This is a genomic window from Arenimonas fontis (genome assembly GCF_008386465.1).
Lineage (GTDB): Bacteria > Pseudomonadota > Gammaproteobacteria > Xanthomonadales > Xanthomonadaceae > Arenimonas > Arenimonas fontis.
Genome location: NZ_VUOD01000005.1, coordinates 1 through 55,298 on the forward strand (window position 1 = coordinate 1; position 55,298 = coordinate 55,298).

Genomic DNA, 55,298 nt, shown 5'->3' on the forward strand with positions numbered 1-55,298 from the left:
ATCTGACCCTTTGATCTGACCCTTTGATCTGACCCTTTGATCTGACCCTTTGATCTGACCCTTTGATCTGACCCTTTGATCTGACCCTTTGATCTGACCCTTTGATCTGACCCTTTGATCTGACCCTAGGGTCAGATCAAAGGGTCAGAACAGGGTTGGGGTTGGCGCCGGACGCGGGCCCCGGGTGTGTGGCAGGCTTGTGGCTCCCATCCGGCCTGCCGATCGCATGTATCTCGAGCATTACGGCCTGCGTGAGCCGCCTTTTTCGATCACCCCGGATCCGCGCTTCGTCTTCCTGAGCGAACGCCACCGGGACGCACTCGCGCACCTGCTGTTCGGCATCGGCCAGGGTGGTGGCGGTGGTTTCGTGCAGTTGACCGGCGAGGTCGGTACCGGCAAGACCACGCTTTGCCGCCTGCTGCTGGAACGGCTGCCCGAAAAGACCCGGATCGCCCTGGTGCTGAACCCGCGCCAGAACCCGGTGGAGCTGCTGGAAACCATCTGCGAGGAGCTGCGCATAGATGTCGCCGGCGGCCGCGGCAGCCTCAAGGCCCTGGTGGACGCGCTCAACCGTTTTCTGCTGGACGCCTATGCCGAAGGCCTGCGGGTGGTGCTGGTGATCGACGAGGCCCAGGACCTCAGCGTCGAGGCGCTCGAGCAGGTTCGCCTGCTGACCAACCTGGAAACCCCGACCCAGAAGCTGCTGCAGGTGCTGCTGCTGGGCCAGCCGGAACTGCGCGACCTGCTGGCCCGCGACGATCTGCGCCAGCTCGCCCAGCGCATCACCGCCCGTTACCACCTGACCCCCCTGGACGCCGAGGAGACCGAGGCCTACCTGCGCCATCGCTGGGCCGTCGCCGGGGGCAAGCGTTTCCCCTTCACGAAACTGGCGGTCAAGCGTATCCACCAACACTCCGGCGGTGTGCCGCGGCTGATCAACATCGTCGCCGAACGGGCCCTGCTGGCCGGCTATGTGCACGAGCAGGTGCAGGTCGGCGAACGCTGGGTGGAGCAGGCGGCGCGCGAGGCCCTGGCGCCGCGGCTGTCGAGACTGCCCAGGCCGCGCCTGGGCGTGCTGGTGGCGATCGCGCTGGCGGCGCTGCTGGCCTTGCTGTGGCAACTGCCCCGGCGTGACGTCGCGGAACCTGCGCCCGCCGCCGCCCCGCAAGACCACAACGGAGTGCCGCCGCGCATCGCAGCCGATCCCGTGCCCTACCTTCCCGGTGCCGACCTGCCGGCGCGGATTCTGGCGGCAGGCCCGACGCCCCGTCCGGCCTGGGCTCAGCTGCTGGGGCTGTGGGCCGTGCGTGCCGGCGAAGCAACCGCAGCCGAGGCGGAGGCGTGTCCGCCGATTCTCTCGCCCGGCCTGTTCTGCCTGCGTGGCCGGGCCAGCCTGGACAAGCTGGTGGCGCTTGGCCGCCCCGCCCTGCTCCGCCTGGAAGCCCCGGGAGGCGAGGCCTGGGCCGTCCTGCTTGGCGCCGACGCCTTGCGGGTGCGCCTGTGGCTGGGCGGGGGCCGCTTCGATACCGACCGTGTGGCCATGGACGGCTACTGGCGCGGCGACTATGCCGCGATCTGGCGGGGCCCTGCCTTTCTCGGTGCCGCGGTGCCGGCCGGCAGCAGCGGACCGGCCGTGGACTGGGTGCTCGATCGCCTGCGCGACCGTGTCGGCATGGCCGGTCCGGAGGCCGGGCCGGCCGTGCTCGATGCCAGCGCCACTGTCGCGGTCCGTCGCCTGCAGGCCATGCACGGCCTGGCTGCCGACGGGGTGATCGGCCCGGAAACCCTGTTGGCCCTGTCCTCCACCGACGGCGAAGGGCCGACGTTGCGCCGGAGTCTGGACTGATGTCGCTGATCCTCGATGCCCTGCGCAAATCCGAAACCGAACGCCGGCGCGGCCAAGCGCCGGACCTGTTCGCCGACCCGGTGGCCCCCGGCCCCCGCCGGTGGCGTTCCTGGCTGCCGTGGACCGGCTATGCCCTGGCCGGGCTGTTGGCGCTGGCCCTGGTTTTCCTGACCTGGCGCCCGTCCGGCAGCCGCGAAACCACCGAAGCGCCGGTCGCCGCCGTCGTCGGCGCAGCGCCTGCGGGCGCGGTGCCGGCACCGACCAGCCCGCCGCCGACCAACCCGCCGGCAAGCCCCCCGCCCGCCCCCTCCGCAGCCGCTTCCGGCCAGGCCGCGGCCGCCGCTTCCGCGTCTCCGGCGGCGGCTTCCGGCACCGCCCCATTGCCGGTGTCGGCGCCGATCGTCGGCGCCGCGAGTTCGGCGACCGGCCCTGGGCGCGTCCCTTCGCCGAGACCGCTGTCGAAAGCCCCGCTGCCGCCAACGACCGGACCGGCCGGGCAGGACGCCGTCCCGCACGCGCCGGAACCGGACACCACGGCCGGTGTCCGGCCCGCGGATACCGATACCCAGGCAGGCGCCGGCGCGGCCGCCGATCATGCTGCCGCGCCCCCGCCTCGCCTGACCGAACTGCGGGCGGACCGGCGCGCCGGCCTGCCGCCGCTCAAGCTGAGCATGCACGTCTATGCCGAAGATCCGGCCCGCCGCTTCGTCATCCTCGACGGCCGCCGGCTGACCGAGGGCGGCGCCGTCGCCGACGGTGTCCATCTGCGCGAAATCCGCCGCGACGGCATCGTGTTGTCGGTGGACGGCGACGACTACTGGCTGGAGCGCTGATCCGGTGTTCGTCGCCCTGCCCGGCCGTCAACGCCGCCGCCTGCGCTGGGCCACGCCGCTGCTGGTGGCGCTGATGTGCGCCGCCTACCTGTGGATCGCCCTGCTGCCGGACGATGCCGCCTGGCGCGGCGCCCTGCTGCGTTGGGGCACGCTGTCGGGCAGCGTCACCGAGTGGCGGGCGGCATTGCGCGACGAACGCCTGCTGACCCTGCTCAGCGCCCTGTTCATGCATGCCGGTCCCCTGCACTTGCTGGGCAACGTGCTGTTCCTGCTGATCTTCGGCCTGCCCAGCGAACGCGCCATCGGCCCCTGGCGGCAACTGCTGCTGTTCCTGGGCGGCGGCGCCCTGGCCAACCTGGCGGCGGCACTGCTGATGGGCAGTCCGGCCCGCGCCATCATTGGCGCCAGCGGCGGCGTGTCCGCCCTGATCGGCGCCTACCTGGCGCTGTACCCGGGTGCCCGCCTGGGCATCGTGTTGCCGCTGGGCCTGTGGCTGGAATTCATCAAGGCGCCGGCGGCCCTGCTGATCGGCCTGTGGGCGCTGCTGCAGCTGGTGTTCACGTTCGTAGGCCCCAGTTTCGGCGCCGTGGCCTGGTGGGCCCATCTGGCCGGTTTTTCGGTGGGCCTGGCCTACGCGCTGGCGGTCAGGCCCGGCCTGGCCCGGCGCGCGCGCGGCCTGTGAACGCGGCCGTATAATCGCCGGCATGAACGGCCGCGTGCTCTACAAGGTGACCTTTCTCAACGCCGGCAAGGTGTACGAGCTGTATGCCCGCCGGGTGTCGGCCAGCAGCCTCTGGGGTTTCACCGAGGTGGCCGACCTGGTGTTCGACGTCAACGAGGGCGTGGTGGTGGATCCGACCGAGGAGCGCCTGCGCGACGAGTTCGCCCACACCCGCGTGCTGCATCTGCCGATGCAGAGCGTGGTGCGGGTGGAGGAAGTGGACCGCAAGGGCCAGCTCAGCATCCGCGACGCCGGCACCGGCGAGAAGGTGGTCACGCCCTTTCCCCTGCCGGGCAAGCCCCGCTGAGATCCGCCGCCGTGACGCCGGCGCAGGTACTCGAATTCTGGTTCGTCCAGACCCGCCCGGAGCAATGGTGGGCGGCGGACCCGGGCTTCGACGAGCGGGTGCGCGCCGGTTTCGGCGAATGCCTGCTGCAGGCCGCCCGCGGCGAACTCTGGCATTGGCGCGCCGACGCGGAAGGACGCCTGGCCGAGATCATCGTGCTCGACCAGTTCCCGCGAAACATCCATCGCGGCAGCCCGCAGGCCTTCGCCCATGACGGCATGGCCCTGGTGCTGGCGCAGGAAGCCGTCGCCGCCGGCGCGGCGGGCGCGCTCGAGCCGGTAAGGGCCGGCTTCCTGCTGATGCCGTTCATGCACAGCGAATCGCCGGCGGTGCACGTCGAGGCCGAACGCTTGTTCGCCCGCTTCGGCAGCGCCGAAAACCTGGAGTTCGAGCGCCGGCACAAGGCCATCATCAACCGCTTCGGTCGCTACCCTCACCGCAACGCCATTCTCGGCCGCGAATCCACGCCCGAGGAACGGGAGTTCCTGCGCCAGCCCGGTTCCAGTTTCTGAGCGGCGCGCTCAGCGCAGGAAGTGCTGGCCGGCGCCGTCGGGACACAGCAGCTCGAGGGCTCGTATCTTGCCTTTGCCCTCGCGGCTGAACCGTACCCGTCTGGTCGGCTCGTCCGGTACGGTGAACAGGTCCGCGCCCAGGGGAAGCAGTTGCCAGGGCGGCCGTCGCTCGTACCGCAGCCACAGCCCGCCGCCCTGCGCGGTCCCCCGCACCGGCCCGTAGTCCCCGGCATGGTCGTCGGCCGGAAACTCCGGCGGCGCGGAAGGGTCGCAATCCGCTCAGCCGGCCGGTACGGGTAGCTGGAACTTGCGCCGGTACTGGCCCGGCGTGATGCCGGTGACGCGGCGGAACAGCCGGCGGAAGAAGGCCGGATCCTCGTAGCCGACCCGCCAGCCCACCTCGTCCACCGGCTCGGCCGTGCGCTCGAGCCGGCGCTTGGCCTCCTCCACCCGCAGCCGCTGCACGTAGGCCAGCGGCGCCAGGCCGGTCGCGGCCTGGAAGCGGCGTTTGAAGGTGCGTTCGGCCAGACCGGTGCGCTGGGCCATCTTCTCGACCGGGGAAGGCACCGGATAGTTGCGTTCCAGCCAGCGCTGCGCCTCGAGAATGACCGCGTCGCCGTGATCGCGCCGACCTTCGAACACGATGTACGGCCCAAGCCCGTCGCGATGCCATTGCAGGGCGAAGAACCTTGCCGCCGACTGCGCCACCGCCGGGCCCGCCTCGCGGGCGATCAGGTACAGCACCAGATCGTGCCAGGACATCGAGGCACCCGACGACACCAGTTCGGCGCGTTCGCCGGAAACCACCAGCGGCTGCTCCGGCCGCAACAGCACCCTCGGGTAGAGGTCGGCGAAATGCCCGGCGTAAGTCCAGTGGATGGTGACGGTGCGTCCGTCCAGCAGCCCGGCTTCGGCGATCAGGAACACGCCCGAGCAGGCCGAACACAGCATCGCGCCACGGGCGTGCATGCGTCCGAGCCACGCCACCAGCGCGGGATACCTACCCTTCTTCCAACCCTCCGCCGACAACAGTACCGAAGGCACGATGACGATGCCGGTGCGGTCCAGCTCGTCTATTCCGCGTTGGGCCACCGCCTGCAACCCGCCTGCCAGGACCATCGGCCCTGGCCGCTCGGCGACGATTTCCACCCGGAACGGAGGATCGGCCGGAATGGCGTCGTCCAGGCCGCGCAGGAGAGGGAAAGCGCCGAGCACGTCGTACAGGCCGTGCAAGGTGGAGATCGAGGCTTCCGGGATCGCCAGCAGGCTGACGTGGATCGGCTGCGTCATGACGGCTCCTGGCAGAAATGGCTCCGTCCCGGCCCAGTTTCGCTCTCCCGGACGGCGGCGGCAACGATCAGCTTTTCCAGTCCAGGCCCCCCGGCCCGCAACGAAAGCGAAGAGGAGACGAGCGGAAAATGGAAATGCGACAAGCCCGACTGGACGCGGTGCTCGACCGCGCCCTCACCGACCTGTCCGGCAGCTACGGCGGATTCATGATCCACCTCGGCAACCGCCTGGGCCTGTACCGGGCCATGGCCGGCGCCGGCCCCTTGAGCGCCGAGGAAGTGGCGCATCGCGCCGGCTGTGCCGAACGCTACGTGCAGGAGTGGCTGAACTCGCAGGTGGCCGGCGGTTACGTCGCCTATCACCCGGCCAGCCGCACCTACGAGCTGGGCACGGAGGAAGCCGCCGTGCTGGCCGACGAGGACAGCGCCCTGTTCTTCCCCAACGCCTGGCAGGTGGTGGCCTCGATGTGGGCCGACGAGGAACGTTCGGTCGAGGCCTTCCGCACCGGCCGGGGCGTAGCCTGGGGCGAGCACGACGGCCGGCTGTTCTGCGGCGTGGCGGCCTTCTACCGCAACGGCTACAGGACCCACCTGGTCCGGGACTGGCTACCGGCCCTGGACGGGATGGTGGCCAGGCTGGAAGCCGGCGCGCGCGTCGCCGATGTCGGCTGCGGCCACGGCCACTCCACCCTGCTGATGGCCCAGGCCTTTCCGCAGTCGCGTTTCTGGGGCTTCGACCCGCACGCCGCTTCCATCGAGGAGGCACGACGCAATGCCGAGGCCGCCGGCCTGGGCGACCGGGTGGTGTTCGAGGTGCGCGATGCCGCCGGCTACCCGGCGCTGGAGTACGACCTGATCTGCTTCTTCGACTGCCTGCACGACCTGGGCGCGCCCGACCTGGCGCTGCGCCACGCCGCGGAAAGCCTGGCCCCGGACGGCAGCGTCATGATGGTGGAGCCGTTCGCGCACGACCGGGTCGAGGACAACGTCGGCCCGGTCGGGCGGCTGTACTACTCCGCTTCGTCGGTGCTGTGTTGCGCCCACGCCATTTCCGAAGGCGGTCGGCATGTGCTCGGCGCCCAGGCCGGCGAAGCCCGGCTGGCGCAACTTGCCCGCGCCAACGGCCTGAGCCGGTTCCGGCGCGCCGCCGAAACGTCCTTCAACCTGGTGCTGGAAGCGCGGCCCTGAAACCGGGCTGGCGGGCCCGGACGGCCCGCTGGTAGTCTGCGCCGGCGGCCGCGGGGGCGCGGCCGCATCGGCCCGCGAGCCAACATCCGGGGGAAGCCATGGAGTCGAAACATTCGGGGCTGGGCATCGCCGCGTTCGTCATCAGCCTGGTCGCCGGCATCGCCATCTTCGCCGCCATCGTCGTCGCCGGCGTGATGGAGGCCTCCCGTCCGGGCGGGCTGGACGAGAACTCACCCGAAGCCGTCCTGCTCGGCCTGGTGCTGATCGCCCTGCTGTTCATGGACGTCGTCGCCCTGGGACTTGGCATCGCCGGCCTGTTCCAGCGGGAGCGACGGAAAATCTTCGCGATCCTCGGTACCGTGTTCTCCGGGCTGACGATCCTGGGCACGGTCTTCCTGATCGTACTGGGCAACATGATGGCCTGAGCGGCCGTCAGTCCTCCTCCACCAGCCCGCGCAGGCGCGCCAGCGCCTGATCCCATTGCGCGGCGATCGCATCCAGGTGCCGGCGCACCTCGTCCAGGCGTTCAGGACGCAGCCTCCAGATCCGCTCGCGACCGCGGCGTTCGCCCACCACCAGGCCGGCCTCGGCCAGCGCATCCAGGTGCTTGCTGACCGCCTGCCGGCTGATCGGCAGGTCCTCGGCCAGACGCAGCACCGGCAACGGCCCCTCCCGGCACAGGCGTCCGACCAGGTGCAGCCGTACCGGCTCGCCCAGCGCGGCGAACGCCGGCGCCGCGGCCAGCAAGGTTCCGCCGGCGCGACGCCGGCGCGGACGCGCCCGGCCCATCAATCGCGCTCCGCGGCCAGGTACCTGGCCACCAGATCCATCTGCACCGTCCAGCCCTCGGCGTTGTCGGCGAAGGCCCTGGCCCGGCGGGCCGGCGGTACCCGGTCGAAACCGGACTCCTCCACCGTCAGCAGCACGCCTTCGGCGGTTTGCTCCAGGGTGAACTCCACCAGGGTCATCTGCTCGTCCGGCGGCGCGGACTCGGGCGTTTCCACCGGATCGCCGCCCGGGTGCCAGCGGAAGGAGAACAGGCGCATCGGTTCCATCCGCTCGACCACGATGTCGAATTCCATGCCTTCGAACGCTTCCTGGGCGCGGGCGATCTCCGCATCCATGCGGGTAGGCACCAGGCGGGCGCGCAGGCGCTTGCCGGGCTGGAAGGGCCCGGCGAACCGGGCGCCGAACCAGATGCCGAAGCGCTCGGAATCGGTGAGCGCGCGCCATACCCGCGGCAAAGGCGCGTTCAGGGTAATCCTGCGGACGATGCGGTCAGTGTCGTTCATTGGCAACCTCCTGGTTGCATGACAGCCTAGCGCCGGTCTCGGCAATACGCAACCTATTGGTTGCGCTTTACGGACTGGTGCCGCCACGGGCCCGGCCGCCGGCGCGCCGGGCCGTCGTCGGGCAAGGCCGCCATGTAAGATGGGGCGCGCGTGCGGCCGCCTGGCGGCGGCGCGCCCACTGGGAGGACGCGGCATGACCCGGGGCTCCGACACCGGCCGCCTGGCGCGGCGGGAACTGCTGGCCATGCCGGACTACCTGGCACACGAGCGCAGCCAGGCCCGGCGGCTGGCGATCGGGGCCGCCTGGCTGGTGCTGCTGGCCTTGTCGCTGCTGCAGCTACTCGAGTACCTGCTGGGCCATGACGGCGACCGGGTCGGTCCCTGGCTGCTGCACGCCGTCTGGCGCCTGCCGGCCCTGCTGACGGCCGTGTGGGTGCTGGTGCTGGCGGCGAAACGGCCGGAAGGCGACTGGCCCAGGCCACTGTCGCTGTTGCTGGGGTTCTGGGTGATGATCGCGGCCTGGGGGCTCACCGCCCTGCACCTGGGCGGCCACGAGGTGCAGATGCATGAAGCCCTGCAGCGGCTGGTGATCACCACGGTGGCGGTGTCGGTGCTGGCCGTGCGCGGCGCCCGCGACCTGCTGCCGATCTGCCTGCCCGGCATCGTCCTGGGCGGCGTGCTGCTGTGGTCGCTCGATCCCGGCCCGGCCCGGGCCCTCGCCTGGGCGACGCATCCGCTGCTGGCCACCGTCGTCGCCGCCGTCATCGCCGAGTTGCTGTTCCGCGGCAACGCCCAGGCCTTCCTGGCCAATCGGCAGATCCGCGAAAGCGCCCTGACCGACTCCCTGACCGGCTTGCCCAACCGGCGCGCCGTGGACGATGCCCTGCGCGCCGCCCACGCCAGGGTGGACCGCCACGGTGGCCACTACGCGGTGGTGATGGCCGACCTGGACCACTTCAAGCGGGTCAACGACACCTGGGGCCATGCGGTCGGTGACGAAGTGCTGTGCGAGCTGGGTCGGCGCCTGCGCGCGGAACTGCGCGCCAACGACCTGGCCGGGCGCTGGGGCGGCGAGGAATTCCTGATCCTGCTGCAGGACGTGGATGCCGACGCCGCCTGGCGCGCGGCCGAGAAACTGCGGGTGCGCATCGGCGGCGAGCTCTTCGTCACCTCGGCCGGCGAACTGCCGGTGACGGTCAGCCTGGGCGTCGCCCTGAGCCGCGGGGCTCCCCGGCCAGAGGATGTGGTGAACCGTGCCGACGAGGCCCTGTACGAGGCCAAGCGCGGCGGCCGCAACCGGACTGCGGTGCGCTAGCCGCCCGCTTTTCCGCCGCCGGCTAGGCCTGCTCGCGCCGCGGCCAGGCCGAGGCATCCACGACCTCGCGATAGGCGTGCCAGGCGGCGTAGGCCAGCCAGGGCATCACCACCGCCAGGCCGAGGAAGGCCGTGGCGAAGCCGAGCGCCGTCAGCACCACGATCAGCGCCGCCCACAGCAAGGTCACGCCCTTGTTGCGCAACACGGCGTTCACGCTGCTGAGACCGGCGGTGATCATGTCCACCTCGCGATCGGCGACCATCGGCAGGGAAAACGCCGCGACGGCGAAAGTGAAGGCGGCGAACACCGACCCGGCCAGCGACCCGAACAACAGGAACTCGAGCAGGGCCCGGGTATCGCCCTCGTGCACCGGCACGAAGGCGCTGACCATCATGCCCGCACGCGACCACAGCAGCAGGATCACCAGTTGCACCAAGGCGAACACCGCCGCTTCGCCGACCACGCGCCGGGCCAGCCGCAGTGATGCGCGCAGCCCCGGCCGGCGCCCCTCGGCGAGGTCGCGGCTGACCCCGTACAAGGCCGTCGCCAACAGCGGCGCGATGAACACGAAGCCCGACAGCAGGGCCGCCAGCAGGGCGAACCGGCCCAGGCGCCAGGCCAGTGCCGACACGCCCAGGCTGACCAGCAGCACCACTGCGCCCAGGACCAGGCTGGGGCCGGGCGCGCGACGCAGATCGGCCCAACCCAGCCGCAGCCATCGCCAGGGCGCGTCGTAGCCGGGTTCGCGGCAAGGCGCCACGAAGGGCCGTTCCGGTCCGGGCGGGCGGCCGGACTGAGACTCACCCGACATCGCTCAGTCGCCGCGACGGGCCACGGCCTGTTCGTCCTTCAGTCTGGCCAGGGCCAGACCGATCGCTTCCTCGCCCTCGATCACTTCGCCGCGGGCGTAACCGTCGGTGCGCTCGCCGTCCCCGCGCAGATGCCTGGGCAGGTCCTGCTCGCGCAGGCCGTTGCCGGGGGTGCCACGCAACAGGACGTCCGGGCTCAGGCCACTGGCCTGGATGGAATCGCCGCGTGGCGAGTAGTAGCGGGCGGTGGTGAGCTTGACCGAATCACCGTTCTCCAGCGGCACGACCGTCTGCACCGAGCCCTTGCCAAAGGTACGGCTGCCCATCAGCAGGGCGCGCCGGTGATCGCGCAGGGCGGCCGCCATCACTTCGGCGGCGCTGGCGGTACCGGCGTCCACCAGCAGCACGATCGGCGCCCCCGCCAGCAGGTCACCGGCCTTGGCGTGGTAGTTGGCGTTGGCATAGGACAGCCGGCCGCGGGTGCTGACGATCAGGCCGTCCTCGAGGAAGGTATCGGCCGCCTCGACCGCGGCATTGAGCAAACCGCCGGGATTGGAGCGCAGGTCCAGCACCAGGCCGGCCAGCGGACCGCCGGATTCCCGCCGCAACCGGGCCAGCTGCCGGTGCAGCTGTGGCGCGGTGTCTTCCTGGAAGGCGCTGATGCGCAGGTAGCCGAAGCCCGGTTCCAGCAGGCGACCGGACACGGAGGTGATCTCGATGCGCTCGCGGACGATGGTGAACTCGCGCGGCACCGGCTCGCCTGGGCGACTGACCGTCAGGGTCACGGCGCTGCCAGGCTCCCCGCGCAGGCGCAGGCTGGTCTGGTCGGCGCCGCCGTCCAGCGCCTGGCCGTCGATGGCGACGATGACGTCACCGGCGCGCAGGCCGGCGCGCTGGGCCGGCGTGCCGTCTATCGGCGCCACCACCAGGATGCTGCGGTCGGGCCGCTGTTCGATCTCGACGCCGATGCCGCTGTAGGCGCCCTCGGTCTCTTCGCGCAGGGCTTCGGCCTCGTCGGCTTCCAGATAGGCGCTGTGCGGATCGAGGTCGGACAGCAGGCCGCGCAGGGCCGCCTTCATCAGCTGTTCGTCATCCAGCGGTTCGACGTAGGCGTCCCGGATGGCGCGATAGACCGAGACGTAGCGCTGTATCTCGGCCAGGGGAACCTGCGCCGGCCCGGCATCCGCCGCCCGCTCGGCCTGTTCCTGCGCAGCATGGACGGGCGCCGGCGCCATTGGCGGCGACAGGAGGAACAGCAGCAGGACCAGGCGAATGCGCATGCGCCGATTATGCCCCGGCCCGCCGCCGACGAGGGCGACCGCCGGATGCGGCAACCGCCGGCACCGCGGGCTCGTCCCGGCCCCTGATCCGGGACGGCGGCCGCCCGGCACGCCCGCTGCCGGCAATCGCGCCAGGGTGGTATCAGGGACGCAACCAGGGCCTGGGATCCTGCGGCCGGCCGTCGCGGCGCAGTTCGAAGTACAGCGCCGGCCGGCCCTGGCCGCCGGAACTGCCGACCGTGGCCACCGGCTCGCCGGCACGCACCCAGTCGCCGACGTCCTTGAGCAAGGCGTCGTTGAAGGCGTACAGGCTCATCCAGCCATCACCGTGGTCGATGATGGTCAGCAGCCCGTAGCCCTTGAGCCAGTCGGAAAAGGCCACCCGCCCGGGCGCCACCGCCCGCACTTCGGCCCCGGCCGTGCCGCCGACCAACCAGCCCTCGCTGGGTCGCCCATCCGGCAAGCGGCCGCCGAAGGCGGCCAGCACACGTCCGTCCAGGGGCTTGGGCAGCTGGCCGCGGCGGCTGGCGAAAGGGCGGGTGTCGTCCACCTGGCGCGGGATGTCGGCGACCGCATCGCGCAGGCGTTCCAGCAGGCCCAGCACCGCCTTCTCGTCCCGCCCCAGGGCCGCCAGGCGGGCGGCCCGGTCCTTGAAGCCGGTCTGCAGTTCCGCCAGGACGGCGGCGCGTTCGCCGCGCTCGGCTTCCAGCCGGGCCAGCTCCTCCTGTTGCTGCCGGCGGGCGCTTTCCAGTTGCTGGCGCTGTTCCTGGATGCGCCGGGCCACTTCGGCCAGGTCACGCAACTCGGCGACCAGTCCGGCGATACGCTGCTGGCGGTCGGCCTGGAAATAGCGGTGGTAGGCAAGCACCCTGGCCAGGTCGGCCATGCGGTCCTGGGCCAGCAGCAGCTTCAGCTGTTCGTGCCGGCCCAGCGCGTAGGCGGAACGGACCAGGGCGGCCAGCACCTCGCGCTGCTCGGACAGCCCGGCCTCGAGCAGGGTCCGCTCCTGCTCGAGGGCGGCCAGCTCCTGCTCACGGGTGGCGATGCCGGCCTCGGTGCGGCGCAGCGCCCGCACCGCTTCGGCGACCCGGGCGTCGGCCTCGCGCAGGGCCCGGGTCGCCTGGCCGCGTTCGCCCTCGGCGGCACGCTGCTCGGCGGTGATCGTCCTGATCTGGCCGCGCAGGGTCTCCAGGCGCTGCTGCGCCCGGCTTTCCTCGCTGGCCTGGTCGTTCCGGGCCGACGCCGCCGGCGCGGCCAGCAGCAGTGCCAGCGCCAGGATGCGGATCAAGCCGGCTCCAGCAGCGAACGACCGCTCATCTCGGCCGGCCTGGGCAGGTCCAGCAAGTCCAGCAGGGTCGGAGCGATGTCGCGCAGGGCCCCGCCTTCACGCAGGCGGACCCGGCGGCGGCCGACGTAAACCAGGGGTACCGGCCCGACCGTATGCGAGGTGTGCGGCTGGCCGGTGTCCGGGTCGCGCATCATTTCCAGGTTGCCGTGGTCGGCGGTGACGATCATCTCGCCGCCCACGGCCTCCAGCGCGGTGCGGATGGCGCCCAGGGCATCGTCCACGGCCTCGGCGGCCTTCACCGCCGCCGCCATCACGCCGGTGTGGCCGACCATGTCGGGGTTGGCGATGTTGCAGACGATCACGTCGTGCCGGCGTGCGCGGATGTCCTCGGTCAGCCTGGCGGTCAGTTGCGGCAGGCTCATCTCCGGCTGCAGGTCGTAGGTGGCGACCGGCGGCGAGGGCACCAGCACCCGCTCCTCGCCCGGCAACACGGTTTCCTTGCCCCCGCTCAGGAAAAAGGTGACATGGGCGTACTTCTCGGTTTCGGCGATGCGCAGCTGGCTCAGGCCGTGGGCGCTGAGCACCTCGCCCAGGGTGTTGCGCAGGTCCTCGGGGCCGAAGGCCACCGGTGCCGGCAGTTTCGCGTCGTACTCGGTCAGGCAGACGAAGCGCGACAGGGCAGGCCGGCGGGCGGCGAAGCCATCGAAGCCCGGAGCCACGAAGGCGGCGGTCAGCTGGCGGGCGCGATCGGCACGGAAGTTCATGAACACCACCGCATCGCCGTCGGCCATCGGCCGGTGACCGCTGATGACCGTCGGCTGGACGAACTCGTCGTTCTCCTCGCGGCCGTAGGCGGCCTCGAGCGCGGTGATGGCATCGGAGGCGGTGTCGTCGGCTTCGGCCTCGACGATGGCCTTCCAGGCCCGCTCGACCCGGTCCCAGCGGCGATCGCGGTCCATCGCCCAGTAGCGGCCGATCACCGTGGCCACGCGCACGTCGCCCTCGGCGCACAGGGCCTGCAGCCGGGCCAGGCTGGGCCCGGCCGACCGCGGCGGCGTGTCACGGCCGTCCAGGAAGGCGTGCACGGCGATGTCGGCCACGCCCCGGCGACGGGCCAGCTCGATCATGGCGAACAGGTGTTCCTCGTGGCTGTGCACGCCGCCCGGGGACAGCAGGCCCATGAGGTGCAGGGTGCCGCCGGCGGCCTTCGCGCCCTCGCAGGCGGCCACCAGCTCGGGGTTGGCGAAGAAGCTGCCGTCCTCGATGGCGGCGTCTATGCGGCTCAGGTCCTGATAGACGATGCGGCCGGCGCCGATGTTCATGTGGCCGACCTCGGAATTGCCCATCTGGCCGTCCGGCAGGCCCACGTGCCGGCCCTCGGTGTGCACCAGGGTATGCGGGCACTCGGCCAGCAGCCGTCGCCAGTTCGGCAGCCGGGCCTGGGCCAGGGCGTTGTCGGTCGGATCCTCGCGGTGGCCCCAGCCGTCCAGGATCAGCAGCAACAGGGGCTTGGGGCGGGCGGTGGCGGTCGGCAAGGCGGTCTCCGGTACGTCTGGCACGGGCGAATTGTAGCCGGCGGGGGGAGGCTGGGCCCGTGCATACTTCAGCGGCCCGTAAAGGCAACACTGAACAAGTCCATCCTGGACGTGTTCAGTGGTCGCAAGTCCGGCACATGTCCGGACTTGCGCCCGCGGATCAAGCACTTGCGTGCCTGGTCCGCGGGCGCGCCATCCATGGCGCGCGGGCAACGCTGACCTAATCAGCGTTGCCTTAAACCCCGGCCGGCCCGCGGGCATCGGACCGGGTACGTCCACAGGAGTCACCTGCCATGCGCGTACGCACCCTCGTCCCCCTCGTTGCCCTGTCCCTGGCCCTGTCGGCCGGCCCGGCCCCGGCCAAGGAAAGCATCAGCAAGGTCTTCGGCGGCATCACCGCCGAGGAAGGCCGCGAGTACGGCTCGCTGGATTCGGTAAATGGCGGCATCACCATCCGCGAGAACGCGGTGGTGCGCGAAGCCGAGACGGTCAACGGCGGCATCAGTGTCGGCGAACGTGCACGGGTAGGCAGCGCCAGCACGGTCAACGGTGGCATCAGCCTGGATCGCGAAGCCCAGGCCGGCAACCTGAGCACCGTCAACGGCGCCATCCGGCTGGCGGACGGCGTCCAGGTCGAGGACGAGGTCGAAACGGTCAACGGCGGCGTCAAACTGATGCCCGGCGCCCGTATCGGCGGCGAGCTGAGCACCGTCAACGGCGCGATCTCGCTCAGGCGTGCGGTGGTCGGCGGCGGCATCCACAGCGTCAACGGCGATCTCACCCTGGAAGACGGTTCGGTGGTGCGTGGCGGCATCCGCTACGAGAAGCCCAAGGGCTGGAACTGGAGCGGCTCGCGCGACCCGCGCGTGGTGATCGGCCGCGACTCCGAGGTGGTGGGCGAGATGGTGTTCGAGCGCGAGGTCGAGCTGTTCGTGCACGAGACCGCCAGGATCGGCAAGGTCACCGGCGCCACCGCCCAGCGCTATTCCGGCGACCAGCCCCCGCGCTGAGCCCGGCGTCCGGGCCTGCAGTGCGAAGCGCGGGTTGCGGCTAGAATCGGGCCTCCCCGTTTACGGAGAAGCCCATGAAGCACACCCTGCTCTTCGCCGCCGCCGCCCTGGCGCTGGCGGCCTGCAGCCAGGCGCCGGCGCCGGCCGATGGGCCGCAGGCAGCTTCGGCGCCTGCGGCCGGCCACGGTTTCGGCCCGGAGATCTCGGCCGAGGATTTTGCCGCCCACGTGAAGGTGCTGGCATCCGACGAGTTCGGCGGCCGCGCCCCCGGCACCGACGGTGAACAGAAAACCGCCGACTACCTGGTCGCCCAGTTCCAGCGCCTGGGCCTGAAGCCCGGCAACGGCGACAGCTGGTTCCAGGACGTGCCGATGGTGGCGACCACCGCCGACGAGTCCAGCAGCTGGGCCAGGTTCACGATCGGCGGCGAGGATCGCCCGCTGGCCTGGGGCACGGACATGGCCCTGGGCACCCGCACCGCCCAGCCCCGGGTCGCGGTCGAGAACAGCGAGCTGGTCTTCGTCGGCTATGGCGTGAACGCGCCCGAGGCCGGCTGGAACGACTACGCCGGCCTGGACGTCAAGGGCAAGACCGTGGTCATCCTGGTCAACGATCCCGGCTTCCACGCCGGCGACGACAGCCTGTTCGCCGGCAAGAAGATGACCTACTACGGCCGCTGGACCTACAAGTACGAAGAGGCCGCCCGCCAGGGTGCCGCCGCCGCGCTGATCGTCCACGACGACGCCGGCGCCGGCTACGGCTGGGACGTGGTCAGGAACAGCTGGTCGGGCGAGCAGTACGACCTGCCGGTCAGCGCCGACCCCGAACCGCGCCTGCCGATGCAGGGCTGGATCACCGGCGAGGTGGCCACGGAGCTGTTCGCCCGGGCCGGCCTGGACTTCCAGCAGCTGCGCGCCGCCGCCAACAAGCCCGGCTTCACCGCCGTGGACCTGGGCGACGCCAGCTTCAGCGCGGAACTGAACTCCAGCATCGAGGAGTCCAGCTCGCGCAACATCCTGGCCGTGCTGCCCGGCAGCCAACGCCCGGAAGAGGCCATCGTCTACACCGCGCACTGGGACCACCTGGGCGACCACGGCGCCAGCCACGGCGGCGGCGAGTCAGCCGCCGGCCAGGGCGAGGACCACATCTACAACGGCGCCATCGACAACGCCACCGGCGTGGCCGGGGTGCTGGAGATCGCCGAGGCCTTCACCGTGCAGGATCCGGCGCCGGAGCGCAGCGTGGTCTTCCTGCTGGTGACGCTCGAGGAATCCGGCCTGCTGGGTTCGAAGTACTACGCCGCCAACCCGGTCATCCCGCTCAAGGACACCGTGGCGGTGGTGAACCTGGACGCCATGCCGGTGGTCGGGCCGACCCGGGACTTCGTGGTGATCGGCCTGGGCAACAGCGAGCTGGACGAGGTGCTGCGGCCGATCGCCGAGGCCCAGGGCCGGGTGCTGGTCGAGGAGGACGGCGTGGAGAAGGGCTTCTTCTTCCGCTCCGACCACTTCAGCTTCGCGAAGCACGGCGTGCCGGCCCTGTACGCCAAGGGCGGCATCGACCACGTGGAGAAGGGCGTGGACTACGGCCGCGAGGTGCAGGCGCGGTACATCGCCGAGGCCTACCACAAGCCGGCTGACGAGTTCGACCCGGCCTGGGATCTGCGTGGCGTGGTGCAGGACCTGCAGGCCTTGTACGGTGTCGGCCGCGAACTGGCCGGCAACGAGGCCTGGCCGAACTACGTCGAGGGCAATGCCTTCCGGGCGGCGCGCGACGCGGCACGGGCGGAGGCGACGGCGCCCTGAGGCCGGCATCCCGCCGCGACGGGAAGGGCCGCCCCAGGGCGGCCCTTCGCTTTGCCCGGCCGGCGGCGGCGCTTGCCCGGGTCCTCAGGGTGGCGACGCGACGAATCCGACGATCGCCTCCGCCACCTGAGGCGGCCGTTCCATCAGCGGCATGTGGCCGCAGCCGGGCAGGACGAGGGTCCGCGCCTCGGGCAGGCCCGCGGCGAAGACCGCCGCGGCGCTGGCGTCTATCACCCGGTCGCGGTCGCACCACAGCAACAGCACCGGCACCCGGATACGCGGCAGCAGGGACTGCAGCAACAGGGCCTCCGGACCGCGACCGATGCCGTCCAGCACCTGCTGCTCGAAGTCGCCGTTGGCCCGACGCCGGCGCACCAGGGCCTCGTCCAGCGGCCAGGGCACGAAGGGCGGGTCGGCGAAGGTCAGGGCCAGGAAACGACGCAGGCCGGCCCGGTCGGTCACGGCGAAGGGGTTGTCGCCGGCCAGCACGGCCGTGGCGAAGGCGTTTTCTTCGAAGGCGACGCCCGCCGAGGACATCAGCACCAGTCGCGGCACCAGCTCGGGATGGCGGGCCGCCAGCAGGCCGCCGAGCTGGCCGCCCATGGAGTGCCCCACCACCAGGTCCGGTGGCCGCGGCAGGCGGCGGATGAAAGCGGCCAGGCGCTCTGCCTGCGCCACCGGGCCGTAGTCGGCGCCGGCCAGGCGCTGGCTTTCGTTCCAGCCGGGCAGATCGGGCGCCAACACATGCCAGTGCTCGGGCAGGGCCCGGATCAGCGGCAGCCAGTTTTCCTTGCTGCCGACGAAACCATGTATCAGCAGCACGGTCGGCCCCGCCCCGCCCTGGCCGGCCTCCAGCACGGCCCAGCGATGCCCCGCGGCCTGCATCTGCACCACCGTGGCGCCGGCCAGCCAGCGCTGGCGGGCGAATTCGGCGCGCAGGACGGCCTCGGGCGAGTACCAGGCCAGGGCCAGGGCCGCCAGCAGCGCCACCGCCGCCGCCGTCAGGGCCGTACGCAGGCGCCGGCGGCCCGGCCCGGCCATGCCTCAGTCGGCCCGGGTCTCGGCCTCGAGCGCCGCCTCGGCCTTGGCCAGCAGCGCCTCCACCGAGGCGGTCGTGATCGGGTGATAACCCGGCCGCGCCATGCGGAACACCTGCCGGGCGAAAGCCAGGCCGTCCGGCGTGGCCGCCAGGGCCTCGTAGGTCGGCATGATCAACTTGCGCCGGCCGATCTTGCGCAGGAACAGCGACATCGCCGGCCGCGCCTCGAAGTAGCGGCTGCGCTCGCTGAGCGGATACCAGCGCTGGGCGATCTCGCCATTGCCGGTGCCGGTGAAGCGGAAGGCCTGGTCCAGCTCGACCATCCGCTCGCCCGACAGCTCCGCCGGCAGGCCCTCCAGGAAATACACCCATTCCTGGGTGGTCCAGCCCGCGGTATCGAGATCGCGGGCGGTGCTGTGCTCGTCCAGCCAGGCCTGGCGGGCGCGGTCCACGGCGGCCAGGCGCGGCGATTCGATGCGCGGCGCGAAGGCCGGAATGCCGGGTTCGCTCATCCAGGCCATCACCTCCGCCTCGCTGACCTTGCCCGGCTGCGCCGCCATCAGCCGTTCGCGCAGAAAGGCCAGGAAACGTTCGCTGCTCACGCTCTGGAAGGCGTGCTCGTCGAACCAGGCGCGCAGGAACGGGTCGAAGGCCTCGCGGCCATAACGCTGCTCGAGGAACTGCAGGAACCAGGCACCCTTGTCATAGGCGACCGCGCTCAGGGCGTCCTCCGGGTCGGAGCCGGCGCGCGCAGGCAGCATCAGCACCTGTTGCGCCTCCGGCAGCTGCTTCATCTCCTCGATCAGGCCGTTGCGGGCGTTCACGAACTCCATGTCGGCCCGCTCCTTGCCGTACAGGGCCTCGACGATGCGGTTCTCGACGTAACTGGTGAATCCCTCGTTCAGCCACATGTCCTTCCAGGTGGCATTGGTGACCAGATTGCCGGACCAGGAGTGCGCCAGCTCGTGGGCGATCAGGCCGACCAGGGACTTGTCGCCGGCGATCACGGTTGGAGTGATGAAGCTCAGGCGCGGATTCTCCATGCCGCCGAACGGGAAGGACGGCGGCAGGATCAGCAGGTCGTAACGCTCCCAGCGGTAGGGGCCGTACAGGGACTCGGTCACCTGGATCATCTTCTCGGTGTCCTCGAACTCCTTCACCGCAGCGTCCACCACCTGCGGCTCGGCCCAGACGCCGGCGCGCGCGGAGATCGGCCTGAACACCAGGTCGCCGGCGGCGATCGCCAGCAGATAGGACGGAATCGGCTGCGGCATGCGAAAGCGGTAATCGCCGTCGCGCTCGGCGGCCGGGTCGTTGTCGGCGCTCATCAGCACCATCACGTCGGGGCGGCTGCGGACGCGGGCGCTGTAGGTGAAACGCACCGAAGGGGTGTCCTGCAAGGGCACCCAACTGCGGGCGTGAATGGCCTGGGACTGGCTGAACATGAAGGGCAGCTGCCGGCCCGAGGTCATGGTCGGCGCCAGCCATTGCAGGCCCGAGGCCTCGGGCGAGGTAGCGTAGACCACCCGGACCTGCTCGTACTGCCGGCGCATGCTGATGGTGAGCTTGCTGCCGAAACGCTCGTCGCGCGGAGCCAGTTCGAAATCCAGGCTGCGCCAGCGGCCTTCGCCGTTGCGGCCGCTGACCTTTTCGATGCGCAGGTCGCGGGTGTCCAGCACCAGCTCGCGCGCCTCCTGATCCCGCCATTCCAGGCGCATCACCGCCTCGCCGGCCAGCTGCCGCCGGTCGAAGTCCAGGCGCAGGTCCAGGGCCAGGTCGGTGATCCGGACCTTGTCCGGCTGTGCGTAGGAATGCTCGTCCGTCAGGCGGTCCTGGCCCGGGGCGGGCGCGGCAACCAGCAGGAGGGCGAGCAGGAAAGCGAAACGGCGCATGGCGGTATCCGGCGGTTCGGGACCGGCCGATTCTAGCGCAGGCGCCCGCCCGGCCCGGAGGAGGCTGCGCCGGGGCGGACGCGGGCCCCGGGCTGCCTTGCGCCCCTTGCCGGTACCGCCCCGGGGGAGCCCGATCAGTCCCGGTAGCCGGAGTGGATGGCGCAGATGCCGGCGCTGAGGTTGCGATAGCTGCAGCGGACCAGGCCGGCCGCTTCCATCATCGCCTTGAGTTCTTCCTGCGGCGGGTGCTTGCGGATGGACTCGGCCAGGTAGCGGTAGCTGTCCTCGTCGCGGGCGAAGATCCGGCCCAGGCGCGGCAGCACCTGGAAGGAATGGAAGTCGTAGACCGGCCGGAACCACTGCGGCCGCACCTGCGAGAACTCCAGCACCAGGGCGCGGCCGCCTGGCCTGAGCACGCGGCGCATCTCGTTCAGGGCCTGCTGTTTGTCGGTGACGTTGCGCAGGCCAAACGCAATCGTGACCAGATCGAAGCTGCCGTCCGGGAAGGGCAGCGCCTCGGCATCGAGCTGCACGTAGTCCAGGCCGCGCACCAGGCCGCGGTCGGTCAGGCGGTCGCGGCCCACGCCCAGCATGTCGGCATTGATGTCGCCCAGGACGATGCTGCCGGTCTCGCCGACGCGCTCGTGCAGCAGGGCGGCGATGTCGCCGGTGCCGCCGGCCAGGTCGAGCACCCGGTCGCCGCGGCGCACGCCCGAGGTGGCGACGAAGTGCCGCTTCCACAGCCGGTGGATGCCCAGCGACATCAGGTCGTTCATCAGGTCGTACTGGCGCGCGACCGAGCTGAACACCTGGCCGACCAGCTTCTGTTTCTCGGCCACCGGCACGTCGCGGAAACCGAAATGGGTGGTGTCGCCCCGGGTCTTCTCGTCCATGGCCGGCATTATCCCCCCGCCGGGAGGCTCTGGCATCATCCCGGGCATGAAACGCTACCTGCTCTGGCACAACCCCCGCTGCAGCAAGTCCCGCGAGGCCCTGGCCCTGCTGGCCGGGCGCGGGATCGAAGCGGAGATAGTGGACTACCTGGGCCAGCCACCCTCGCCTGCCCGCCTGCGCGAGCTGCTGCGCAAGCTGGGCGGCGACCCGCGCGCCCTGGTCCGCTTCAAGGAGGACGAGGCCAAGGCCCTGGGCCTGAAGCCCGACGACGAGCGCAGCCCGGCGGGATGGGCGGACCTGCTGGCCGAACACCCGCGCCTGATCGAACGGCCGGTGCTGGAACACGGCGACAGGGCGGTGATCGGCCGGCCGCCGGAGAAGCTGCTGGAACTGCTCTGATCCCGGACCCGGTCGCCCATAAGCCGGCCCTCCTGCCCGACGCGCTCGCCGAAGGCGGGAGACGAGTCCGCAACCGCGCTCTTTCCCGGACATGCCATGCCGATCCGCCCCGCCATCACCACCGATCACGCCTTCATCCTCGGCCTGGCCGAGCGCTTCACCGAATTTCCACTGCCCGCCACCCGCACCCGGGCGATGCTTGATACCGGAATCCGGCGGGATCTGCAGCGGCAGCTGGGCGAGCGCCCCGACACTTCGTTTCCCTATGTGCTGGAGGAAGACGACGGCACCCGCGCCGGTTTTCTGCACCTGCAGCTGGTCGAGGACTTCTTCACCGGCGGCCGCAATTGCCATGTCTCCGATCTGGCAGTGGCGCCGGGCCACGAAGGGCGCGGCCATGCCCGGCGCATGCTCGCCTTTGCCGAGGCCTTCGCCCGCGAGCACGGCTGCGAACGGATGACCCTGGCGGTGTTCCCGGGCAACGCCCGGGCACGGGCGCTGTACGAATCCGAGGGCTGGCAGTACGAGCTGTTGCGGATGGCCAAGCCCCTGTGAGTTGACCCGGGCCCTGTGCGCGACAGGCCGCCGGTGCCAAGCGGAACCGCCCTAGCGGTGCCTGCCCGCCCGCTCCAGCGCCTCGAGATAGGCGGCCCAGCGCTGCTCCTGCTGTTCGCCCAGCTCGCGCAGGTAGCTCCAGCTGAAGATGCCGGTGTCGTGGCCGTCGTCGAAGCGCAGCAGCACGCCGTAGTGACCGACCGGTTCGATGGCGGTGATGTTGACCTCGCGCTTTCCGGCCACCAGCTGCTTCTGCCCGGGGCCATGACCCTGAACTTCGGCGCTGGGCGATTCCACCCGCAGGTATTCGCAGGGCAGGCGGAAGCGGACGCCGTCGTCGAAGGCCACCTCCAGCACGTGCGAGGCCTTGTGCAACACCAGCTCGGTGACGCGCGGCGCGGCCATGGTGCTCACAGGATGTAACGGCTCAGGTCCGGGTCCTGCACGGCATCGCCGAGCTGCTCGTCCACCATGGCCCGGTCCACCATCAGCGACAGTCCGCCCTTGTCCGGCGCCTCGAAGCTGAGCTTCTCCAGCAGTTTCTCCAGCACGGTGTGCAGGCGGCGGGCGCCGATGTTCTCCTGGCGCTCGTTGATCAGGAAGGCGATCTCGGCCAGGCGGTCGATGGCCTCGGCGTCGAAGCCGATGTTCACACCCTCGGTGGCCAGCAGGGCGGTGTACTGGCGCACCAGGGCGTTTTTCGGCTCGGTCAGGATGCGCTTGAAGTCCTCGCGGCCGAGCGCGTCCAACTCGACGCGGATCGGGAAGCGGCCCTGCAGCTCCGGAATCAGGTCGCTGGGCTTGGACAGGTGGAAGGCGCCGGAGGCGATGAACAGGATGTGGTCGGTCTTGACCGGCCCGTAGCGGGTATTGACCGTGCTGCCCTCCACCAGCGGCAGCAGGTCGCGCTGCACGCCCTCGCGGCTGACATCGGCGCCGCCGACCACGTCCTTGCGCCGCGCCACCTTGTCTATTTCGTCTATGAAGACGATGCCGTTCTGCTCGCAGGCCTCGAGCGCCTGGGTGCGGATCTCCTCCTCGTTGACCAGTTTGCCGGCCTCTTCCTCGATCAGCAGCGGCCGGGCCGCCTTCACCGTGAGGTGGCGCCGGCTGGCACGGCCACCGCCGAGGTTCTGGAACATCTGCCGCAACTGCTGGCCCATTTCCTCCATGCCGGGCGGGGTCATGATGTCCAGGCCGGCACCGAGCTGGGCGAGCTCCAGTTCGATCTCACGTTCGTCCAGTTCGCCGGCGCGCAGCTGCCTGCGCAGCTTGGCGCGGGTGCCGTCCTCGCCGTCGGGCGCCACCTCGACCATGAAGCCGGGGCCGCGCCGCTTGGGCAACAGCGCCTCGAGGATGCGGTCCTCGGCGCGCTCTTCGGCCTGGGTGCGCACGCGCTGCTTGGCCTGCTCGCGGAACATCTTCACCGCCACTTCGGCCAGGTCGCGGATGATCTGCTCGACGTCCTTGCCGACGTAGCCGACCTCGGTGAAGCGGGTCGCCTCCACCTTGACGAAGGGCGCGTTGGCCAGGGCGGCCAGGCGACGGGCGATTTCGGTCTTGCCGACACCGGTGGGGCCGATCATCAGGATGTTCTTGGGCATCACCTCGTCGCGCATGCCCGGCTCCAGCTGCATGCGGCGCCAGCGGTTGCGCAGGGCGATGGCGACGGCGCGCTTGGCCGCGGCCTGGCCGACGATGTAGCGGTCGAGCTCGCCGACGATCTCGCGGGGGGTCAGCTGGGTCATCACAGCTCCTCGATGACGAGGTTGCGGTTGGTGTAGATGCAGATGTCGCCGGCGACGTTCAGCGCCGCCTCGGCGATGGCGCGGGCGTCCAGCCCGGTGTGCTGGAGCAGGGCGCGGGCCGCGGCCAGGGCATAGGGACCGCCGGAGCCGATGGCCAGCAGGCCGTCCTCGGGTTCGATCACATCGCCGTTGCCGGAAATGATCAGCGAGCTTTCCCGGTCGGCCACCGCCAGCAGGGCCTCGAGCCGGCCCAGGCGGCGGTCGGTGCGCCAGTCCTTGGCCATCTCGACCGCGGCGCGCACCAACTGGCCGCCGTGTTTTTCCAGCTGGCCTTCGAAGAGCTCGAACAGGGTGAAGGCATCGGCGGCGGCGCCGGCGAACCCCGCCAGCACCCGGCCATCGGCCAGACGCCGCACCTTGCGGGCATTGGCCTTCATCACCGTGTTGCCGAGCGTGACCTGGCCATCGCCGGCGACGACGACCCGGCCGCCGCGGCGGACCGAGAGGATGGTAGTGGCGTGGGGAATGCTGGGGCTCATGAGCGTTCTGACCCTTTGATCTGACCCTTTGATCTGACCCTTTGATCTGACCCTTTGATCTGACCCTTTGATCTGACCCTTTGATCTGACCCTTTATTCTGACCCCGGTTTGCGGCGGCGGGCGCGGGGGTGGGCGGCGTCGTAGACCTTGGCCAGGTGCTGGTAGTCCAGGTGGGTGTAGATCTGGGTGGTGGCGATGTTGGCGTGCCCCAACAGCTCCTGCACGCCGCGCAGGTTGCCGCTGGATTCCAGGATGTGGCTGGCGAAGCTGTGCCGGAGCATGTGCGGGTGCACGCGTTTGAACAGGCCCTGACGCATGGCCAGCACCCGCATGCGCGCCTGCACCGCGCGCGGCGTGATCGCACGGCCCTTGCGGCCGGGAAATACCGGCGCGTCGGCCGAGGCCGGCGCCGACGCCTCTCGCCACCGCTCCAGGGCTTCGCGGGCATGCCGGCCCACCGGCACCAGCCTGGTCTTGCCGCCCTTGCCGCGCACCGTCACCAGGCCCTCGCCCAGGTCCAGGGCGCTCCAGCGCAGTTCGCACAGCTCGGACAGGCGCAGGCCGGAGGAATAGAACAGTTCCATCATGGCCCGGTCGCGCAGGCCCAGTGGCGCGGCGGTGTCCACCTCGACCAGCTGCGCCGCCTCGTCCGGATCCAGCACCTGCGGCAGCTTGCGCGGCGCCTTGGGCGCCCGCAGGCCAAGGGCCGGATTGGCCTCGACGCCCGCGTGCCGGTGCAGATGCCGGTAGAAGCTGCGCACCGCCGACAGACGCCGCTGCAGGCTGCGTCCGGACAGTCCCTGCCGGTGTGCGGCGGCGACGTAGGCGCGCAGTGCCTCCTGGCGCAGGCGGGCCCAGTCGGCGAGGCCCTGCCCGCGCATCCAGGCGGCCAGGTCCTCCAGGTCGCGGCGATAGCCCGACAGCGTGTGCCTCGACAGCCGCCGCTCCACCGCCAGTCCAGCCAGGAAGGCTTCGATCTCCGGCTGCAGCGGCAGGTGTTCGCTCATCGGCTCATCCGTTCGGGAACCGGCCCAGGGCGGTCACCAGGGCCTCGGACATCATGCGCAGGAACAGTGTGCCCATGCCGGGGAAGAAGCGGTTCGGATCGGCACTGCCCACCACCAGCATGCCGCGCCGTTCCAGCGGCAACAGCACGCAGGAGGCCGCCTGCTCGCGCGCCTCGCCGAACAGGAAGTCCAGCTTGTCCTGGTTGAGCCGGCCGCAGATCGGCTCGCCACCGCCCAGGAAGTCGCGGAACGGCGCCAGCGCGGCGTCGCCCGCCGGCACCACCTTCAGCCAGTCTTCGTCCACCCCGGGCACCGGCTGGAACAGCACGATGCGGACGATGTCGCCGCGGAAATCCTCGCCCAGCACCGCCACCATGGTGCGCAGGGTGGCGGCGGCGTCGCCGGCGCGCATCAGGGCCAGCGACAGCTGATGGGTACGCACGGCCAGGCGCTCGTTTTCCTGGGCATTGGCGAACAGCTCGTTCAGGCGCCGGCCCAGCTCGCGATTCTTGTCCCGCAGCACGTCCAGCTGGTAGCTGGCCAGCGAGGCCGCCGGGCCTTCGTCCCTGGGCACCACCAGGCTGATCGCCAGGTCCGGGAACTGCGCCAGGAACTTCGGATGCCGGCGCAGGTAGGCGGCCACTTCATGGGCGCCGAGGCGTTCGTTCTTGTCGTCCATCGTTCGCGTCACTCCTGGGATTCCGGATCGGGGCCCGACCACTGCCCCTCGAATACGAAGGCGGCCGGCCCGGCCATCAGCACCTGGGCATCCTCGTGCGGCCAGTCGATCTCGAGGCTGCCGCCCGGCAGCTCCACCCACACGTGCCGGCCTACCCGGCCGCGCCGGGCCAGCACCACCACCGCCGCGCAGGCGCCGCTGCCGCAGGCGCGGGTTTCGCCGGCGCCGCGCTCGTACACGCGCAGGCGAATGCGGTCGGCGGCCAGGACCTCGGCAAAACCGACGTTCACGCCCTCGGGGAACTCCGGCCGCGCCTGCAGGGCCGGGCCCAGCCGGGCCACATCGGCCCGCGCGGCCGAGGGCACCTCGATCACCGCATGCGGATTGCCCATGGACACGGCGCCGAAACGCAGGCGGCCCGCTTCCGTATTCAGTTCGTACTCGCCGGCTTCAACGGCCGCGGCGAAGGGAATGCGCGCCGGCGCGAAGTCCGGCCGGCCCATGCCCAGGCGATAGCGCCCGTCCGCCAGGCACGCCACTTCCAGCTCGCCGGCCGGGCTGTCGAGCAGGAACCGCTCGCCGCCGGCGACGCCGGCGCGGCGCAGCCAGGCCGCCACGCAGCGGGCGCCGTTGCCGCACTGGCCGGCGGCGCTGCCGTCGGCGTTCCAGATGCCGAAACGGGCCACCACCCCTGCTCGAGGCGGATCTTCGATGGTCAACAGCTGGTCGAAGCCGACGCCGGTGAAAGGGTCGGCCAGGGCCCGCACCAGGGCCGGCGACGGCGGCGGCAGGCCGCCCCGCCGATCCAGCACCAGGAAGTGGTTACCCGCGCCGTGCATCTTGCTGAAGCGCAGGGACATGCCGGCCTTCATTCCCCTGCCGGCGGATCGGCCTTGTCGGGCAACACCAGGTCACCCTTGGTGCCGCAGCCGACGGCCAGGGACAGGCTGAACAGGAGCAGGGCGAGGCGGAAGGTCTTCATGGCGCGAGTATAGTCCGTGCCAGGATTGCTGGCGTACGGAGCGGACGATGTCCTTGTCGGCTTGGCTGTGGTTGGGAATGCTGGTCCTGCTGGCCCTGGCGGTGCCGGCCTGGGGGCGTCGGCGCGGGCGCCGGCGCGGAGGGCCGGGCCCGGGCCGACGCCTGCTGGCGACCCTGCTGTTCCTGCTGGCCTTGGTGCTGGGGCTGGCCGGCGCCCTGATGCATTCCTGGCACTGGCTGCACGAGGACGTGCCGGTGGCGCAACTTTCACTGCGCCAGTTGGGCACGCAGTGGTACATCGGCCAGCTGCAGGTCGGCGACGGCCCGGTCCGCGAATACGAACTGCGTGGCGACGAATGGCAGCTCGATGCCCGCGTGCTGCGCTGGAACCTGCCCGGGCAACTGGCGGGACTGCGGCCGGTGTACCGGCTGGAGCGGCTGTCCGGCCGCTACGGCGATCCCAAGCAGGATCTGGCCGGCCAGCGCAGCGTGCACGACCTGCGCGAGGGCTGGGAAACCTGGCAGATCCGCCAGCGCATGCTGGCCGCCCTGCCCTTCGCCGACGCCCGCTGGGGCAGCGGCGCCTACCTGCCGATGCTGGACGGCGCCCGCTACGACGTCTTCCTCAGCCCGCGCGGCGGCCTGGTGGCCAAACCCGCAGACGCCCGCACCGAGGCGCTGCTGCGGGAGGCGGGGTGGTGATTTGCCGCCACGGACGAGCACGGACAAAGCGATGTCAGGTGGGCGTGCGCCGCGCTAACGGCAAGTGCGTCCTGCAGTGAATGTGTTCATCGGCGCGAATCCGCGTCAGCAACACCTCGCTCCGCCAGCCCCAGCTGCTGCAGCACGAAGGCGTATTCCTCGGCACGTTCGCGGTAGCGCTGGAAGCGGCCGGACTTGCCGCCGTGGCCGGCCTCCATGTTGATGCGGAACAGCAGCGGGTTGTCATCGGTCTTGCGCGCGCGCAGGCGCGCCACCCACTTCGCCGGCTCGAAGTACTGCACCTGACTGTCCCACAGGCCGGTGGTGACCAGCAGCGCCGGGTAGCCCTTGCGCTCGACGTTGTCATAGGGCGAATACGACAGCATGTACTCGTAGTAGACCGGATCGGCGGGATTGCCCCATTCGTCGTATTCGTTGGTGGTAAGCGGGATGGTTTCGTCCAGCATCGTCGTCACCACATCCACGAAGGGCACGTGCGCGACGATCACCCGGTACTTTTCCGGCGCCATGTTCGCCACCGCACCCATCAGCAGGCCGCCGGCGCTGCCGCCCATGGCCGCCACCCGGCCGGGTGCGGCATAACCCTCGGCGACCAGGAAATCGGTCACGTCAATGAAGTCGGTGAAGGTGTTGACCTTCTTCAGCAGCTTGCCGTCCTCGTACCACTGCCGGCCCATCTCCTGGCCGCCGCGGACGTGGGCGATGGCGTAGACGGCGCCGCGGTCCACCAGGCTGATCACGTTGGCATTGAACGCCGGGGACGTGCTGGAGCCGTAGGAGCCGTAGGCATACTGGTAGAGGGCGGCCGTGCCGTCGCGCCGGAAGTCCTTGCGGTGCAGCACGGTCACCGGGATGCGGGTGCCGTCGCGGGCCGTGGCCCAGATCCGCTGTGCCGCGTACTTCGACTTGTCGTAGCCCGGCACCGGCTGTTCCTTGAGCAGCCGGCGCTCGCCGGTCTTCACGTTCAGCTCGAAGGTGCTGGCCGGGGTGGTCGGCGAGGTGTAGGTGTAGCGCAGCCACTCGGTCTCCGGTTCGGCGTTCACCGCCAGGCCCATGGCATAGACGTTCTCGTCGGCGGCGACGAAGGCCTCGCGGCCGTCGTCGTGGCGCAGCCGCACCCGGTCCAGGCCGCCACTGCGCTCCTGGATGGCCATGAAGCCGTCGAACAGTTCGAAGCCGGAGATCAGCACGTCCGGCGAATGCGGCACCAGCTCGCGCCACAGGTTCCGGTCGCCCCAGGGCTGGCCGTCTGCCAGGCTCATGAGGCGGAAATTCTGTGCCTCCCAGTTGGTGTTGATCACCCAGCGGCCGGCGTAGTGGTCGGCCTGGTACTCGATGTCGCGCTGGCGCGGCGCCAGCACCCTCCACTCGCCCGGTCTGGCGGCCTCGGTGCAGCGCATCTCCGAGGACACCGTGCTTTCCACGCCGATGCACAGGTAGCGGTCGGAGCGGGTCCGGCCGATGCCCATGTAGAAACTGTCGTCCGGCTCCTCGTAAACCAGCCGGTCGGCGTCGGTCGGCGTGCCCAGCACGTGTGCCTTGACCCGCTTGCCGAGCAGGGTTTCGCGGTCGTTCTCGATGTAGTAGAGGGTGCGGCCGTCGTCGCCCCACATCAGGTCGGCGGAGGCGCCGGCGATGCTGTCGGACAGGATCTCCCCGGTCTCCAGGTCCTTGACCCGGAGCACGTACTGACGCCGGCCGACCGTATCCTCGGCCCAGGCCACCAGGCGGCCGTCCTCGCTGACCTCGTAATTGGCCAGCTGGAAAAAGTTCTTGCCCTCAGCCATCACGTTGACGTCGAACAGCACCTGTTCCGGCGCGTCCAGGCTGCCCTTGCGACGGGCGTGGATCGGGTACTCCTTCCCGGTCTCGTAGCGGGTGTAGTACCAGTAGCCGTCCTCGAGGTAGGGCACGCTGGAATCGTCCTGCTTCACCCGGCCGACCAGCTCCTGGTAGAGCCGCTCCTCCAGGCCCTCCAGCGGCGCCAGCACGGCATCGGCGTAGGCGTTCTCGGCGCGCAGGTAGGCCAGCACCTCCGGGTCTTCGCGCTTGTCGTCGCGCAGCCAGTAGTACTCGTCCTGGCGTACGGCGCCGTGCGGCGCGCGCACCTCGTAGGGCTTCCTGGCCGCCACCGGCGCGGCTGGCGCTGGCGCCGGTTCGTGCAACTCGTGTCCGCAACAGGCCGGTTGCGGCGGCTGGCTGGCGCAGGCCGCCAGGCCGGCGGCGATCAGGGCGGAGGTCAGCAGGGCAAGGCGCATGTCATTTCCCCTCGAACAGGCGCTGCTTCAGGAAGGTGTAGGCCAGAGCGTTCATGTGCGCCGACTGGGCGTTGTTGGCGGCACCGCCGTGCCCGCCCTCGATGTTCTCGTAGTAGGTGACGTCATGGCCCTGTTCCATCATTCGCGCCGTCATCTTGCGGGCGTGGCCCGGATGCACGCGATCGTCGCGGGTGGAGGTGGTGAACAGCACCGGCGGGTAGTCCACCTGGGCGCTGACGTTCTGGTAGGGCGAGTACTTGCGCAGGAAGGCCCACTCCTCCGGCTTGTCCGGGTCGCCGTACTCGGCCATCCAGGACGCGCCGGCCAACAGCCTGTGATAGCGCTTCATGTCCAGCAGCGGCACCTGGCAGACCACGGCACCGAACAGCTGCGGGTACATCACCATCATGTTGCCGACCAGCAGGCCGCCGTTGCTGCCGCCGCGGATGCCAAGCCGCCGCGGCGAGGTCACCTTGCGGGCGATCAGGTCCTCGGCGACCGCGGCGAAGTCCTCGTAGGCCTTGTTGCGGTTGGCCTTGAGCGCGGCCTGGTGCCAATCCGGCCCGTACTCGCCACCGCCGCGGATGTTTGCCACGACGTAGACGCCGCCTTCGGACAGCCAGGCCCGGCCGACCACGGCCGAATAGCCTGGCGTGAGCGAGACCTCGAAACCGCCATAGCCGTACAGCAGGGTCGGGTTGTCGCCGTCCGGCTTCAGGCCCTTGGGCGCGACCATGAAGTAGGGCACGCGTGTGCCGTCGCGGCTGGTGGCGAAGTGCTGGCTGATCTCCAGGCCCTCGGCCGGGAAGAACGCAGGCAGCTGTTTCAGCTTCTCGGGGGTTTGGCCGACCGTGCCCAGGTACAACGCAGTCGGGGTCAGGAAGTCGGTGACGGTCATGAAGAAGTCGTTCGATTCCTCCGGATCCACGGCCCAGGCGTTGACGCTGCCGAACTCCGGCGCGCCCTTCAGCGGCTCGCGGCTCCAGCCGTCCGGGCCGGGCCTGAGCACGTACAGGCGGTTCTTCACGTCGTCCAGGACGTTGAGGATGACGTAGTCGCGGGTTTCGGCGGCGCCGGCCAGCGAGGTGGTCGGCGTCGGTTCGAACAGGACATCGAAATCGCGGTCGCCGGCCAGAAAGGCGTCGAGCCTGATGGCCAGCAACGAGCCGGCCGGATACTCGCGGTCGCCCGGCTTCCACGGCTCGCGCAGCTGCAGGCTCAGCCATTCGCGATAGGCGCCCTTCTCGGCGCTGTCGGGTACGTCCAGCTTGGTCAGCTTGCCGTCGCGGACCAGGTAGAGCTCGTTGCTGTAGAAGGTGGTCGCCCGGTACACCCAGTCGCGCTCGAAGCCCGGAGTGTGGTCGTGGTAGGCGCCGATGCTGATGTCGCTGGCATGGCCCTCGTACAGCAGCCTGGCTTCGTCCATCGGCGTGCCCCGCTTCCAGATCCGGACGGTGCGCGGGTAGCCGGAGTCGGTCATCGAGCCCGGGCCGAAATCGGTGGCGACATAGACGGTGTCGCGGTCTATCCAGCCCAGGCTGCCCTTGGCCTCGGGCCGCTCGAAGCCGCCCTCGACGAAAGCCTTGTCCACCAGGTCGAACTCGCGGGTGACAGTGGCGTCGGCGCCGCCGCGCGACAGCGCCAGCAGGCAGCGCCGGTATTCCGGCCGCAGGCAGTCGGCGCCCTTCCAGACCCAGTTCACGCCCTCGGCCTTGCCCAGGGCGTCCAGGTCCAGCAGCACTTCCCAGCGCGGTTCGTCCTTCCGGTACTCCTCCGCGGTGGTGCGGCGCCAGATGCCCTGCGGGTTCTGCTGGTCCTGCCAGAAGTTGTAGTAGTACCCGCCCATCTTCGAGACGAAGGGGATGCGGGCATCGGAATCGAGGATGGCCAGCAGGTCCGAGCGCAACTGCTGGAAACCCGGGGCACTGGCGATCGCCGCCTCCGACTCGGCATTGCGGGCGCGCACCCAGTCCAGGGCCTCGTCGCCCTCGACGTCTTCGAGCCAGAGGTAGGGATCGTCCCGGGATTCGGTCATGGTCGGGGTCTGGGCCAGTAGCGCCGCGGGCGCGGCGACGAGGGTGCCGGCGGTCAGCCAGGCCAGGACGGTCGGTCGCATCGGTTCGCCTCTGCGGTTGAGCGGACTGCCGAAGCTAACACGCGCCTCCCGGGCCGGGCCGTAGGCCCAAAGTCATGGCCCCTGCCAGCGCCGGGCGTAACGCCAGCCGTTGCCGCCGTCCTGGTAGTAGCCCGGCAGCGCCGCCAGGCGGCGATAGCCGGCCGCTTCGTAGAGGGCGATGGCGGCGCCGTTGTCCGCGCGCACTTCTAGGCGCAGACCGTCCCGGCCGGCGGCCCTTGCCTGGCGTTCGGCATCAGCCAGCAGCCGGCGTCCCAGGCCGCGGCCGCGCTCGGCGGGGTCCACCGCGATCGAGTACAGCCGGGCCCAGGCGCTGCCCCGGCGCAGCAGCAGCAGGTAGTAGCCCAGCACTCGCCCGCCCCCGGCCAGCACCCGCAGGCGGGCGTTCGGACTGGCCAGGTGCCGACGGAAACTGCGCGGCGACAAGCGGTCGCCCGGAAACCGGGCCTCCAGCGCCAGCAGTGCCGGCAGGTCGGCGGCGCGGGCTGAACGGAGACGGGCGGCGGGCATGGCCGCAGTCTATTAAGGCGGCAGGCACCGGTAGAAGATAGGCGCCCGTGGGCGGCGCGGCCGGTGCGCCCACCTCCCGTCCGCCGGCCAACCGCAAACGTCATGAGCCGCCTCGTCATCGTCGTCGAAAAGCCATCCGACTGGGGCGCCCTGCACCCCTCCGCCGACGTGGTCGCCGCCGCCGACTATCTGCGCGGCGCCGCCGGCAACGAAAGCGAACGCACCCAGGTGATCAACCTGTGCCGCAGTTACAAGTACCTGGGCACCGGCTACTACGTCTCGCTGCTGGCCGAGGCGCGCGGGCACAAGGTGATCCCCAGCGTTCGCACCATCAACGACCTGCGCCGGCGCTCGCTGTATGGCCTGGACATCGAGGACCTGAATGCCCGGCTTGGCAGGTTCTTGCCGGCCGGCTCGCGCGACACCGCCGACTTCAGTCTGCTGGTCTATTTCGGCCGTACCACCCACGGACCGCTCGAGGACCTGGCGCAGCAGGTGTTCGAAACCTTTCCCTGCCCGATCCTGCGCATCGAGTTCGAACGGCAGCGGGTCTGGCAGATCGCCGCGATCAGGCCGGCCGGCCTGCACACGCTTTCCGACGCACAGGAAGACGCCTTTGCCGAAGCCCTGGATGCCTTCAGCCGCAAGCTGTGGCGGCGGCCACGGGCCCGGCGCAAGTACCGCTACGACCTGGCCATGCTGCAGGACCCGGCCGAGGCCATGCCACCCTCCAATCGCAAGGCACTCAAGCGGTTCATCGCCGCCGGCAAGGACCTCGACATCGAGGTGGACCCGATCGGCAAGCGCGATTTCGCCCGCCTGGCCGAATACGATGCCTTGTTCATCCGCGAAACCACTGCGATAGACAATCACACCTACCGTTTCGCGCACCGGGCCGAGCGCGAGGACATGGTGGTGATCGACGACCCTGGCTCGATCCTGCGCTGCACCAACAAGATCTACCTGCGCGACCGCCTGCACGGCCGCAAGCTGCCGACGCCGCGCACCGAAATCGTGTTCCGCGACGACGCCGCCCGCCTGGCCGCCCTGCCCGACCTGCTGGGGTTGCCGCTGGTGCTGAAGATTCCCGACGGCAGCTTTTCCCGCGGCATCCACAAGGTGGAAACGACGGAGCAGCTGCGGGCGGTGGCCGAGCGGCTTTTCCAGCAGACTGCGCTGCTGCTGGCCCAGGAATACGTCTATACCGAGTTCGACTGGCGCATCGGCGTGCTGGCCGGCGAGCCGCTGTACGCCTGCCAGTACTTCATGTCGCGCGGGCACTGGCAGATCTACGACCACGCCGCCAAGGGCGGGGTGCGCTCAGGCGGGTTCCGTACGCTGCCGGTGCGCGAGGCGCCTTCGGAGGTGGTCCGTCTGGCGACGCGGGCGGCCAATGCGATCGGAAACGGGCTCTACGGCGTCGATCTCAAGGTGGTGAAGGAGCGGACGGTCATCATCGAGGTCAACGACAATCCCAGCATCGACGCCGGCGTCGAGGACGCCTACCTGGGCGAGGATCTCTACCGCCGCATCATGTCCGAGTTCCTCCGCCGGCTGGAGCGCAAGCGGCTCGGCGTTCGCGACTGACTTCTCCTGCGCTGCGGGTGGGATTGCCGGGTGGAGGCGGAGTGCCGGGCCCTCGGCCCGGGCGTGCGGCTGCCTCGGTGGAGGTGGCGCAACGAGCGCCGGCGACCCGCCCACGGCAGTCCGGCGACCGTCTCGGGCGGTGAGACGAAGCCCCGGCAGGCTGGGATGGTCATCAGCGGAGACAGCCCCATGAACCGGAACGGCAACGACGCGACTCCCTCCCCCGACCCGCGCATCGCCAACGCCCTCTGGCACTGGCTGGCACTCGGCGCACTGGCCCTGCTGATGCTGCCGCCGACCCGCGGCGAACTGCCCTGGCTGGGCAGCGGGCCGTTCTGGCTGTTGTCGGCGCCGGCGGCGGCGCTTGCGGTTCTGTACCGTGGCGTCCTGGCGGCGGCGTGGCGTGCGCACCTCGTCCGCGACACGCCACGCCGTCGCCGGCACGCCCGGGGCCACCAGGCCCGGCGACGGACTCACAGGCCAGCGGCGTCCAGTGCCTTCTCGGCGGCCTCGCGGCCACGTTCGGCCAGCTCCCTGGCACGCCAGAACTCGTAGAAGGTCGCGGTATCGCGCGGCAGGCGAACCACCAGATCCGGCGGATCCTGGGCCAGGTGCAGGCGGGCCATGTGCGACTGCATGGTGTCCAGGGCCCGCGACATCAGGTCCATCACGCCACGGTCCTTGGCGGTGGCCCTGGCCGGACCGGACCTGGCCAGGCTTTCCCAGATCGCCGCCATGCGTTCGCGCAACGAGGCCGGCCCTCCCTCGCCGGCGCCGTCGGCGCCCTCGCCGTTGCCGGGGCCCGCATCCACTTCCTCATGGCGCGGCTCCAGCCCGCGTTGCAGGCGGGCCGGCTGGCCGCTGACGTCCACCGCGATCACCAGGTCGGCCTGCATCTGCCGGGTGGCCGCCACCGGTACCGGCGCCAGCAGGCCGCCGTCCACCAGCTCGCGGCCATTCAGGCGCTTGGGCGTGAACACCATCGGGATGGCGATCGAGGCGCGAATGGCGTCGAACAGCTTGCCGCGGGTCAGCCAGACTTCGCGCTGGCTGTCCAGGTCGGTGGCGACCGCGATGAAAGGAATCGGCAGCTCCTCGATCAGGTGTTCGCCGACCAGTTCGCGCATGGCCGCGATCACCTTGTCGCCACGGATCAGGCCGGGATAGCCGAAAGCGAAATCAAGCAAGCGCAACACGTCGCCGCGTTCCAGGGTGCAAACCCAGTCCCGATACGCCTGCAGCCGGCCGGCGGCGTGGATGCCGCCGACCAGGGCCCCCATCGAGGCACCGGCCACGCCGGCGACCTGGTAGCCGCGCGCCTGCAGAGCCTCGATCACGCCGATGTGGGCCAAGCCGCGGGCGCCGCCGGCGCCCAGCACCAGGGCGACGCGCCGACCCTTGTCCGGCTCAGCGCTCATAGGTGGCCAGGGCCAGCTGGAGCAGGGTGCGGGCCTGTTCGCGCAGGGCCGCCGGCGCCACCACTTCGGCGTCGGCGCCGTAACGCAACACGTCCATCAGCAGTTCCCTGGACTGGCTGTAGGGCACCTTCAGTTCATAGCGGCCATCGGCCAGAAAACGCCCTTCCTGCTTGCCGTGCCAGTGCTCGTCCGCCACCCAACGCGCGGCCTTGGCCGAGAAGACGATGGTCGCCACCGCCTTTGGCGTGCCGGAGAAGATGCCGTAGCTGGAGGCCAGGTGCTGGTTGAGCTCCTCGTCGGGCAGGTCGCGGGCGACCTCGTCCAGCATGCGGGCGTTCTGCACACGGTCCACCGAAAAGCTGCGCAGGCCCTCGCGCTCGTGGTCCCACGCGTCCAGGTACCAGTTGTCCTTGTAGTGGGTCAGGCGCTGCGGCGAAACCCTGCGATGGGTACGTTCGTTGGTGGAGCGCGCCAGGTAATCGAACTCCAGCTGGCGCCGGTCCAGCACGGCGCTGGCGACAGTGCGGAAGGCGGCCTCGTCGCGTCGGCGCACACCACTGGCGATCACCCGCACCCGTTCCACCGGCCAGCGCTTGCCGCCGGCCTGCTGGGCCAGCAGGCTTTCGATGCGGCCGCGCAGCGGCGCCAGCGCCGTGGACAGCACGCCATCGCCGGTGCGCACCAGCAGCTGGTGGGCGGCCAGCAGGGCGTGCAGTTCGTCGGAGCTCAGCCACAGGCCGGGCAGCTCGAAGCGGCCGGCTTCCTTCTCGTCGTAACGGATGCGGCCCTCGCCCACGCTTTCCACCGGCGCCGCCAAGGCATCGCGCAGGAAGGCGATGTCGCGGTACAGCGTGGCCCGGGAGCAGCCCAGGTCCTGCATCAGGGTCTGGATGGACACCCCGTAGCGCGAGGATTTCAGGGTGCGGTGCAGGGCGAGGATGCGCTCGTAGCGGTCCATGGCGGGAAGGGCTGGCGGCCGGGTGGGGGCATGTAGAATGGCACCGCCCACCGGGCCTTTCAAAGGCAAGCGCCTTTCGGGGCCAGGGGCCTTTCGAAGCCGCGGAGAAAACGCCATGCGCCTGCGTCTGTTCGCCTGCCTGCTGCTGTGCCCGTTCGCCTTGCCCGTCCTGGCCGGTCCCCGCGAGGAACTGACGGCGGCCTGGGCCAAGTTCATCCAGCTGGAGGCCTTTCGGGCCGAAGTCCGGAGCGCCGGCGACGACAGGCTGAGCGCCCGCATGAGCTTCCGTGCGCCGGACCGGTTCCGGATCGAGGTGGACAATGCCCCTGGCATGATCATCATCGGCAACACCGCCTACATGAACATGGGCGCCGGCTGGATGAGCGTGCCGGTGCCGGTGGCGGACATGACCCGGAAGTATCGCGACGATTCCGTGCTGGAACAGGCCGCGAAGATGCAAGTCGAGGCTTTGGGCGAAGACCGCCTGGACGGCGAACCGGTGCGCAAGTACCGCTACACCACGCCCGACAGCCCGAACACCCGCCAGGTGGCCTGGGTGTCACAGGACAGCGGCTACGTGCTGCAGATCGAAGTGGACGGCGAAGGCAGGGACGACGTGGTGATCCGTTACCGCGACTTCAACGACCCGGGCATCCGCATCGAAGCACCGCGCTGAGCACCGCTTCCCGTCCGCGGCGATGACCGAACCCGCGCTGGACCTGCAACGGCCGGTCGGCGACCAGGTTCGCCGGACCACCTGCTACATGTGCGCCTGCAGGTGCGGCATCAACGTGCACCTTCGCGACGGCCAGGTGCGCTACATCGAGGGCAACCCCGAGCATCCGGTGAACCGGGGCGTGCTTTGCGCCAAGGGCTCGGCTGGCATCATGCAGCACTATTCGCCGGCGCGGCTGCGCAAGCCGATGAAGCGGGTGGGCGAGCGCGGCGAGAACCGCTTCCAGGAGATTTCCTGGGACGAAGCCCTGGAGATCGCAACCGCCTGGCTGCGCGAGGCCCGCGAGAAGGATCCCGACCGCCTGGCCTTCTTCACCGGCCGCGACCAGAGCCAGGCCCTGACCGGCTGGTGGGCGCAGCAATACGGCACCGTCAACTACGCCGCCCACGGCGGGTTCTGCTCGGTGAACATGGCGGCTGGCGGCCTGTACACGCTCGGTGGCAGTTTCTGGGAATTCGGCGAACCGGACTGGGAGCACACGAAATACCTGATGCTCTGGGGCGTGGCCGAGGACCACGACTCCAACCCGATCAAGCTCGGGCTGGGCCGGCTGAAGGCGCGCGGCGCCAAGATCGTGGCGGTGAACCCGGTGCGCACCGGCTATGGCGCGGTGGCCGACGAATGGCTCGGCATCCGCCCCGGCAGCGACGGCCTGCTGGCTTTCGCCCTGATCCACGAGCTGCTGAAGGCCGATCGCGTGGATCTGGACTACCTGGTGCGCTACACCAATGCGCATTGGCTGGTGCTGGACAACCCGGGCGGCGCCGACGACGGCCTGTTCGCCCGTGACGGGCAGGGGCGGGTGCTTTGCTGGGATCGGGGCAGCCCTCCGCCCGGGCCCCTGTCCGGCGAGGGGGAGGGGGAGAATGACCAAGGCCCCTCTCCCCCCGCGGGAAACGGCCCGGGGAGAGGAGGCGCGCCCGCACCGGCCGAGGCCACCGGCATCCATCCGGCCATCGTCGGCGACTACACCCTGCCCGACGGCCGCCGCGCCCGTCCCGTGTTCCACCTGGTGGCCGAACGCTACCTCGATCCGCAGTATGCGCCCGAGGCCGTCGCCGGGCGCTGTGGGCTGCCGGCCGCGACCATCCGCCGGCTCGCCCGCGAGATCGCCGCCGCGGCCTTCGACGATCCGGTGGTGATAGAACAGCCCTGGACCGACGCGCACGGCGTCGAGCACCCGCGCATGCTCGGCCGCCCGGTGGCCTTCCACGCCATGCGCGGCATCAGTGCCCACAGCAACGGCTTCCATACCTGCCGCGCCCTGCACCTGCTGCAACTGTTGCTGGGCGCGGTGGACACGCCGGGCAGCTTCCGATTCCAGCCGCCCTACCCGCGGCCGATACCGCCGGCCAACCGGCCGGGCAAGACACGCAAGCCCGACGGCACGCTCGGCGCCGCACCGCTGGGTTTCATCCACGGTCCGGAAGACCTGCTGGTGGACGAACAGGGCCAGCCCCGCCGCATCGACCATGCCTATAGCTGGCGCTACCCGCTGGCCGTGCACGGCATGATGCACACCCTGATCCGCAATGCCTGGGCGGCGGATCCGGCGCCGGTGGACGTGCTGTTCCTGTTCATGGCCAACATGGCCTGGAACTCGGCCATGAATACCCGCGAAACCATCGCCTGGCTGACCGACCGACGCGAGGACGGCAATTACCGCATCCCCCGCATCATCTATTCGGACGCCTACGCCAGCGAGATGGTCGCCTATGCCGACCTGGTGCTGCCCGACACCACCTACCTGGAACGTTTCGACGCCATATCGCTGCTGGACCGGCCGATCTCCGATGCCGACGCCGCCGCCGACGCCATCCGCTGGCCGGTGCTGGACCCGGCCGCACAGGCCGAAGGCCGCGACGTGCGCGGCTTCCAGTCGGTGCTGATCGAGCTGGGGGCGCGCCTGGGCCTGCCCGGCCTGGTCAGGGAGGACGGCAGCCCGCGCTACCGCGACTACGCCGACTACATCGTCCACCACGAGCGCGCGCCCGGCGTGGGCCTGCTGGCGGGCTGGCGCGGCGACGGCAGCGCCCACGGCAAGGGCGCGCCGAATCCGCGGCAGCTGGAGCACTACCAGCGGCACGGCGGCTTCTGGCAGGCACCGGTGCCGGCACGCGGCCGCTACTTCAAGATGGCCAATGCCGACTACCTGCGCTGGGCCCGCGACATGGGCTTCATCGGCGACGACGCGCCGATCGTGCTGCAGCTGTATTCGGAAACCCTGCAGAAGTTCCGCCTGGCCGCCCGCGGCCATGGCCCGGTACGACCGCCGGCAGCCGAGCGCGCGCGGGTGGAACGCTACTTCGACCCGCTGCCGTTCTGGTACGAGCCCTTCGAGGGCGAGCAGGCCGGCCATGTTCGTTATCCGCTCAGCGCCATCACCCAGCGGCCGCCCTTCATGTACCACGCCTGGGGTTCGCAGAACGCCTGGCTGCGCCAGATCATGACCCGCAACCTGCTGTTCCTGCACCCGGACACCGCCGCCCGGCTCGGCCTGGCCGATGGCGACTGGGCACATGTGGATTCGCACCACGGCCGCATCACCGTGCCGGTGAAGCTGGCCGGAAACGTGCAGCCGGACACCGTCTGGACCTGGAACGCGATCGGCAAGCGCCGCGGCGCCTGGAAGCTGGCCCCGGAGGCGCCGGAAGGACGGCAGGGGTTCCTGCTCAACCACCTGATCTCGGACCGGCTGCCGGACGCCGCTGCCGCCAATGCCGACCCGGTCACCGGCCAGGCCGCCTGGTTCGACCTGCGGGTGGCGGTGTCGCGCGCCGAGGCGCCGGCCGACGGCGCCCAGCCGCAGTTCCCCGCCCTGGGCGATGGTCCGGCCGAGGCCGGCCCGCTACGCTACGGGGCCAGGTTCCGGAGCCGCTGATGTCCACCGAAGCCCTGCTCACCCTCGCCGTGCTGGCCGGTGCGGTCTACCTGTTCGTCACCGAGAAGCTGCCGGTGGACGTGGTGGCCATGCTGGTGCTGGCCGGCCTGCTGGTGCTGGGCCTGGTGAGCCCGGCCGAGGCCCTGAGCGGTTTCAGCTCCGAGGCCACCATCACCGTCGCGGCCATGTTCATCCTCAGCGCCGGCCTGGCGCACACGGGCGCCGTGGCTTCGCTGGGCCGGCTGCTGGCGCGGGTGCGCCGGCCCTGGCTGTTCATGCTGCTGCTGATGGTGGTGATCGGCCCGGTCTCGGCCTTCGTCAACAACACCGCCGCGGTGGCGGTGTTGCTGCCGCTGGTGCTGGCGGCGACCTCGGCCAACGGGCAATCGCCCTCGCAGGTGCTGATCCCGATGTCCTACGCGGCACAGATGGGCGGCGTCTGCACCCTGATCGGCACCTCGACCAACCTGCTGGTGAACTCGATCGCCAAGGACCTGGGCCATTCCGGGTTCCAGCTGTTCGATTTCACCCCGCTGGGCATGATCACCATGGGGGCAGGCTTCGTCTACCTGATGGCGGCCAGGCGCTGGCTGCTGCCGCACCATCCGCCGGCGCCGCTGACCGAAGCCTATGGCCTGGGCAAGTACATCACCGAGCTGCGCGTGATGTCCGGTTCGCCGCTGATCGGCAAGTCGGTGGCGCAGAGCAAGCTGGCGCAGAAGCATTCTGTCTACGTGCTGGAGCTGATCCGCGGCGAGGAAAAGCACTGGTCGCCGCGGGCCGAACTGCTGCGCGAGGGCGACGTGCTGCTGGTGCGCGGCGACTGGGAGAAACTCAACGAACTCAAGGACAACGCCAAGCTGGAGCTGGAGCCCGAGTTCAAGCTGCAGGACACCCAGTTCTCCGGCGAGGATGGCGAGCAGGCGCAGGTGTTGCTGGAAGCGATGGTGGCTCCGGGCTCGCGTTTTGCCGGCCAGACCCTGCAGGAACTGGACTTCCACTGGCACTACAACGCCACCGTACTGGCGGTGCACCGGCGCGGCGAAGTACTGCGCGAGAAGATAAAGGACGTGCGCCTGAGCATCGGCGACGTGTTGCTGCTGCTGGTCCCCAAGGCCGACCTGGCGGTGCTGCGCGGCAACGAGAACCTGGTGATCCTGAACGAACACGACGACGCCCGGCCCGAGCGCGGCAAGGCCCTGCTGGCCATCGCCATCGTCGCCAGCGCGATCACCGTGGCGGGCGTGGGGCTGCTGCCGATCGTGGCCGCCGCCATCCTCGGCGGCATCGCCCTGGTCGCCACCCGCTGCATTGGCAACGACCAGGCCTACCAGGCCGTGGACTGGCGGGTGATCGTGCTGTTGGCCGGCGTCATCCCGCTGGGCATCGCCATGCAGAAATCCGGCCTGGCCCAGGGCATCGCCGACCTGGCCCTGGGCGGGGTCGGCCGGTTCGGGCCGCTGGCGGTACTGGCCGCCATCTACCTGCTGACCGCGGTACTGACCGAAGTGATGAGCAACAATGCGGCGGCGGTGTTGATCACCCCGATCGCCTACTCCACGGCATTGGCGATGGGGGTCAGCCCGACCCCGTTCCTGGTGGCGGTGGCCTTCGCCGCCTCCACCAGTTTCGCCACCCCCGTCGGTTACCAGACCAACACCATGGTCTACAACGCCGGCAACTACCGTTTCTCCGACTTCCTGCGCATGGGCGTACCGCTGAACATCCTGTTCTGGGTGCTGGCCGTGATCTTCATTCCGCGGCTGTTCCCGTTCTGATGACCGGCCTGCCTGCCAACCCGAGCGGCCGCAAGCTTGGCCTGGTGATCGACCTGGACACCTGCGTCGGCTGCCATGCCTGCGCGGTGGCCTGCAAGGAATGGAATGCCGGCGGTATCGCCGGGCCGCTCAGCGACGAACAACCCTACGGCACGGAACCCTCCGGCGTCTGGTTCAACCGGGTCCATTCCTACGAGCTCGAAGGCACGGACACGCAGCCGGCCATGACCCTGCACTTCCCACGCAGCTGCCTGCACTGCGAGCAGCCCGCCTGCGTCACCGTCTGCCCGACCGGCGCCAGCTACAAGCGGGCCGAAGACGGCATCGTGCTGGTGGACGAGGACAGGTGCATCGGCTGCAAGCTGTGCAGCTGGGCTTGTCCCTACGGGGCCCGCGAGTACGACGCGGTCGAGGGCGTGATGAAGAAGTGCACGCTGTGCGTGGACCGCATCTACAACGAAACCATTCCCGCAGGCTCGCGCCAGCCGGCCTGCGTGCAGGCCTGCCCCACCCGCGCCCGCCACTTCGGCGACCTGGGCGATCCGGATTCGGCGGTGTCGCGCCTGGTGGCCGAGCGCGGTGGCACGGTGCCAATGCCCGAACTGGGTTACGCCCCGGTCAATCGCTATCTGCCGCCGCGCCCGCGCCGGGCCGGCAGCCCGGACGAGGCGGCAGCCGATGGCGAGCCGGAGCAAGCCCTGGACGGCAGCCGGCTCAATCCGCTGCTGCGCTGGCTGGACCGCGCCCTGAGCCGCTGATGCATCCCTCGTTTTCGGTCATTTTCTTCACCACCCTGTCGGGCCTGGGCTACGGCCTGTGGATCTGGTCGGCGACGGCGCTGTTGCATTACGGCAGCCAGCGCGGCGTGCACTACCTGCTGCCTCTGGCCCTGGGTGTGCTGCCGGTCACAGCCGGGCTGCTCAGCTCGACCCTGCACCTGGGCCGGCCGTTGCGGGCCTGGCGCGCCTTCAGCCAGTGGCGCAGCAGCTGGCTGTCGCGCGAAGGCGTGCTGGCGGTGCTGGCCTTTCTGCCTTGGGCCTTCGTGGTGGGCTCGGCCCTGTTCGGCCAGGGCGTGCCGGCCTGGGCGATGAAGACGGCCCTGGTCGCGCTGGTGCTGCTGTCGCTGGCCACCCTGGTGTGCACGGCGATGATCTACGCCTCGCTCAAGCCCATTCCGGCCTGGCGGCACTGGGCGGTGCTGCCGGCCTACCTCGGCTTCGCCCTGCTCACCGGCGGCCTGGCCGCAGTCGCCCTGTACGCGCGCTCGGAATGGCCCGGGACGCTGGCGCAGTACGGATTGCCGGCCCTGGCCCTGCTGCTGGGCGGGCTGAAGTGGCGTTACTGGCGCGACATCGACCGCGGACCGCTGCCGGCCGGGCGCGCCTCGGCCCTGGGCCTGCCGGCCGGGCGCGAGATCCGTGTGTTCGAGCGGCCGCATACCGAAGCCAACTTCATCACCCGCGAGATGGGCTTCGTGCTTGCGCGCAAGCACGGGCGGCGGCTTCGGGCCATCGCCCTGCTGCTGTTCGCCGGCCTGCCGGCCCTGCTTGGCCTGCTGGCCTTCCTGCCGGCCTCGGGGCCGAGCGCGCCGCTGCTCGGCCTGGCCGCCGGCTGCGCCCTGCTGGGCGCGATCGTGGAGCGTTGGCTGTTTTTCGCCCAGGCCCGACACCTGGTGACCCTGTATTACTGAATTACTGAGCGGGCGGCCGGGCCTGTGCGGCATGCGCCCGTCCCGGGACATGCCGGTTGGCCGGCGGCCCGGCCGATCGGCTCCGGCAACCAGGATCAGGGCAGCAGGGCGTCAGCGCCACGCGCCAGCAGCATGTCGGCGACCTGCTCGCCCAGCCTTTCCGGTTCCTCGGCCGGACCGCTGGCAAAGCCGCGCACGGTCTTGCCGGTGCCGGCATCGCCGACCAGGCCCTCGAGCGACAGCCGGCTGCCCTTGAGCGTGGCGTAGGCGGCGATCGGCACTCGGCAGCTGCCGCCGAGCAGACGGGTCATCGCACGCTCGGCGCGCACGCAGCGATCGGTGGCCTCGTGATGCAGGGACGCGAACAGCGCGCGCGTGTCCATGTCTCCGGCCCGGCATTCGACCGCGATCGCGCCTTGGGCCGCGGCCGGAATGAAGCGCGGTGCGCTGAGCCGTTCGCGGATGCGCTCGGCCAGGCCCAGGCGTTCCAGACCGGCGGCGGCCAGGACGATGGCGTCGTAATCGCCGGCATCGAGCTTGGCCAGGCGGGTGTTGACGTTGCCGCGCAGGTCGCGCAGTTGCAGGTCGGGCCGGTGCGCTCGCAACAGCGCCTGCCGACGCAGCGACGAGGTACCGACCACGGCGCCCAAGGGCAGCTCCTCCAAGGCCTGGTACCTGGCCGAGACGAAGGCGTCTTCGGGCGAGGCCCGCTCCAGCACGGCCGCCAGTTCGAAGCCGGCTTCAAGCACCATCGGCACGTCCTTGAGCGAATGCACGGCGGCATCGGCGCGGCCTTCCAGCATGGCCACCTCCAGCTCCTTCAGGAACAGGCCTTTGCCGCCGATTTCGGCCAGGGGCTGGTCCAGCACCTGGTCGCCACGGGTGGTCATGGGCACCAGCTCGACCTCCAGGCCCGGATGCGCCTCGCGCAGACGCGCCGCCACGTGTTCGGTCTGCCACAGGGCCAACGCGCTTTCGCGGGTGGCCAGGCGGATCTTCGCCATGTCGTTCCCCTCAAAGATGCCTGAGCCGCTCGCGCAGGCCGGGCAGGCAGCGCCTGCTGACCTCGAGCGCGACCCCATCGTGGCGCAGCACCGCCTGCACCTGTCCCTCGGGCGTGCGGCGCAGCTCGGCGAATTCGTCGGCGGCCACCAGGCAATTGCGATGGATGCGGATGAAGCGGTCGCCGAACTCCTGTTCCAGCGACTTCAGCGAATCCTCAATCAGATCCTCGCCGCGGGCATGGTGCACGACCACGTATTTCTCCTCCGCCTGCAGGTAACGCACTTCCGCGACCGGAATCAGGCGCAGGCTTCCACGCAGGCGGGCGCTGAGGTGGCTGCGGCGGCTGTCGCCGGCGTCGGGTACGCGGCCGGGCAGGCGGGCGGCGCGTTGCAGGCGCGCCCGCTCCAGCGCCTCGACCAGGCGTTCGCGCCTTACCGGCTTGACCAGGTAGTCCACGGCCGCGGCCTCGAAGGCCGCCAGCGCGTGTTTGTCGAAGGCCGTGCAGAAGATCACCGCCGGCGGACAGTCCAGGCCGGCCAGGTGACGGGCTGCTTCCAGTCCGTCCATCACCGGCATGGCAATGTCCATCAGCACGGCGTCCACACCGAGCGATTGCGCCAGTTCGACAGCCTCGCGGCCGTCGGCGGCCTCGCCGGCGATCTCGTGCCCGCCGATCTCGGCCAGCAGGCCGGCCAGTCGGTGCCTGGCCAGGGCTTCGTCATCCACCAGGAGCAGCTTCATGGCCGCAGAGTATGCCAAGCCGGGGTTCAGCCGGCCCGGTCGAAGCGGGCTTGCAGCCAGTCGCCCAGGTCGCGCACCTCCTCGGCGCAGACGCTGTGCGGCATCGGGTAGCGGTGCCAGTCGACCGACAGGCCCAGGTGGCGCAGGACATCCCGGCTGCGCTCGCCCAGGGCGTACGGCACCACCGGGTCGTGCAGGCCGTGCGCCATGAAGACCGGCGTGGCGCGGCCGGCCGGCGTGCTTTCAGCCGCGGTGGACGCCGCCAGTGGCAGGTAGGTGGACAGGGCAACGATGCCGGCCAGGCCGGCCTCCCGGCGCAGGCCGGCGGCCAGGGCGACGGCACCGCCCTGCGAAAAGCCGGCCAGCACGACCCGCGAGGCCGGTACGCCACGCTCCGCCTCGCGTGCCAGCAGGGCCTCGACCCGGGCCATGGACTCGCGCACGCCGGCTTCGTCGGCGCGTTGCTCGATGCTCAGGTCGCGGATGTCGTACCAGGCGCGCATGGGCAGGCCGCCGTTGATGGTCACCGGCCGCACCGGCGCGTGCGGGAACACGAAGCGCAGGGCCGGCCAGCCCGGCCGCACCAGCTCGGGCACGATCGGCTCGAAATCGTGGCCGTCGGCGCCTAGGCCATGCAGCCAGAGAAGGGTCCATTCGGGGCTGGCGCCGGTCTGGCGTTCGACGCAGTCGGGCAGGCTCATCACGTTCCATTCCGGCAGGGAGGAACGCGGGATTATGCCGGGGCCAGGCCGCCTCCGAAGCCGATCAGCCCGCCCAGCCGGCGGGCGATGCGGTCGGCCGCCTCCCGGCCGAGCCGGGAGAGGTCCACGTCGGCCGCCGCCAGTGCCTGCTCGGCGGGCAAGCCGGGCACGGCATGCAGGCGCAGGGCGCAGGGCCGCCAGCGCGGCCAGGCCGACAGCCGCACCGCCCGCCAGCGCGGGCCGGGGTGGGTATCGGCTTGGCAGGCTTCGACCGGCACACAGTCCAACAGCCGTTCCCAGGCCAGGAAGTCGCTGTCGGGCAGGCGATGCAGTTGCCAGCAGCATTCGCCGTCGGCGCTGCGAAAGCACAGGGCCTCGCTCGGCCCTTCGCTGTCGAGGCTGACGTGCGCGTGCACCTGCACCGCGCGTCGCCAACCGCTGAGCGGATGCCGGTCGCGGGCATCATGCAGGCACAGCACCGGACCCAGGGCCGCCAGGGCATCCGGCGGACAGGAATGCAGGGCCGCGGGCCTGGCCATGGCGCCCCTACTTGACCAGGATCAGCTTGTCGTTGCGGGTGTGCCGCAGCCGATAGACCTGGTCGCCGTGCCGTATCAGCACTTCCCGGGCGCCGCGCATCAGTTCGCGACTGTCGAACGCGGGGGCGGCCGGGACCGTGGTTCGCGGGGCGGCGGAAAGCGGGGGCAGCGGAAGCGTCAGGGTCGAAGCCATGGGCCTCTCCAGCGGGTGGGCTTGTCGCAAATGATAACGCTTCGCATTACCGCGTCAAGCCCCTGCCCCGCTGGCATTTTGTCGCCTCCGGGCTCAGCCCTTTTGGGTCGGCAGCCGGAACTGCAGCACCTGGCGTTGCTCCACCGGCCCCGGCAGTGGCTCGAAGCGCCAACGCCGCACCGCTTCCAGCGCCGCTTCCTCGAACACGCCCTCCGGTTGCGCACTCAGCACCCGCGGCGCCTCCACGCTGCCGTCGGCCCGCACCACGAAAGCCACGGTGACCTCACCCTCGATGCGGCGGCGCAGGGCCATCAGCGGATAGCGTGGAATGGGCGCGCTGGCCAGGCGCGGCGTGACCTTCGGCGCGCCAGGCGGTGGCGCAGGGGATGGCAGGACCGGCCGCGCCGGCGAAGCCGACAGCGGCGCCGGCGAAGCCGACAGCGGCGCCGGCGAGGGTACCGGGGACGTCGCGTCGCCGGCGTTCGGCCGCGCGGACCATGCGCCGCCCAGCGCGGTGGCCGGGGGCGACGACGGCGGCCCGCCCGCCACCTCCGTCGGCCCGCTCCCCTGCGGCGCGGTTCCCGGCGCTGTGGCGGGCAGGTCGGCCGTGGCCGGGGCGGTGGCGCGGCCGTCCGCGTCACCGGCCGTCCGCTCCCCCGTCGCGAGCTGTCCGCGCTGTCGGGCCGCGGCCTCCGTCTCGGCCTGCAGACGGGCCGCTTCGGCCGCCTCCGCGCTCAGCAGCGCGTGCTGCAGCCGGGTGACTGCGGGCGTCCCCTCGTCCACCCGCGCAACCAGGCCGATCAGGCGGCGTGCCTCGGCGAACTCGGCCCGCTCGATCGCCTGTTCGGCGGCGATGACGGCATACGGCAGCAGTTCCAGCAGGGTGGTGTCGAGCGCCGCATCGTCGGGCCGCAGCGCAACCAGGGCCAGGTAATGCTCGATGGCGTTGTCGCCGGCCGGCGCGTAGAAACGCTGCTCGGCGAGGGCGCGGGCGGCAGCGTCGCGCAAGCCGGTTTCGTCGGTGGCGGGAGGATTTGCAGCGGGCGCGGCCCTCGCGTCGCCGTCCGACGCAACCGGCCGCGAGGGCCTCGCCTCGACGGCGGTACCCGTCGTGACGGAATCGGAGCAGGCGGCCAGCGACAACGCAGCCAGCAAGGGAAAGGAGCAGCGGGAAAGAGGCATGCCTGGCGTAGCGCGAACTCGGGGCCGGCAGGCTAGCCTCCGCGCGTGACCGCTTCGCTTCGGTGCGGCATCAGTTTTCTTGCGGCCTTACCCGCTGCCCCGGCTCCAGGTCTCCGGGCGGGAAACGCACCACCAGGTCGTCGGCCGACAAGCCCGATATCACCTGCCGCCAGGATCCGTCGCTGGGGCCGACCTCGACCGGCACCGGCCAGGCACGGCCCTCGCGCAGCTGCCAGGCGCGCCAGCCGTCGGCGTCGCGCACCAGCGCCTCCAGCGGAATACGCGGCACCTCTTCCAGCGCCAGCACGGTGACGCGCGCGTCCACCTGGTAACCGTGGCCCAGGCCCTCGGGCACCTCGTCAAGGGCGATACGCACACGCACGCGCTGTTCCTCGACACCGAGCGCGGAGACTTTCAGCTCGCCCAGCGGCTCCACCCGCTCGACCCTGCCGGGCAAGGGCTCGCCGCCCCAGTTCTCGACCGTTGCGCCAGCGCCGGGGCGGATGCCGACGGCATCCTGGGAAAGAAAATCGCCCACCACTTCCAGATCGGCCAGGTCGGCCAGTTCCAGCAGCGGCGTCCCGGCCGCGACCGGGCCTTCGCTTTCCTGCCAGCGTTTGAGCAGGACGCCGGCCACCGGCGCCCGCAGCTCCAGCCCGCCGTTTTCGCCATTGTGCTCCCAGGCCAAGGCGGCACGCGCCTCGCGCAGTCGGGCCTGGGCAGCGTTGCGCGCGGCCAGGGCCTGGCGATGCGCGGCATCGGCGGCGGTGAGCTCGCCTTCGGCGACCAGGCCTTGCTCGAACAGGGTGCGGATGCGGCGCAGCTGGTCGGTGGCGGCATCCAGCCTCGCCCGGGCTTCGACTTCCAGGGCGGCGGCGGCCTCCACCGCGGCCTCCGCCTGGGCGCGGGCGCGCGGATCCAGCGGCGCGCTGCCGGCCGGCCGCAACCGCACCAGCACCTGCCCGGCCTGCACCGGGTCGCCCGGTTCGAGTTCGATGCGCTCCAGCGTGCCCGTCACCGGCGCCGCGATCGCGTAAAGCTCGCGTGCCCGCGTGACGCCCTGGTCGAGCACGGTGACGAGCAGCGGACCACGCTCTATCCTGGCGACCGGCAACTCGCGCGGCCGCGGCGCCCAGGCCCAGGCGACCCAGGCCGCCAGGACCAGGAGCACCAGGCTCCAGGCAAGTCGGGTCCGCGTGTGCGCTGACAGGGGCATGGCTTACTCCCGGGACTTCAGGCTTTCTACCAGATTGATGCGGTCCACCTCGCGCCGCACCACCAGAACGGCGGTGCCGATCGCTGCGGCGATGATCAGGGTGGCGGTGCCGAAAGTGGCCGGCTGGAACACCGAGGGAAAGGTGAACATGTCGGTTGCCATCGCCTGCATGAAGGCCATGGAAAACCAGTGCCCGGCGAACAGCCCCACCGGCAGTGCCGCCAAGGACAGCAGCACGATCTCGGCCATCAGCACGTAGGAAACCTCCCGGCGCCCATACCCCATCACCTGCAGCGTGGCCAGGTCGCGCCGTTGCTCGGCGAGGGTGACCGAAGCGGTGGCGTATGCGACGCCGACGGCCATGAGCACCGCGAAGGCGATGAAGATGCCGGACATGGCACCGGCGCCTTCGTCGAAGATCTTCTGCATGGATGCGCGAGCCAGACCGACGTAGCTGACACCGACGATGGCCGGCGATTCCCGCACCGCATCGTTGAACGCCCGATAGCGGCTGCCATCCAGGCGCAGGTGCGCGCCGTTCACCCGCTGCGGCTCGCCGGCAGCACGGTTGAGAGCCTCCAGGCCGATGTAGGCGCTGGAGCCGATAGTCACCGGCACCACCCCGACCACCGGCAGGTCGAAACTGCGACGCTGCCCGTCCACCAGCTCCACCCGCACCCGGTCGCCCGGCTGCGCGCCCAGCTTGCCGGCCAGGCTGCGAGTGAGCAGTAGGCCATCCTCGCGCGCCGGCCAGGCGCGGCCGTCGGCATCCACCAGACGTTCCAGCATCGGCTTCTCCGGCAAGCCGATCAGAGCCTCGTCGGTGCGACGGCCGTTGGCATGGAAGATGGCCTCGACCGCGCGCGAGGCTTCGGCGCGCTCCACCCCAGGCAGCCGCGCCAGCGCCCGGAAGGCGTCACGACCCTGGGCTTCGGCCAGGCTCAGACTGACATCCTGGCGACGGCTCAGGCTGAAGCTGATGTCGAGAAGCCGCTGCACGCCCACCGGGAAGGACTGCGACAACACCAGCAGCACCAGGGCACAGGCGATGCCGGCGATGGTGGTGAGGGAGCGGCGCGGAAAACCGAGGATGCGACGCAACACCACCCGGGTCAGGGCATCAAAGCGACGGGTCGCCGATTCGGTCAGGCCCGGCCCGCGCCGGAAGGCCGGCGGTGGCGGCGGCGCCAGTGCCTGCGCCGGTGCCAGCGCCAGCACCCGCCGTACCGCCGACAGGCTGCCGGTCACGGCCGCCAGCACGCCGGTGCCGGCGCCGGCCAGCGCCGCACCCAGGCCCATCTCGAAGGGCAGCGCAGGCAACTTGTAGAACTCCAGGTACAAGGTGGCCATCCATTCGCCCAGCATCTGACCGAGCACCAGGCCCAGCATGGTGCCCAGGCCCGCCAGCGCGGCCGCCAGCCCGAGATAGGCCACGGCCACTTCGCCTGGATGGAAGCCGAAGGCCTTGAGCAGGCCGATGTTGCTGCGCTCCGCTTCCACCAGGCGGGTCAGGCTGACATTGAGCAGGAAGGCCGCCACCGCCAGGAAGGCCGGCGGAATCACCAGGGCCATCGTGCGCAGCTGATCCAGTTCCTGATCGAGGAAGCGCGCCGAGGCAATACGCTCGCGCCCGCGCGGCCGCTGCGCGCCGTATCGCCCCAGCAGGGCTTCCAAGGCCGGCTCCAGCGCCTCGATGCGCAGGCCGGGTGCCAGCCGGATCACCAGGTCGTTGAAGGCACCATCCATGTCGGCAGCGCGTTCGAGCGCGCGCCTGGGCATCCACAGCACGGCGTAACGCTCGGGCTGCGGAAACAGGTCGCCGGGCGGATTGACGAACACGAACTCCGGCGAATTGGCGATGCCGACCACACGCAGGCGTTCGCGACCACCGCGGATCGTCGCCGGCAGCAAGGCGCCGACCTGCAGGCCACGGGCATCCATGAAGGCCTGGTTCACCACGACCTCGTCCCGGGCATCGGGACGCGGCCAGCGCCCGCTCACCAGCCAGGGCCGGTTGACCGGCGTGGTGAACGGGTCGTCCAGCGACAATAGCCGGCCGGTGACCGGTTCGGTCGCCTCTGGCAGGTCCAACACCACCGGCGCGGCCGCGCGGGCGTCCACGGCCTGCACGCCCGGCAGGCGCGCCACCGCCGCGACCAGGCGGCGCGGCGCCCGCACCAGGTTCACTTGCGCGTGCGCGAACAGCGACTCGCGGTAGTAGTCGTCGCGGGCCTTGCCAAGTGACAGGTGCATACCCAGGCTTCCGACCAGGATGCCGATGCCCAGGCCCAACAGCAGTACCACCGCGCCACCCTGGGCACGCAGGCGCCACAGGTCGCGCAACATCTTCATGCCCAGCGGGTGCAGCCGCTTCACCAGCGCAACTCCGAGGCCGGCACCCGCTGCGGGTTCTCGCTGATCTCGCGGATGAGCCCGTCGGCGAAGCGGATGACCCGGTCGCCGAGGCGGGCCATGTCGGCATTGTGGGTGACGATCATCAGGGTGGTGCCGAAGCGGGCGTTGGCATCCATCAGGGCCTCGAGCACGCGCACACCGGTTTTTAGGTCGAGGGCGCCGGTAGGTTCGTCGCAGAGCATCACCTTCGGCCGCTTGGCCAGGGCGCGGGCGATGGCTACGCGCTGCTGCTCGCCGCCGGAGAGCTGGGCGGGGAAATGGTTGGCGCGGTTCTCCAGGCCGACCAGGGCCAGCGCCTGCATCGGATCCATGGGCGAGGGCGCGATGGTGGTGACCAGCTCGACGTTCTCCCGCGCCGTCAGGCTGGGGATCAAGTTGTAGAACTGGAACACGAAGCCAATGGCGTCGCGCCGGTAGCGGGTGAGCGCGCGTGCGTCCAGCGATTCGATCCCGGTGCCCTGGAAACGCACGCTGCCGGCGGTGGCGGCATCCAGTCCCCCCAGGATGTTCAGCAGGGTGGACTTGCCGGAGCCGGATGGCCCGAGCAACACGACCACCTCGCCCTCATCCAGCCGCAGGTCTATGCCGCGCAGCGCGTGCACGGCGCTTTCGCCATCACCGTAGACGCGGGTGACACCGCGCACTTCGAACACCGGGACTCGCTGGCCGTTCATCCTGCGCCCTGGCCGATCCTGGCCCGTGGTTGGGATGGCCTATGGTCGCCGGGCGCATGGTCTGCCGGCAATGGCAGCAGTTGACGGAAATCAAACGACGGCTTTCAACGCTGCAACCGCCAGCCGCCCGGCACGCCGCCGGGCGACAGCAGGACCTGCCAGAGCTGGTTTCGGCGGGTGCGGAAGCTGGCCATGGACACCGCCAGGTAGTAGTGCCACATGCGGCGGAAACGCTCGCCGTAGCGAGGTGCCAGCCGTGGCCAGGCGGCGTCGAAATTGCGGCGCCAAGCCTGCAGGGTCAGGTCGTAGTCGGCGCCGAAATTGTGCCAGTCCTCGATCACGAAACGACCTTCCGTCGCCCGGGCGATCTGCACAGCCGAGGGCAGCATGGAGTTGGGGAAGATGTAGCGGCCGATCCACGGGTCGGTGTGGCCGGTGCTCAGCTCGCCGCCGATGGTATGCAGCAGGAACAGGCCGTCGGGCGCCAGCAACTGCCGCACCTTGTCGAAAAAACGGCGGTAATTGCGCCGGCCGACGTGTTCGAACATGCCTATGGACAGCACCCGGTCGAAGCGGCCGCCCGCTTCGCGGTAGTCCTGCACGCGGATCTCCACCGGCAGACCGGCGCAGCGCTCGCGCGCGTAGGCCGCCTGCTGTTCCGAGATGGTGATGCCGACGCCTTCGACGCCATGCCGCTCCGCCGCCCGCGCCAGGGCCTCGCCGAAGCCGCAGCCGATGTCGAGCAGGCGCATGCCCGGGGCCAGGCCCAGCTTGCGGAAGCAGAGGTCGAGCTTGGCGGCCTGGGCGTCGTCGAGATTGTCTGCATCGGCCCAGTAGCCGCAGCTGTACACCATGTGCCGCCCCAGCATGGCGCGGTAGAGGTCGTTGCCGAGGTCGTAGTGACGGCGACCGACCTCGCGCGCGCGCCTCGGCGTCTGCAGGTTGAGCAGCCAGGCCCGCAACGCCAGCCAAAGATCGCCCCAGCGGCGCATGCGGCGATCGAGCCTGGCCGAGAGTATGGCGGCGAAGAAGCCGTCCAGCGATTCCGCGTCCCACCAGCCATCCATGTAGGACTCGCCAAGGGCCAGGGAGCCGCCGGCCATCACCCGGCGGAAGAAGCGCGGATCGTGCACCTGCGGATCCTGCGGCCGCTCGCCGCCGATGCGGAGCCCGGCCCCGGCCAGCAGCCCTTCGACACGACGGCGCCAGGGATCGGCGATGGCTTGCGGACGGCGGCTGGCGGACATGCTCCGGCGCCTCCTCGACAGATCAGGAACGATGATACGCCCGCCGTCCGTGCGATGAGTCGCGATGCTTGCGGCAGCATTGCGCCTACGTGCTTCGCGCGCATGACGACGGGCAGCGCCGGGGCACCTGGCTTGCCAGCGCACGGCGTGGACGGATGATCCGGCCGCTCAGGGCTCGGCGTGCCGGCGCAGCAGGTTGAAATAGGACTTGTTGATCAGCTCGACGGCACGTCCCGTGCCTTCCTGACCGACCAGCTGTTCGCGCGCCACGGACAGGTCGTGCAGCAGCTCGCGGACGGCGGGATCGCGCACCAGGCTCTGCACCCAGCCCACGACCGCGAGGCGCTCGCCCCGCTCCACCGGCCGGACGCGATGCAACTGCCCGGTCGGGTAACAGATCGCCGAACGGGCAGGCAACTTGAAGGTGCTCTCGCCGCTGCCGTACTCGAAGGCCAGTTCGCCTCCTTCGTAGGTATCGGGCTCGTTCAGGAACAGGGTGAACGATACGTCGCTACGCACGTGGTTGGGCTCGCCCATGATCGGTGCGTCCACGTGCAGCCCGTAGGCCATGCCCGGCCGGTAGCGGCTGACCAGCATCGCCGCCAGGCGCCGGGGCTGGGCCGCGCTCATGAAAGCGTCGCAGCGACCCAGCGCCTTCATCACGATGCCGGAGATCTCCCGCATCACCGGATGGTTCCACGGGATCTGCTCGTTGTTCTTGACCTTGTGCAGCCACTCGCCGGCAGTGGCCTTGCCTTCGACGAAACCGACGGCGGCCACCAGTCGCTTGACATGCGCAAGCTCGCTGGCCGTGATCAGCTCGGAAAGCGTGACGATCATGACAGGGCCCCCATGCCCTTGCAGTCGAGTCGGGCGGATTCGGCCCAGTTTAGTGGTTCACAGCCCGGGATCAATGTACGCGGACCCTCATGCCACCGGGACGCGGGGCCACACCTGCATGTGGCCGGGCGAAGGTACTGGGCCCACCAGGACTCGAACCTGGAACCAAGGGATTCACGTTTCCCCGGAGGTTTCCCCCCGGCGTGGACTATCTCTTCACCCTCCGCCTGCGCGGGTGGGGTGCGGGACGCTCGAGCCTGTCATCAAGGGCACTGAAGCCCCCAGGTAGTCTCTGCACCTTCCGGCGGTGTACCGCCGGCTTGGCTCAGGGTTGCCACCGGCCGAGCCGCTGAGGTTTCCCTGAATTCATCCCGTTCTCGTCCGCCCGTTACCGGGCGGCGACACCTTTCGATGAGTCCCCTGCTCTAACCATTGAGCTATAGGCCCGTTGAATGCGGAATCCTAAAACAAAAACGGCCGCTTGGGCGGCCGTTTTTCTTCCCTCTCCCCTGCCCCCTCTCCCGCAGGGGGAGAGGGGTGGGTGGGGCGGGTCATTCCAGGTCGAGGAAGGAGCGCAGCTGCTCCGAGCGGGTCGGGTGGCGCAGCTTGCGCAGGGCCTTGGCCTCGATCTGGCGGATGCGCTCGCGGGTGACGTCGAACTGCTTGCCCACTTCCTCGAGGGTGTGGTCGGTGTTCATGTCGATGCCGAAGCGCATGCGCAGCACCTTGGCCTCGCGCGGGGTCAGGCCGGCCAGCACGTCGCGCACGGTCTCCATCAGGCCCAGGTTGGTGGTGGCGTCGATCGGCGACTCGATGCTGGTGTCCTCGATGAAGTCGCCCAGGTGCGAATCCTCGTCGTCGCCGATCGGGGTCTCCATGGAGATCGGCTCCTTGGCGATCTTCAGCACCTTGCGGATCTTGTCCTCCGGCATGTCCATCTTCTTGGCCAGCTCTTCCGGGGTCGGCTCGCGGCCCATCTCCTGCAGCATCTGCCGGGAGATGCGGTTGAGCTTGTTGATGGTCTCGATCATGTGCACCGGAATGCGGATGGTGCGCGCCTGGTCGGCGA

The 55,298-nt window shown here is 70.5% G+C and carries 55 protein-coding genes (1 of these 55 running past the window's edge); 20 read left to right on the forward strand and 35 right to left on the reverse strand.

What is annotated here, in order from left to right; genetic code table 11:
• Positions 1-226 precede the first annotated feature (226 nt).
• From F0415_RS07675 to F0415_RS07695, 5 genes are read left to right on the forward strand one after another with little or no spacing between them, the layout of a single operon-like run.
• A complete protein-coding gene (locus tag F0415_RS07675; RefSeq protein ID WP_149860629.1) occupies positions 227-1,846 on the forward strand; it encodes an ExeA family protein in 1,620 nt (539 codons plus the stop codon).
• Entirely contained in the window at positions 1,846-2,679 is an 834-nt protein-coding gene (locus F0415_RS07680) for a general secretion pathway protein GspB (RefSeq protein ID WP_149860630.1), read from the forward strand. The genes F0415_RS07675 and F0415_RS07680 overlap by 1 nt, the downstream gene beginning before the upstream one ends.
• A 4-nt stretch (positions 2,680-2,683) precedes the next feature.
• Positions 2,684-3,361 carry a rhomboid family intramembrane serine protease gene (locus tag F0415_RS07685; protein ID WP_149860631.1) on the forward strand — a complete coding sequence of 226 codons (678 nt, stop codon included), beginning with the start codon at positions 2,684-2,686 and terminating at the stop codon, positions 3,359-3,361.
• 22 nt (positions 3,362-3,383) lie between these two features.
• Positions 3,384-3,707, forward strand: a complete 324-nt coding sequence (locus tag F0415_RS07690) for a DUF1820 family protein (RefSeq protein WP_149860632.1) — start codon at positions 3,384-3,386, stop codon at positions 3,705-3,707.
• An 11-nt stretch (positions 3,708-3,718) separates the two neighbouring features.
• Complete coding sequence (locus F0415_RS07695) at positions 3,719-4,258, forward strand: DUF924 family protein (RefSeq protein ID WP_149860633.1); 540 nt, start codon at positions 3,719-3,721, stop codon at positions 4,256-4,258.
• A gap of 9 nt (positions 4,259-4,267) precedes the next feature.
• Here F0415_RS07695 and F0415_RS07700 read toward each other — a convergent pair whose 3' ends face one another.
• Positions 4,268-4,471 (reverse strand): hypothetical protein, encoded by a 204-nt coding sequence (locus tag F0415_RS07700; RefSeq protein WP_149860634.1) that lies wholly within the window; start codon positions 4,469-4,471, stop codon positions 4,268-4,270.
• Between the two features lie 66 nt (positions 4,472-4,537).
• Positions 4,538-5,548: a GlxA family transcriptional regulator gene (locus F0415_RS07705; protein WP_149860635.1), complete on the reverse strand. Its 1,011-nt coding sequence runs from the start codon at positions 5,546-5,548 to the stop codon at positions 4,538-4,540.
• Positions 5,549-5,682: 134 nt separating this feature from the next.
• Between F0415_RS07705 and F0415_RS07710 the strand changes: the two genes are divergently transcribed.
• Both F0415_RS07710 and F0415_RS07715 read left to right on the forward strand, forming a co-directional pair.
• Positions 5,683-6,735: a class I SAM-dependent methyltransferase gene (locus F0415_RS07710; protein ID WP_210244171.1), complete on the forward strand. Its 1,053-nt coding sequence runs from the start codon at positions 5,683-5,685 to the stop codon at positions 6,733-6,735.
• A gap of 98 nt (positions 6,736-6,833) precedes the next feature.
• Complete coding sequence (locus F0415_RS07715) at positions 6,834-7,160, forward strand: hypothetical protein (protein ID WP_149860637.1); 327 nt, start codon at positions 6,834-6,836, stop codon at positions 7,158-7,160.
• Positions 7,161-7,167: 7 nt separating this feature from the next.
• Here F0415_RS07715 and F0415_RS07720 read toward each other — a convergent pair whose 3' ends face one another.
• A complete protein-coding gene (locus F0415_RS07720; protein WP_149860638.1) occupies positions 7,168-7,524 on the reverse strand; it encodes an ArsR/SmtB family transcription factor in 357 nt (118 codons plus the stop codon).
• A complete protein-coding gene (locus F0415_RS07725; RefSeq protein WP_149860639.1) occupies positions 7,524-8,027 on the reverse strand; it encodes an SRPBCC family protein in 504 nt (167 codons plus the stop codon). The genes F0415_RS07720 and F0415_RS07725 overlap by 1 nt, the downstream gene beginning before the upstream one ends.
• 193 nt (positions 8,028-8,220) lie before the next feature.
• Between F0415_RS07725 and F0415_RS07730 the strand changes: the two genes are divergently transcribed.
• Positions 8,221-9,342: a GGDEF domain-containing protein gene (locus F0415_RS07730; RefSeq protein ID WP_188310330.1), complete on the forward strand. Its 1,122-nt coding sequence runs from the start codon at positions 8,221-8,223 to the stop codon at positions 9,340-9,342.
• 22 nt (positions 9,343-9,364) lie between these two features.
• Here F0415_RS07730 and F0415_RS07735 read toward each other — a convergent pair whose 3' ends face one another.
• The 4 genes from F0415_RS07735 to gpmI all read right to left on the reverse strand — a co-directional run bounded on the left by F0415_RS07735 (position 9,365) and on the right by gpmI (position 14,254).
• Positions 9,365-10,102, reverse strand: coding sequence for a DUF2189 domain-containing protein (locus F0415_RS07735; RefSeq protein WP_188310331.1), 738 nt, complete (start codon positions 10,100-10,102; stop codon positions 9,365-9,367).
• Between the two features lie 54 nt (positions 10,103-10,156).
• Positions 10,157-11,431, reverse strand: a complete 1,275-nt coding sequence (locus F0415_RS07740) for a S41 family peptidase (protein ID WP_149860642.1) — start codon at positions 11,429-11,431, stop codon at positions 10,157-10,159.
• Positions 11,432-11,573: 142 nt separating this feature from the next.
• Complete coding sequence (locus tag F0415_RS07745) at positions 11,574-12,719, reverse strand: murein hydrolase activator EnvC family protein (protein WP_149860643.1); 1,146 nt, start codon at positions 12,717-12,719, stop codon at positions 11,574-11,576.
• Entirely contained in the window at positions 12,716-14,254 is a 1,539-nt protein-coding gene (gpmI, locus tag F0415_RS07750) for a 2,3-bisphosphoglycerate-independent phosphoglycerate mutase (protein WP_246149914.1), read from the reverse strand. Before gpmI ends, F0415_RS07745 begins: the two co-directional genes overlap by 4 nt.
• Positions 14,255-14,547: 293 nt before the next feature.
• On the opposite strand from gpmI, the gene F0415_RS07755 reads away from it, so the two are divergent.
• A complete protein-coding gene (locus tag F0415_RS07755) occupies positions 14,548-15,264 on the forward strand; it encodes a DUF4097 family beta strand repeat-containing protein (protein ID WP_149860645.1) in 717 nt (238 codons plus the stop codon).
• Between the two features lie 74 nt (positions 15,265-15,338).
• Positions 15,339-17,069 carry a M28 family metallopeptidase gene (locus F0415_RS07760; RefSeq protein ID WP_149860646.1) on the forward strand — a complete coding sequence of 577 codons (1,731 nt, stop codon included), beginning with the start codon at positions 15,339-15,341 and terminating at the stop codon, positions 17,067-17,069.
• Between the two features lie 84 nt (positions 17,070-17,153).
• Here F0415_RS07760 and F0415_RS07765 read toward each other — a convergent pair whose 3' ends face one another.
• The 3 genes from F0415_RS07765 to ubiE all read right to left on the reverse strand — a co-directional run bounded on the left by F0415_RS07765 (position 17,154) and on the right by ubiE (position 20,893).
• Entirely contained in the window at positions 17,154-18,110 is a 957-nt protein-coding gene (locus F0415_RS07765; RefSeq protein ID WP_149860647.1) for an alpha/beta fold hydrolase, read from the reverse strand.
• Between the two features lie 3 nt (positions 18,111-18,113).
• A complete protein-coding gene (locus tag F0415_RS07770; protein ID WP_149860648.1) occupies positions 18,114-20,000 on the reverse strand; it encodes a M1 family metallopeptidase in 1,887 nt (628 codons plus the stop codon).
• A gap of 134 nt (positions 20,001-20,134) precedes the next feature.
• On the reverse strand, positions 20,135-20,893 hold the full coding sequence (gene ubiE / locus F0415_RS07775; RefSeq protein WP_149860649.1) for a bifunctional demethylmenaquinone methyltransferase/2-methoxy-6-polyprenyl-1,4-benzoquinol methylase UbiE: 759 nt from the start codon (positions 20,891-20,893) through the stop codon (positions 20,135-20,137).
• 46 nt (positions 20,894-20,939) lie between these two features.
• Between ubiE and arsC the strand changes: the two genes are divergently transcribed.
• A complete protein-coding gene (arsC, locus tag F0415_RS07780) occupies positions 20,940-21,293 on the forward strand; it encodes an arsenate reductase (glutaredoxin) (protein ID WP_149860650.1) in 354 nt (117 codons plus the stop codon).
• A 96-nt stretch (positions 21,294-21,389) separates the two neighbouring features.
• Entirely contained in the window at positions 21,390-21,848 is a 459-nt protein-coding gene (locus F0415_RS07785; RefSeq protein ID WP_149860651.1) for a GNAT family N-acetyltransferase, read from the forward strand.
• A 51-nt stretch (positions 21,849-21,899) separates the two neighbouring features.
• Here the strand turns inward: F0415_RS07785 and F0415_RS07790 are convergent, their stop codons facing one another.
• The 7 genes from F0415_RS07790 to lptM all read right to left on the reverse strand — a co-directional run bounded on the left by F0415_RS07790 (position 21,900) and on the right by lptM (position 26,804).
• Positions 21,900-22,253 (reverse strand): gamma-butyrobetaine hydroxylase family protein, encoded by a 354-nt coding sequence (locus F0415_RS07790; protein WP_149860652.1) that lies wholly within the window; start codon positions 22,251-22,253, stop codon positions 21,900-21,902.
• A gap of 5 nt (positions 22,254-22,258) precedes the next feature.
• Positions 22,259-23,596, reverse strand: a complete 1,338-nt coding sequence (hslU, locus tag F0415_RS07795; protein ID WP_149860653.1) for an ATP-dependent protease ATPase subunit HslU — start codon at positions 23,594-23,596, stop codon at positions 22,259-22,261.
• The gene (gene hslV, locus F0415_RS07800) at positions 23,596-24,135 is read right to left on the reverse strand and encodes an ATP-dependent protease subunit HslV (RefSeq protein WP_149860654.1); all 540 of its coding nucleotides are present in this window, start codon (positions 24,133-24,135) and stop codon (positions 23,596-23,598) included. Before hslV ends, hslU begins: the two co-directional genes overlap by 1 nt.
• A gap of 93 nt (positions 24,136-24,228) precedes the next feature.
• Positions 24,229-25,143 carry a tyrosine recombinase XerC gene (xerC, locus tag F0415_RS07805; RefSeq protein WP_149860655.1) on the reverse strand — a complete coding sequence of 305 codons (915 nt, stop codon included), beginning with the start codon at positions 25,141-25,143 and terminating at the stop codon, positions 24,229-24,231.
• Between the two features lie 4 nt (positions 25,144-25,147).
• Positions 25,148-25,822 (reverse strand): DUF484 family protein, encoded by a 675-nt coding sequence (locus F0415_RS07810; protein ID WP_149860656.1) that lies wholly within the window; start codon positions 25,820-25,822, stop codon positions 25,148-25,150.
• Between the two features lie 8 nt (positions 25,823-25,830).
• Positions 25,831-26,682 (reverse strand): diaminopimelate epimerase, encoded by an 852-nt coding sequence (dapF, locus tag F0415_RS07815; RefSeq protein WP_246149915.1) that lies wholly within the window; start codon positions 26,680-26,682, stop codon positions 25,831-25,833.
• A gap of 8 nt (positions 26,683-26,690) precedes the next feature.
• Complete coding sequence (gene lptM / locus F0415_RS12860; protein ID WP_425457839.1) at positions 26,691-26,804, reverse strand: LPS translocon maturation chaperone LptM; 114 nt, start codon at positions 26,802-26,804, stop codon at positions 26,691-26,693.
• Positions 26,805-26,851: 47 nt separating this feature from the next.
• Here lptM and F0415_RS07820 point away from each other — a divergent pair, with 47 nt between their 5' ends.
• Positions 26,852-27,505 (forward strand): hypothetical protein, encoded by a 654-nt coding sequence (locus F0415_RS07820; protein WP_149860658.1) that lies wholly within the window; start codon positions 26,852-26,854, stop codon positions 27,503-27,505.
• An 86-nt stretch (positions 27,506-27,591) separates the two neighbouring features.
• Here F0415_RS07820 and F0415_RS07825 read toward each other — a convergent pair whose 3' ends face one another.
• The 3 genes from F0415_RS07825 to F0415_RS07835 form a co-directional block, all read right to left on the reverse strand.
• On the reverse strand, positions 27,592-29,784 hold the full coding sequence (locus F0415_RS07825; protein WP_149860659.1) for a S9 family peptidase: 2,193 nt from the start codon (positions 29,782-29,784) through the stop codon (positions 27,592-27,594).
• Position 29,785: 1 nt separating this feature from the next.
• On the reverse strand, positions 29,786-31,885 hold the full coding sequence (locus tag F0415_RS07830; protein ID WP_425457842.1) for a prolyl oligopeptidase family serine peptidase: 2,100 nt from the start codon (positions 31,883-31,885) through the stop codon (positions 29,786-29,788).
• Between the two features lie 87 nt (positions 31,886-31,972).
• Entirely contained in the window at positions 31,973-32,428 is a 456-nt protein-coding gene (locus tag F0415_RS07835) for a GNAT family N-acetyltransferase (protein ID WP_149860660.1), read from the reverse strand.
• Positions 32,429-32,530: 102 nt separating this feature from the next.
• Here F0415_RS07835 and F0415_RS07840 point away from each other — a divergent pair, with 102 nt between their 5' ends.
• The gene (locus F0415_RS07840; protein ID WP_149860661.1) at positions 32,531-34,015 is read left to right on the forward strand and encodes a RimK family protein; all 1,485 of its coding nucleotides are present in this window, start codon (positions 32,531-32,533) and stop codon (positions 34,013-34,015) included.
• A 189-nt stretch (positions 34,016-34,204) separates the two neighbouring features.
• A complete protein-coding gene (locus F0415_RS07845; protein WP_149860662.1) occupies positions 34,205-34,570 on the forward strand; it encodes a hypothetical protein in 366 nt (121 codons plus the stop codon).
• On the opposite strand, the gene F0415_RS07850 is transcribed toward F0415_RS07845, so the two are convergent.
• Positions 34,489-35,433, reverse strand: coding sequence for a patatin-like phospholipase family protein (locus F0415_RS07850; protein WP_149860663.1), 945 nt, complete (start codon positions 35,431-35,433; stop codon positions 34,489-34,491). The genes F0415_RS07845 and F0415_RS07850 overlap by 82 nt on opposite strands.
• On the reverse strand, positions 35,423-36,391 hold the full coding sequence (locus F0415_RS07855) for a helix-turn-helix transcriptional regulator (RefSeq protein ID WP_149860664.1): 969 nt from the start codon (positions 36,389-36,391) through the stop codon (positions 35,423-35,425). Before F0415_RS07855 ends, F0415_RS07850 begins: the two co-directional genes overlap by 11 nt.
• A 115-nt stretch (positions 36,392-36,506) precedes the next feature.
• On the opposite strand from F0415_RS07855, the gene F0415_RS07860 reads away from it, so the two are divergent.
• From F0415_RS07860 to F0415_RS07880, 5 genes are read left to right on the forward strand one after another with little or no spacing between them, the layout of a single operon-like run.
• Entirely contained in the window at positions 36,507-37,067 is a 561-nt protein-coding gene (locus F0415_RS07860) for a LolA family protein (RefSeq protein ID WP_149860665.1), read from the forward strand.
• Positions 37,068-37,089: 22 nt separating this feature from the next.
• Positions 37,090-40,008 carry a molybdopterin oxidoreductase family protein gene (locus F0415_RS07865; RefSeq protein ID WP_149860666.1) on the forward strand — a complete coding sequence of 973 codons (2,919 nt, stop codon included), beginning with the start codon at positions 37,090-37,092 and terminating at the stop codon, positions 40,006-40,008.
• Positions 40,008-41,786 carry an SLC13 family permease gene (locus F0415_RS07870; protein ID WP_149860667.1) on the forward strand — a complete coding sequence of 593 codons (1,779 nt, stop codon included), beginning with the start codon at positions 40,008-40,010 and terminating at the stop codon, positions 41,784-41,786. The genes F0415_RS07865 and F0415_RS07870 overlap by 1 nt, the downstream gene beginning before the upstream one ends.
• Positions 41,786-42,544 (forward strand): 4Fe-4S dicluster domain-containing protein, encoded by a 759-nt coding sequence (locus tag F0415_RS07875; protein ID WP_149860670.1) that lies wholly within the window; start codon positions 41,786-41,788, stop codon positions 42,542-42,544. The genes F0415_RS07870 and F0415_RS07875 overlap by 1 nt, the downstream gene beginning before the upstream one ends.
• Positions 42,544-43,476, forward strand: a complete 933-nt coding sequence (locus F0415_RS07880; protein WP_149860671.1) for a dimethyl sulfoxide reductase anchor subunit family protein — start codon at positions 42,544-42,546, stop codon at positions 43,474-43,476. The genes F0415_RS07875 and F0415_RS07880 overlap by 1 nt, the downstream gene beginning before the upstream one ends.
• 95 nt (positions 43,477-43,571) lie before the next feature.
• On the opposite strand, the gene hemC is transcribed toward F0415_RS07880, so the two are convergent.
• The 12 genes from hemC to rpoD form a co-directional block, all read right to left on the reverse strand.
• A complete protein-coding gene (gene hemC / locus F0415_RS07885) occupies positions 43,572-44,480 on the reverse strand; it encodes a hydroxymethylbilane synthase (RefSeq protein ID WP_149860672.1) in 909 nt (302 codons plus the stop codon).
• 10 nt (positions 44,481-44,490) lie between these two features.
• On the reverse strand, positions 44,491-45,222 hold the full coding sequence (locus tag F0415_RS07890; RefSeq protein ID WP_149860673.1) for a LytR/AlgR family response regulator transcription factor: 732 nt from the start codon (positions 45,220-45,222) through the stop codon (positions 44,491-44,493).
• Positions 45,223-45,248: 26 nt separating this feature from the next.
• Positions 45,249-45,923: an alpha/beta hydrolase gene (locus F0415_RS07895; protein ID WP_149860674.1), complete on the reverse strand. Its 675-nt coding sequence runs from the start codon at positions 45,921-45,923 to the stop codon at positions 45,249-45,251.
• Between the two features lie 32 nt (positions 45,924-45,955).
• Positions 45,956-46,462, reverse strand: coding sequence for a Hemin transport protein (locus F0415_RS07900; RefSeq protein WP_149860675.1), 507 nt, complete (start codon positions 46,460-46,462; stop codon positions 45,956-45,958).
• Between the two features lie 7 nt (positions 46,463-46,469).
• Positions 46,470-46,655: a hemin uptake protein HemP gene (gene hemP / locus F0415_RS07905; RefSeq protein ID WP_149860676.1), complete on the reverse strand. Its 186-nt coding sequence runs from the start codon at positions 46,653-46,655 to the stop codon at positions 46,470-46,472.
• Positions 46,656-46,748: 93 nt separating this feature from the next.
• Positions 46,749-47,663 (reverse strand): energy transducer TonB, encoded by a 915-nt coding sequence (locus F0415_RS07910; RefSeq protein WP_188310332.1) that lies wholly within the window; start codon positions 47,661-47,663, stop codon positions 46,749-46,751.
• 244 nt (positions 47,664-47,907) lie between these two features.
• A complete protein-coding gene (locus tag F0415_RS07915; protein WP_149860678.1) occupies positions 47,908-49,053 on the reverse strand; it encodes an efflux RND transporter periplasmic adaptor subunit in 1,146 nt (381 codons plus the stop codon).
• 3 nt (positions 49,054-49,056) lie between these two features.
• Complete coding sequence (locus F0415_RS07920) at positions 49,057-51,429, reverse strand: ABC transporter permease (protein ID WP_149860679.1); 2,373 nt, start codon at positions 51,427-51,429, stop codon at positions 49,057-49,059.
• Positions 51,426-52,142, reverse strand: coding sequence for an ABC transporter ATP-binding protein (locus F0415_RS07925; RefSeq protein WP_149860680.1), 717 nt, complete (start codon positions 52,140-52,142; stop codon positions 51,426-51,428). Before F0415_RS07925 ends, F0415_RS07920 begins: the two co-directional genes overlap by 4 nt.
• Positions 52,143-52,246: 104 nt before the next feature.
• The gene (cfa, locus tag F0415_RS07930; RefSeq protein WP_149860681.1) at positions 52,247-53,389 is read right to left on the reverse strand and encodes a cyclopropane fatty acyl phospholipid synthase; all 1,143 of its coding nucleotides are present in this window, start codon (positions 53,387-53,389) and stop codon (positions 52,247-52,249) included.
• Between the two features lie 168 nt (positions 53,390-53,557).
• Positions 53,558-54,229, reverse strand: coding sequence for a Fe2+-dependent dioxygenase (locus F0415_RS07935; protein ID WP_149860682.1), 672 nt, complete (start codon positions 54,227-54,229; stop codon positions 53,558-53,560).
• 551 nt (positions 54,230-54,780) lie between these two features.
• A protein-coding gene (gene rpoD, locus F0415_RS07940) for an RNA polymerase sigma factor RpoD (RefSeq protein WP_149860683.1) crosses the window boundary here: on the reverse strand, positions 54,781-55,298 show its 3' portion. The gene runs 1,339 nt beyond the window's last position; only the last 518 of its 1,857 coding nucleotides appear in the window; its start codon lies beyond the right edge, outside the window; its stop codon occupies positions 54,781-54,783.

Excerpts from the sequence above, each read along its gene's own strand:
- F0415_RS07935 (WP_149860682.1), bottom strand. The coding sequence starts at position 54,229 with ATGATCGTCACGCTTTCCGAGCTGATCACGGCCAGCGAGCTTGCGCAT.
- F0415_RS07855 (WP_149860664.1), bottom strand. The coding sequence starts at position 36,391 with ATGGACCGCTACGAGCGCATCCTCGCCCTGCACCGCACCCTGAAATCC.
- F0415_RS07850 (WP_149860663.1), bottom strand. The coding sequence starts at position 35,433 with ATGAGCGCTGAGCCGGACAAGGGTCGGCGCGTCGCCCTGGTGCTGGGC.
- dapF (WP_246149915.1), bottom strand. The coding sequence starts at position 26,682 with ATGTCCCTGCGCTTCAGCAAGATGCACGGCGCGGGTAACCACTTCCTG.
- F0415_RS07915 (WP_149860678.1), bottom strand. The coding sequence starts at position 49,053 with ATGCCCCTGTCAGCGCACACGCGGACCCGACTTGCCTGGAGCCTGGTG.
- F0415_RS07755 (WP_149860645.1), top strand. The coding sequence starts at position 14,548 with ATGCGCGTACGCACCCTCGTCCCCCTCGTTGCCCTGTCCCTGGCCCTG.
- F0415_RS07730 (WP_188310330.1), top strand. The coding sequence starts at position 8,221 with ATGACCCGGGGCTCCGACACCGGCCGCCTGGCGCGGCGGGAACTGCTG.
- F0415_RS07785 (WP_149860651.1), top strand. The coding sequence starts at position 21,390 with ATGCCGATCCGCCCCGCCATCACCACCGATCACGCCTTCATCCTCGGC.
- hslV (WP_149860654.1), bottom strand. The coding sequence starts at position 24,135 with ATGAGCCCCAGCATTCCCCACGCCACTACCATCCTCTCGGTCCGCCGC.
- F0415_RS07675 (WP_149860629.1), top strand. The coding sequence starts at position 227 with ATGTATCTCGAGCATTACGGCCTGCGTGAGCCGCCTTTTTCGATCACC.
- cfa (WP_149860681.1), bottom strand. The coding sequence starts at position 53,389 with ATGTCCGCCAGCCGCCGTCCGCAAGCCATCGCCGATCCCTGGCGCCGT.
- F0415_RS07760 (WP_149860646.1), top strand. The coding sequence starts at position 15,339 with ATGAAGCACACCCTGCTCTTCGCCGCCGCCGCCCTGGCGCTGGCGGCC.
- F0415_RS07770 (WP_149860648.1), bottom strand. The coding sequence starts at position 20,000 with ATGCGCCGTTTCGCTTTCCTGCTCGCCCTCCTGCTGGTTGCCGCGCCC.
- F0415_RS07810 (WP_149860656.1), bottom strand. The coding sequence starts at position 25,822 with ATGGACGACAAGAACGAACGCCTCGGCGCCCATGAAGTGGCCGCCTAC.
- F0415_RS07765 (WP_149860647.1), bottom strand. The coding sequence starts at position 18,110 with ATGGCCGGGCCGGGCCGCCGGCGCCTGCGTACGGCCCTGACGGCGGCG.
- F0415_RS07825 (WP_149860659.1), bottom strand. The coding sequence starts at position 29,784 with ATGCGCCTTGCCCTGCTGACCTCCGCCCTGATCGCCGCCGGCCTGGCG.
- hemP (WP_149860676.1), bottom strand. The coding sequence starts at position 46,655 with ATGGCTTCGACCCTGACGCTTCCGCTGCCCCCGCTTTCCGCCGCCCCG.
- F0415_RS07860 (WP_149860665.1), top strand. The coding sequence starts at position 36,507 with ATGCGCCTGCGTCTGTTCGCCTGCCTGCTGCTGTGCCCGTTCGCCTTG.
- F0415_RS07715 (WP_149860637.1), top strand. The coding sequence starts at position 6,834 with ATGGAGTCGAAACATTCGGGGCTGGGCATCGCCGCGTTCGTCATCAGC.
- F0415_RS07680 (WP_149860630.1), top strand. The coding sequence starts at position 1,846 with ATGTCGCTGATCCTCGATGCCCTGCGCAAATCCGAAACCGAACGCCGG.
- arsC (WP_149860650.1), top strand. The coding sequence starts at position 20,940 with ATGAAACGCTACCTGCTCTGGCACAACCCCCGCTGCAGCAAGTCCCGC.
- F0415_RS07845 (WP_149860662.1), top strand. The coding sequence starts at position 34,205 with ATGAACCGGAACGGCAACGACGCGACTCCCTCCCCCGACCCGCGCATC.
- F0415_RS07870 (WP_149860667.1), top strand. The coding sequence starts at position 40,008 with ATGTCCACCGAAGCCCTGCTCACCCTCGCCGTGCTGGCCGGTGCGGTC.
- hemC (WP_149860672.1), bottom strand. The coding sequence starts at position 44,480 with ATGGCGAAGATCCGCCTGGCCACCCGCGAAAGCGCGTTGGCCCTGTGG.
- F0415_RS07820 (WP_149860658.1), top strand. The coding sequence starts at position 26,852 with ATGTCCTTGTCGGCTTGGCTGTGGTTGGGAATGCTGGTCCTGCTGGCC.
- F0415_RS07710 (WP_210244171.1), top strand. The coding sequence starts at position 5,683 with ATGCGACAAGCCCGACTGGACGCGGTGCTCGACCGCGCCCTCACCGAC.
- F0415_RS07895 (WP_149860674.1), bottom strand. The coding sequence starts at position 45,923 with ATGAGCCTGCCCGACTGCGTCGAACGCCAGACCGGCGCCAGCCCCGAA.
- F0415_RS07690 (WP_149860632.1), top strand. The coding sequence starts at position 3,384 with ATGAACGGCCGCGTGCTCTACAAGGTGACCTTTCTCAACGCCGGCAAG.
- F0415_RS07835 (WP_149860660.1), bottom strand. The coding sequence starts at position 32,428 with ATGCCCGCCGCCCGTCTCCGTTCAGCCCGCGCCGCCGACCTGCCGGCA.
- F0415_RS07725 (WP_149860639.1), bottom strand. The coding sequence starts at position 8,027 with ATGAACGACACTGACCGCATCGTCCGCAGGATTACCCTGAACGCGCCT.
- F0415_RS07900 (WP_149860675.1), bottom strand. The coding sequence starts at position 46,462 with ATGGCCAGGCCCGCGGCCCTGCATTCCTGTCCGCCGGATGCCCTGGCG.
- F0415_RS07925 (WP_149860680.1), bottom strand. The coding sequence starts at position 52,142 with ATGAACGGCCAGCGAGTCCCGGTGTTCGAAGTGCGCGGTGTCACCCGC.
- ubiE (WP_149860649.1), bottom strand. The coding sequence starts at position 20,893 with ATGGACGAGAAGACCCGGGGCGACACCACCCATTTCGGTTTCCGCGAC.
- F0415_RS07865 (WP_149860666.1), top strand. The coding sequence starts at position 37,090 with ATGACCGAACCCGCGCTGGACCTGCAACGGCCGGTCGGCGACCAGGTT.
- xerC (WP_149860655.1), bottom strand. The coding sequence starts at position 25,143 with ATGAGCGAACACCTGCCGCTGCAGCCGGAGATCGAAGCCTTCCTGGCT.
- F0415_RS07890 (WP_149860673.1), bottom strand. The coding sequence starts at position 45,222 with ATGAAGCTGCTCCTGGTGGATGACGAAGCCCTGGCCAGGCACCGACTG.
- hslU (WP_149860653.1), bottom strand. The coding sequence starts at position 23,596 with ATGACCCAGCTGACCCCCCGCGAGATCGTCGGCGAGCTCGACCGCTAC.
- F0415_RS07705 (WP_149860635.1), bottom strand. The coding sequence starts at position 5,548 with ATGACGCAGCCGATCCACGTCAGCCTGCTGGCGATCCCGGAAGCCTCG.
- F0415_RS07875 (WP_149860670.1), top strand. The coding sequence starts at position 41,786 with ATGACCGGCCTGCCTGCCAACCCGAGCGGCCGCAAGCTTGGCCTGGTG.
- F0415_RS07740 (WP_149860642.1), bottom strand. The coding sequence starts at position 11,431 with ATGCGCATTCGCCTGGTCCTGCTGCTGTTCCTCCTGTCGCCGCCAATG.
- lptM (WP_425457839.1), bottom strand. The coding sequence starts at position 26,804 with ATGAAGACCTTCCGCCTCGCCCTGCTCCTGTTCAGCCTGTCCCTGGCC.
- F0415_RS07840 (WP_149860661.1), top strand. The coding sequence starts at position 32,531 with ATGAGCCGCCTCGTCATCGTCGTCGAAAAGCCATCCGACTGGGGCGCC.
- F0415_RS07790 (WP_149860652.1), bottom strand. The coding sequence starts at position 22,253 with ATGGCCGCGCCGCGCGTCACCGAGCTGGTGTTGCACAAGGCCTCGCAC.
- F0415_RS07720 (WP_149860638.1), bottom strand. The coding sequence starts at position 7,524 with ATGGGCCGGGCGCGTCCGCGCCGGCGTCGCGCCGGCGGAACCTTGCTG.
- F0415_RS07880 (WP_149860671.1), top strand. The coding sequence starts at position 42,544 with ATGCATCCCTCGTTTTCGGTCATTTTCTTCACCACCCTGTCGGGCCTG.